The sequence below is a fragment of the Nitratireductor sp. XY-223 genome (assembly GCF_004959855.1).
Lineage (GTDB): Bacteria > Pseudomonadota > Alphaproteobacteria > Rhizobiales > Rhizobiaceae > Hoeflea_A.
In genome coordinates this window covers 631286-688073 of sequence record NZ_SPNT01000001.1, presented here as the reverse complement: position 1 = coordinate 688073, position 56788 = coordinate 631286, and the positions used below count along the sequence as shown (strand labels likewise).

50 protein-coding genes and 1 pseudogene (2 of these 51 cut by a window edge) are annotated in these 56788 nt (G+C 63.2%); 27 read left to right on the top strand and 24 right to left on the bottom strand.

Annotation, left to right across the window (positions count from 1 at the left end):
- Both E4M07_RS02995 and E4M07_RS02990 read right to left on the bottom strand, forming a co-directional pair.
- Positions 1-1860, bottom strand: the 5' portion of a protein-coding gene (locus E4M07_RS02995; RefSeq protein ID WP_136656791.1) for an outer membrane beta-barrel protein. 189 nt of this gene lie to the left of the window's left edge; 1860 of the gene's 2049 nt are visible here — the first part of the coding sequence; the start codon lies at positions 1858-1860; the stop codon falls past the left edge of the window.
- 202 nt (positions 1861-2062) lie between these two features.
- Positions 2063-4096 (bottom strand): outer membrane beta-barrel protein, encoded by a 2034-nt coding sequence (locus tag E4M07_RS02990; protein ID WP_136656790.1) that lies wholly within the window; start codon positions 4094-4096, stop codon positions 2063-2065.
- A gap of 274 nt (positions 4097-4370) precedes the next feature.
- Here E4M07_RS02990 and E4M07_RS02985 point away from each other — a divergent pair, with 274 nt between their 5' ends.
- Genes E4M07_RS02985 through E4M07_RS02955 form a run of 7 tightly spaced genes read left to right on the top strand, consistent with a single transcriptional unit; the run spans position 4371 to position 12922 of the window.
- Positions 4371-6551 (top strand): NosR/NirI family protein, encoded by a 2181-nt coding sequence (locus tag E4M07_RS02985; RefSeq protein ID WP_136656789.1) that lies wholly within the window; start codon positions 4371-4373, stop codon positions 6549-6551.
- Positions 6544-8448, top strand: coding sequence for a TAT-dependent nitrous-oxide reductase (gene nosZ, locus E4M07_RS02980; RefSeq protein ID WP_136656788.1), 1905 nt, complete (start codon positions 6544-6546; stop codon positions 8446-8448). The genes E4M07_RS02985 and nosZ overlap by 8 nt, the downstream gene beginning before the upstream one ends.
- Before the next feature lie 2 nt (positions 8449-8450).
- On the top strand, positions 8451-9710 hold the full coding sequence (locus E4M07_RS02975) for a nitrous oxide reductase family maturation protein NosD (RefSeq protein WP_136656787.1): 1260 nt from the start codon (positions 8451-8453) through the stop codon (positions 9708-9710).
- The gene (locus E4M07_RS02970) at positions 9707-10642 is read left to right on the top strand and encodes an ABC transporter ATP-binding protein (RefSeq protein WP_136656786.1); all 936 of its coding nucleotides are present in this window, start codon (positions 9707-9709) and stop codon (positions 10640-10642) included. The genes E4M07_RS02975 and E4M07_RS02970 overlap by 4 nt, the downstream gene beginning before the upstream one ends.
- Positions 10639-11463, top strand: coding sequence for an ABC transporter permease subunit (locus E4M07_RS02965; protein ID WP_206057163.1), 825 nt, complete (start codon positions 10639-10641; stop codon positions 11461-11463). Before E4M07_RS02970 ends, E4M07_RS02965 begins: the two co-directional genes overlap by 4 nt.
- The gene (locus E4M07_RS02960) at positions 11460-11990 is read left to right on the top strand and encodes a nitrous oxide reductase accessory protein NosL (protein ID WP_136656785.1); all 531 of its coding nucleotides are present in this window, start codon (positions 11460-11462) and stop codon (positions 11988-11990) included. Before E4M07_RS02965 ends, E4M07_RS02960 begins: the two co-directional genes overlap by 4 nt.
- Entirely contained in the window at positions 11987-12922 is a 936-nt protein-coding gene (locus E4M07_RS02955; protein ID WP_136656784.1) for an FAD:protein FMN transferase, read from the top strand. The genes E4M07_RS02960 and E4M07_RS02955 overlap by 4 nt, the downstream gene beginning before the upstream one ends.
- Positions 12923-13037: 115 nt before the next feature.
- On the opposite strand, the pseudogene E4M07_RS29475 reads toward E4M07_RS02955, so the two are convergent.
- The 4 genes and pseudogenes from E4M07_RS29475 to E4M07_RS02935 form a co-directional block, all read right to left on the bottom strand.
- Positions 13038-13607, bottom strand: a pseudogene (locus E4M07_RS29475) (Crp/Fnr family transcriptional regulator); the annotation flags it as partial.
- Positions 13608-13756: 149 nt separating this feature from the next.
- A complete protein-coding gene (locus tag E4M07_RS02945; protein ID WP_136656783.1) occupies positions 13757-14455 on the bottom strand; it encodes a GntR family transcriptional regulator in 699 nt (232 codons plus the stop codon).
- Positions 14452-15477, bottom strand: a complete 1026-nt coding sequence (locus E4M07_RS02940) for a Gfo/Idh/MocA family oxidoreductase (protein ID WP_206057162.1) — start codon at positions 15475-15477, stop codon at positions 14452-14454. Before E4M07_RS02940 ends, E4M07_RS02945 begins: the two co-directional genes overlap by 4 nt.
- On the bottom strand, positions 15474-16568 hold the full coding sequence (locus E4M07_RS02935) for an isocitrate/isopropylmalate family dehydrogenase (protein ID WP_136656782.1): 1095 nt from the start codon (positions 16566-16568) through the stop codon (positions 15474-15476). Before E4M07_RS02935 ends, E4M07_RS02940 begins: the two co-directional genes overlap by 4 nt.
- Positions 16569-16709: 141 nt before the next feature.
- Between E4M07_RS02935 and E4M07_RS02930 the strand changes: the two genes are divergently transcribed.
- From E4M07_RS02930 to otnC, 7 genes are read left to right on the top strand one after another with little or no spacing between them, the layout of a single operon-like run.
- A complete protein-coding gene (locus E4M07_RS02930; RefSeq protein WP_136656781.1) occupies positions 16710-17720 on the top strand; it encodes a tripartite tricarboxylate transporter substrate binding protein in 1011 nt (336 codons plus the stop codon).
- Between the two features lie 48 nt (positions 17721-17768).
- Entirely contained in the window at positions 17769-18554 is a 786-nt protein-coding gene (locus tag E4M07_RS02925) for a hypothetical protein (RefSeq protein ID WP_246660341.1), read from the top strand.
- Position 18555: 1 nt separating this feature from the next.
- Entirely contained in the window at positions 18556-20076 is a 1521-nt protein-coding gene (locus E4M07_RS02920; protein ID WP_136656780.1) for a tripartite tricarboxylate transporter permease, read from the top strand.
- Complete coding sequence (locus tag E4M07_RS02915) at positions 20076-20363, top strand: putative quinol monooxygenase (RefSeq protein ID WP_136656779.1); 288 nt, start codon at positions 20076-20078, stop codon at positions 20361-20363. Before E4M07_RS02920 ends, E4M07_RS02915 begins: the two co-directional genes overlap by 1 nt.
- A complete protein-coding gene (locus E4M07_RS02910) occupies positions 20363-21166 on the top strand; it encodes an N-acyl homoserine lactonase family protein (RefSeq protein ID WP_136656778.1) in 804 nt (267 codons plus the stop codon). The genes E4M07_RS02915 and E4M07_RS02910 overlap by 1 nt, the downstream gene beginning before the upstream one ends.
- A 3-nt stretch (positions 21167-21169) precedes the next feature.
- Positions 21170-22441, top strand: coding sequence for a 3-oxo-tetronate kinase (gene otnK / locus E4M07_RS02905; protein ID WP_136656777.1), 1272 nt, complete (start codon positions 21170-21172; stop codon positions 22439-22441).
- Positions 22438-23079 carry a 3-oxo-tetronate 4-phosphate decarboxylase gene (otnC, locus tag E4M07_RS02900; protein ID WP_136656776.1) on the top strand — a complete coding sequence of 214 codons (642 nt, stop codon included), beginning with the start codon at positions 22438-22440 and terminating at the stop codon, positions 23077-23079. The genes otnK and otnC overlap by 4 nt, the downstream gene beginning before the upstream one ends.
- 7 nt (positions 23080-23086) lie before the next feature.
- On the opposite strand, the gene E4M07_RS02895 is transcribed toward otnC, so the two are convergent.
- The 9 genes from E4M07_RS02895 to E4M07_RS02855 all read right to left on the bottom strand — a co-directional run bounded on the left by E4M07_RS02895 (position 23087) and on the right by E4M07_RS02855 (position 33422).
- The gene (locus E4M07_RS02895) at positions 23087-24619 is read right to left on the bottom strand and encodes a flotillin domain-containing protein (RefSeq protein ID WP_136656775.1); all 1533 of its coding nucleotides are present in this window, start codon (positions 24617-24619) and stop codon (positions 23087-23089) included.
- A gap of 37 nt (positions 24620-24656) precedes the next feature.
- Positions 24657-25451 (bottom strand): coniferyl-alcohol dehydrogenase, encoded by a 795-nt coding sequence (locus tag E4M07_RS02890; protein WP_136656774.1) that lies wholly within the window; start codon positions 25449-25451, stop codon positions 24657-24659.
- A 14-nt stretch (positions 25452-25465) separates the two neighbouring features.
- On the bottom strand, positions 25466-26941 hold the full coding sequence (locus tag E4M07_RS02885) for an aldehyde dehydrogenase family protein (protein ID WP_136656773.1): 1476 nt from the start codon (positions 26939-26941) through the stop codon (positions 25466-25468).
- A gap of 13 nt (positions 26942-26954) precedes the next feature.
- Positions 26955-28109 carry an ABC transporter ATP-binding protein gene (locus E4M07_RS29995; protein WP_136656772.1) on the bottom strand — a complete coding sequence of 385 codons (1155 nt, stop codon included), beginning with the start codon at positions 28107-28109 and terminating at the stop codon, positions 26955-26957.
- A complete protein-coding gene (locus tag E4M07_RS02875; RefSeq protein WP_136656771.1) occupies positions 28102-28839 on the bottom strand; it encodes an ABC transporter ATP-binding protein in 738 nt (245 codons plus the stop codon). Before E4M07_RS02875 ends, E4M07_RS29995 begins: the two co-directional genes overlap by 8 nt.
- A complete protein-coding gene (locus E4M07_RS02870) occupies positions 28836-29774 on the bottom strand; it encodes a branched-chain amino acid ABC transporter permease (RefSeq protein WP_136656770.1) in 939 nt (312 codons plus the stop codon). Before E4M07_RS02870 ends, E4M07_RS02875 begins: the two co-directional genes overlap by 4 nt.
- The gene (locus E4M07_RS02865) at positions 29771-30634 is read right to left on the bottom strand and encodes a branched-chain amino acid ABC transporter permease (protein WP_136656769.1); all 864 of its coding nucleotides are present in this window, start codon (positions 30632-30634) and stop codon (positions 29771-29773) included. Before E4M07_RS02865 ends, E4M07_RS02870 begins: the two co-directional genes overlap by 4 nt.
- Positions 30635-30698: 64 nt before the next feature.
- Positions 30699-31901: an amino acid ABC transporter substrate-binding protein gene (locus E4M07_RS02860; protein WP_136656768.1), complete on the bottom strand. Its 1203-nt coding sequence runs from the start codon at positions 31899-31901 to the stop codon at positions 30699-30701.
- Positions 31902-31970: 69 nt separating this feature from the next.
- Positions 31971-33422 (bottom strand): aldehyde dehydrogenase, encoded by a 1452-nt coding sequence (locus E4M07_RS02855; protein WP_136656767.1) that lies wholly within the window; start codon positions 33420-33422, stop codon positions 31971-31973.
- Between the two features lie 134 nt (positions 33423-33556).
- Here E4M07_RS02855 and E4M07_RS02850 point away from each other — a divergent pair, with 134 nt between their 5' ends.
- Positions 33557-34429, top strand: coding sequence for an AraC family transcriptional regulator (locus E4M07_RS02850; RefSeq protein WP_136656766.1), 873 nt, complete (start codon positions 33557-33559; stop codon positions 34427-34429).
- A 157-nt stretch (positions 34430-34586) separates the two neighbouring features.
- Positions 34587-35801 (top strand): OsmC family peroxiredoxin, encoded by a 1215-nt coding sequence (locus E4M07_RS02845; protein ID WP_136656765.1) that lies wholly within the window; start codon positions 34587-34589, stop codon positions 35799-35801.
- A 68-nt stretch (positions 35802-35869) separates the two neighbouring features.
- Here E4M07_RS02845 and E4M07_RS02840 read toward each other — a convergent pair whose 3' ends face one another.
- From E4M07_RS02840 to E4M07_RS02835, 3 genes are all read right to left on the bottom strand, one after another.
- A complete protein-coding gene (locus E4M07_RS02840) occupies positions 35870-36544 on the bottom strand; it encodes a protein-L-isoaspartate(D-aspartate) O-methyltransferase (RefSeq protein ID WP_136656764.1) in 675 nt (224 codons plus the stop codon).
- A gap of 173 nt (positions 36545-36717) precedes the next feature.
- Complete coding sequence (locus E4M07_RS29005) at positions 36718-36885, bottom strand: hypothetical protein (protein WP_169054065.1); 168 nt, start codon at positions 36883-36885, stop codon at positions 36718-36720.
- Between the two features lie 81 nt (positions 36886-36966).
- Complete coding sequence (locus tag E4M07_RS02835) at positions 36967-37617, bottom strand: isochorismatase family cysteine hydrolase (RefSeq protein WP_136656763.1); 651 nt, start codon at positions 37615-37617, stop codon at positions 36967-36969.
- A gap of 150 nt (positions 37618-37767) precedes the next feature.
- On the opposite strand from E4M07_RS02835, the gene E4M07_RS02830 reads away from it, so the two are divergent.
- The 6 genes from E4M07_RS02830 (at position 37768) to E4M07_RS02805 (ending at position 45110) form a co-directional block, all read left to right on the top strand.
- The gene (locus E4M07_RS02830; protein ID WP_136656762.1) at positions 37768-38649 is read left to right on the top strand and encodes a MurR/RpiR family transcriptional regulator; all 882 of its coding nucleotides are present in this window, start codon (positions 37768-37770) and stop codon (positions 38647-38649) included.
- Positions 38646-39959, top strand: a complete 1314-nt coding sequence (locus E4M07_RS02825) for a glutamine synthetase family protein (protein WP_136656761.1) — start codon at positions 38646-38648, stop codon at positions 39957-39959. Before E4M07_RS02830 ends, E4M07_RS02825 begins: the two co-directional genes overlap by 4 nt.
- A 244-nt stretch (positions 39960-40203) precedes the next feature.
- Positions 40204-41769: an ABC transporter substrate-binding protein gene (locus E4M07_RS02820; protein ID WP_136656760.1), complete on the top strand. Its 1566-nt coding sequence runs from the start codon at positions 40204-40206 to the stop codon at positions 41767-41769.
- A 9-nt stretch (positions 41770-41778) separates the two neighbouring features.
- Complete coding sequence (locus E4M07_RS02815) at positions 41779-42765, top strand: ABC transporter permease (protein WP_136656759.1); 987 nt, start codon at positions 41779-41781, stop codon at positions 42763-42765.
- Positions 42762-43676, top strand: coding sequence for an ABC transporter permease (locus E4M07_RS02810; RefSeq protein WP_136656758.1), 915 nt, complete (start codon positions 42762-42764; stop codon positions 43674-43676). The genes E4M07_RS02815 and E4M07_RS02810 overlap by 4 nt, the downstream gene beginning before the upstream one ends.
- An 81-nt stretch (positions 43677-43757) precedes the next feature.
- Positions 43758-45110 carry a UDP-glucose/GDP-mannose dehydrogenase family protein gene (locus E4M07_RS02805; RefSeq protein ID WP_136656757.1) on the top strand — a complete coding sequence of 451 codons (1353 nt, stop codon included), beginning with the start codon at positions 43758-43760 and terminating at the stop codon, positions 45108-45110.
- A 15-nt stretch (positions 45111-45125) separates the two neighbouring features.
- Here the strand turns inward: E4M07_RS02805 and E4M07_RS02800 are convergent, their stop codons facing one another.
- The gene (locus E4M07_RS02800; protein ID WP_136656756.1) at positions 45126-45794 is read right to left on the bottom strand and encodes a nitroreductase; all 669 of its coding nucleotides are present in this window, start codon (positions 45792-45794) and stop codon (positions 45126-45128) included.
- Between the two features lie 237 nt (positions 45795-46031).
- On the opposite strand from E4M07_RS02800, the gene E4M07_RS02795 reads away from it, so the two are divergent.
- Both E4M07_RS02795 and E4M07_RS02790 read left to right on the top strand, forming a co-directional pair.
- The gene (locus E4M07_RS02795; RefSeq protein WP_136656755.1) at positions 46032-48746 is read left to right on the top strand and encodes an ABC transporter transmembrane domain-containing protein; all 2715 of its coding nucleotides are present in this window, start codon (positions 46032-46034) and stop codon (positions 48744-48746) included.
- Between the two features lie 43 nt (positions 48747-48789).
- Entirely contained in the window at positions 48790-49251 is a 462-nt protein-coding gene (locus E4M07_RS02790) for a cyclic nucleotide-binding domain-containing protein (protein WP_136656754.1), read from the top strand.
- Positions 49252-49257: 6 nt separating this feature from the next.
- Here the strand turns inward: E4M07_RS02790 and E4M07_RS02785 are convergent, their stop codons facing one another.
- Positions 49258-49641, bottom strand: coding sequence for a DUF3307 domain-containing protein (locus E4M07_RS02785; RefSeq protein WP_136656753.1), 384 nt, complete (start codon positions 49639-49641; stop codon positions 49258-49260).
- Between the two features lie 251 nt (positions 49642-49892).
- On the opposite strand from E4M07_RS02785, the gene E4M07_RS02780 reads away from it, so the two are divergent.
- Positions 49893-50651 (top strand): glucose 1-dehydrogenase, encoded by a 759-nt coding sequence (locus tag E4M07_RS02780; protein WP_136656752.1) that lies wholly within the window; start codon positions 49893-49895, stop codon positions 50649-50651.
- A 6-nt stretch (positions 50652-50657) separates the two neighbouring features.
- Here the strand turns inward: E4M07_RS02780 and E4M07_RS02775 are convergent, their stop codons facing one another.
- A complete protein-coding gene (locus E4M07_RS02775) occupies positions 50658-51467 on the bottom strand; it encodes an enoyl-CoA hydratase/isomerase family protein (RefSeq protein WP_136656751.1) in 810 nt (269 codons plus the stop codon).
- Positions 51468-51498: 31 nt separating this feature from the next.
- Positions 51499-52203 carry a transglutaminase family protein gene (locus E4M07_RS02770; protein WP_246660340.1) on the bottom strand — a complete coding sequence of 235 codons (705 nt, stop codon included), beginning with the start codon at positions 52201-52203 and terminating at the stop codon, positions 51499-51501.
- A 166-nt stretch (positions 52204-52369) separates the two neighbouring features.
- On the opposite strand from E4M07_RS02770, the gene E4M07_RS02765 reads away from it, so the two are divergent.
- Together E4M07_RS02765 and E4M07_RS02760 are read left to right on the top strand one after the other, a co-directional pair.
- Positions 52370-53899 carry an AMP-binding protein gene (locus E4M07_RS02765; protein WP_206057161.1) on the top strand — a complete coding sequence of 510 codons (1530 nt, stop codon included), beginning with the start codon at positions 52370-52372 and terminating at the stop codon, positions 53897-53899.
- A 9-nt stretch (positions 53900-53908) separates the two neighbouring features.
- A complete protein-coding gene (locus tag E4M07_RS02760; RefSeq protein WP_136656750.1) occupies positions 53909-54739 on the top strand; it encodes an alpha/beta fold hydrolase in 831 nt (276 codons plus the stop codon).
- On the opposite strand, the gene E4M07_RS02755 is transcribed toward E4M07_RS02760, so the two are convergent.
- Both E4M07_RS02755 and E4M07_RS02750 read right to left on the bottom strand, forming a co-directional pair.
- Positions 54624-55799: an NAD(P)-dependent oxidoreductase gene (locus tag E4M07_RS02755; protein ID WP_169054064.1), complete on the bottom strand. Its 1176-nt coding sequence runs from the start codon at positions 55797-55799 to the stop codon at positions 54624-54626. The genes E4M07_RS02760 and E4M07_RS02755 overlap by 116 nt on opposite strands.
- On the bottom strand, positions 55771-56788 hold the 3' end of the coding sequence (locus E4M07_RS02750) for a nitrate reductase (RefSeq protein WP_136657477.1). It continues 1661 nt past the right edge of the window; only the last 1018 of its 2679 coding nucleotides appear in the window; its start codon lies off the right edge, out of view — the gene reads right to left on this strand; its stop codon occupies positions 55771-55773. Before E4M07_RS02750 ends, E4M07_RS02755 begins: the two co-directional genes overlap by 29 nt.

Genomic DNA, 56788 nt, shown 5'->3' with positions numbered 1-56788 from the left:
CACCAGGCCCGGCTGCGTGCCGCTCCACGCAATGTTGTCATCGTTGTCGATCGAGCACGGGGCGTCATCATTACCGCAATGCTCGACGCCGGCCAGCGCCAGGCCGCCGGTGACATAGGCCATGGCCTTGTCGTTGGCGACGCCCATGCGCCCGCGCACCGTCGCCAGCCAGTCCATATTCGCCTTGACGTAGGTGTCGGCCGGAGTGACTCTATCGTAGAATAATTTGTCTTCACTGAAACCGGTCCAGCTCACATCGCCCTCGAGGCCAAAAACGAAGCCGCCCATCTGGTAGTTGTAACCGGCCTGGGCGCCGGCGATGCCGGCAAAGCCGCGCAGATCGAAATCGCCGTCCGGCCGCCTGAACATATCCCAGCTCCAGTCCATGGCGCGCCCGTTGAAGGCGCCGATGCCGCCGCTCACGCCGGCATAAACGCCCTGCCAGGGCCCGCCGGACGGGATCTCGGAACCGCCCGCAGGCAACCCGCCCAGGTGATAGTTCAGGCCCACCCGAAAGATATGCGCGTCAAAGCCGAAATCGATGTCCTCATCATCTACTGTGTTGTAAACGATGTTCTTGTCGGCGGTGACGAGATAGAGATATTCGGACTTGAAGGACCAGCGGTCCGACAGCCGCGCCTCGACGCCCGCGCCCGCCACGAGGCCCGGCTGCGTGCCGCTCCAGGCGATGTTGTTATCGTTGTCGATCGAGCATGGGGCACTCGGATCGTTGTTGGCGCAATGCTCGACGCCGGCCAGCGCCAGGCCGCCGGTGACATAGGCCATGGCCTGGTCGTTGGCGACGCCCATGCGTCCGCGCACCGTCGCCAGCCAGTCCATGTTGGATTTGACATAGCTGTCGAGAGAGGTTCCGTCGAGGAACGCTCTTTCCTCGCTGAAACCGGTCCAGCTCACATCACCCTCGATGCCAAAGACAAGACCGCCCATCTGGTGGTTATAGCCGGCCTGGGCGCCGAAGATTCCGGCAAAACCGCGCTGATCGATATCGCCGTCAGGATCCGAAATGGTACCGCGATCCCAATCCGTCGCCCGCCCGTTGAAAGAGCCGATCCCGCCGCTCACACCGGCATAGATGCCCTGCCAGGGCCCGCCAGCATACATGTCGGAACCGCCGCCTGTCGGCAATCCGCTCAGATGATAGTTCAGCCCGACCCGGAAGATATGCGCATCGAAGCCGAAATCGACATCCTGATTGTCCACTGTGTTGTAAACAACATTCTTGTCGGCGGTGACGAGATAGAGATATTCCGACTTGAAGGACCAGCGGTCCGACAGCCGTGCTTCGACGCCGACGCCCGCCACGAGGCCGGGCTGCGTGCCGCTCCAGGCGATATCGTCAAGGCCATTGATCAAGCACGGATTGTGGTCATTGGCGCAATGCTCGACGCCGGCCAGCGCCAGGCCGCCGGTGACGTAGGCCATGGCCTGGTCGTTGGCGAGGCCCATGCGCCCGCGCACCGTCGCCAGCCAGTCCATATTCGCCTTGACATAGGAGAAGCCTGTACGAAAAGCCTCATCCTCATTGAAACCCGTCCAACTCACATCGCCTTCAAGGCCGATGACAAGGCCGCCGAGCTGGTAATTGTAGCCCGCCTGTGCGCCGAAGATACCGGCAAAACCGCGTAAATCTAAATCACCGTCCGGATTTTCAAAGAGGTCGAAGCCCCAGTCTGTGGCGCGCCCGTTGAAGGAGCCGATCCCGCCGCTGACGCCGCCGTAGAACCCTTCCCAAGTATTGACCGGCAAAGGTTCATCCGCCCAGGACGGCACCGCATAAAGGCTGACCGAAACCATGGCCGCGGATGCCAATAAAACAGACCGGATGCTTTGACCCACCATCAAGCATTTCCCCCAAAAATGCCCGGCCAGTAAGCTTGATTCATCGAAAAAAATCAACGTTTAACTTACAATTGCGGCCAATCTGCCGCACTCAACGGTAGAAACGGCGACGAATGTTGCATCGGGGTGACATGCATCGTCTCACGCCTCCCGCAGAAATCCTACTGGAGCGTCTCGATGACGGCATCCACACCTGCAACGACTACATCAGCGGCGGCACGTTGAACTTGTAGTTCAGCCCGACCCGGAAGATATGCGCGTCGAAACCGAAATCGACATCCTGGCCGTTGGTCGTGTCGTAGACCAGGTTCTTGTCGGCGGTGACGAGATAGAGATATTCCGACTTGAACGACCAGCGGTCCGACAGCCGTGCCTCGACGCCGGCGCCGGCCACGAGGCCCGGCTGCGTGCCGCTCCAGGCAATGTCGTCGTCACCATCGATCGAGCAGGGGTCGTTGTCATTTGCGCAATGCTCGACGCCGGCCAGCGCCAGCCCTCCGGTGACATATGCCATGGCCTTGTCATTGGCGACGCCCATGCGCCCGCGCACCGTTGCCAGCCAGTCCATATTCGCCTTGACGTAGTGATCGCCGCCATCGAGCGTATCGTCTTCACTGAAACCGGTCCAGCTCGCATCGCCCTCGAAGCCGAAGACAAGGCCGCCCATCTGATAGTTGTAGCCGGCCTGGGCGCCGAAGATCCCGGCAAAACTGCGCAGATCGAAATCGCCGTCTGGATTTTCGACCAAATCCACGCTCGAGTCCATGGTCCGCCCGTTGAACGAGCCGATGCCGCCGCTGACGCCGGCATAAAGGCCTTGCCATGGCCCGCCGGACGGAATGTCGGAACCGCCGGTGGGCAATCCGCCCAGGTGATAGTTCAGCCCGACCCGGAAGATATGCGCATCGAAGCCGAAATCGATGTCGTGATCGAGTACCGAATTGTAGACGATGTTCTTGTCGGCGGTGACAAGATAGAGATATTCCGACTTGAACGACCACCGGTTCGAGAGCCGCGCCTCGACGCCGGCGCCTGCCACGAGGCCCGGCTGCGTGCCGCTCCAGGCGATGTTCTCATCGTTGTCGATCGAACACGGGGCGTCATGATCACTGTTGGCGCAGTGCTCGACGCCGGCCAGCGCCAGGCCGCCGGTGACATAGGCCATGGCCTGGTCGTTAGCCACACCCATGCGCCCGCGCACAGTCGCCAGCCAGTCCATGTTGGATTTGACATAGCTGTCGGGAATGGTGTCATCGAGGTATACTCTGCCTTCGCTGAAACCGGTCCAGCTCACATCGCCCTCGAAGCCGAAGACAAACCCGCCATGCTGGTGGTTGTAGCCGGCCTGGGCGCCGAAAATCCCGGCAAAGCCGCGCTGATCGATATCGGCGTCCGGACCTCTGAATGTGCCCCAGTGCCAGTCAATGGCCCGGCCGTTGAAGGAGCCGATCCCGCCGTTCACGCCGGCATAAAGGCCCTGCCAGGGCCCACCAGCATACATGTCGGAACCGCCACCCGTCGGCAATCCGCCAAGATGATAGTTCAAGCCGACGCGGAAGATATGCGCATCGAAGCCGAAGTCCACGTCGCCGCCGCCTGTATCGTAAATGACATTCTTGTTGGCGGTAACGAGATAGAGATATTCCGATTTGAAGGACCAGCGGTCCGAGAGCCGCGCCTCGACACCGGCGCCGGCAACGAGGCCCGGCTGCGTACCGCTCCAGGCGATGGCATCATCCCCATCGATCGAGCACGGGTCACCTTCGTTGGCGCAATGCTCGACACCGGCGAGCGCCAGGCCGCCGGTGACATAGGCCATCGCCTGCTCGTTGGCGAGGCCCATGCGCCCGCGAACCGTCGCCAGCCAGTCCATATTCGCCTTGACGTAGTAGGTGTCGTCATCAAACGACCTGCCTTCACTGAAACCGGTCCAGCTCACATCGCCCTCGAGGCCAATGACAAGGCCGCCGAGCTGATAATTGTAGCCCGCCTGTGCGCCGAAAATGCCGGCAAAGCCGCGCAGATCGATGTCGCCGTCCGGGCTTTCGAAAATGTCAAATTCCCAGTCCATGGCGCGTCCGTTGAAGGAACCGATCCCGCCGCTGATGCCGCCGTAGAACCCTTCCCATGTATTGGCTGGCGAAGGCTCGTCCGCCCAGGACGGCGCCGCACAAAGGCTGACCGAAACCATGGCCGCGGATGCCAACAAGGCAGACCGGACGCTTTGACCCATCATCAAGCTATCCCCCCAAAAGAATATGTTTGGTCAGTTAGCTTGATTCATCGAAAAAAATCAACGGTTACCTTACGTTTTCGGTCAATCTGCCGCACTCAACGGCAGAAACGGCGATGAATGTTGCATCGGGGTGACAGCGCTCGATAACCGCGTCCACATGGGAAGTCGCGCCAATCGTCGCAAACCACCGAAATTTTGGAGTCACTTGACAGAAGTCAAGGAGATTGGGTCCGAAAGCTGACAGTAGTCCTCCTGTATTCCACGGAGAGCTGCTGTGCGCATCGGGTCCTATCTGAAGGCAATATTTGTTCTGGCCGCGATTCTGTTCGCGCTGCCCGCCATTGCCGCCGATCCGCAACTGCCGCGGTTCCTCGGCAAGATCGAGCCGGAAAACCTCGTCCCCGGCGCCACCGGCTTCGGTGGCATGCGCACGGACATTCCGGTCGCCCCGGTGCTGAAAGGCGGCGAAACCGTCGGCTGGGCGTTCCTGACATCCGATTTCGTCGGCACCACCGGCTATTCCGGCAAGCCGATCCATGTCGTTGCTGCCGTCTCGGACGATGCGGTCCTGACCGGCGTTCAGCTCGTCGAACACGCCGAGCCCATCGTCCTGATCGGCATTCCCGATGCGAAGGTTCAGCGCCTCACCGAAAGCTATGCCGGTCTCGACCTGAAAGCCGAAGCCGCCGCGGGCGGATCGGCGCACGACCTCGACATCATATCGGGCGCGACCGTGACCATCATGGTCATCGACGATTCGATCGTGCGCGCCGGTCTGAAGGTTGCCCGGGCGCTTGGCCTCGGCGGTCTGGCGCCGGAGGCGGCCGCCGGGCCGCGGCGGCAGATCAATCCGGATCTGCTCGCGACCGAGGACTGGATGACGCTGTCCGGCGACGGCTCCGTGCGCACGCTGAACCTCGATGTCGGCCAGATCAACCAGGCCTTCGCAGCCTCCGGCGACGCGCGTGCCGCCGCCCGGCCGGAACGCGGCCCGGACGCCGACACGTTTATCGACATGAAGGCCGCGCTCGTCAGTGTCCCGGCCATCGGCCTCAGCCTGCTCGGCGAAGCCGAATACGCCAACCTGCAGGACTGGCTGCAGGACGGCGAGCACGCCATTCTCGTCGCCGGACGCGGCCGCTATTCCTTCAAGGGATCCGGTTACGTGCGCGGCGGCATATTCGACCGCATCCAGCTCATCCAGGGCGACCGTTCGGTGCGCTTCTTCGACCGGCAGCACCGCCGGCTGGGGGAGATCGCCGCCCCCGGCGCGCCGAGCTTCACCGAACTCGATCTCTTCAAGATCCCCGCCGACGCGGAATTCGATCCGGCCGAACCCTGGCGCCTGCAACTTCTGGCCCAGCGCGCGACGGGCCCGGTCGACAAGAGCTTCCTGACCTTCGATCTCGGCTACCGCCTGCCCGAGAGATACCTGCTGCCGCTGGCCCCTGCCCCCGATGCAAGCGCGGAGGAAGCCGCCGCGAAAGCCGCGCTGTGGCAGCGCATCTGGCTCGACCGGAAATTCGAGATCGCCGTGCTTGCCGCCATGCTGGCCGTGCTGACGGGCGTCTTCTTCTTCCAGTTCCAGTGGACCCGCAACGAGCGCTTCCTGTTCTGGTTCCGCATGGGCTTCCTGACCATGACGCTTTTCTTCCTCGGCTGGTACGCCAACGCCCAGCTCTCGGTGGTGAACCTGATGGCGCTTGCCGGCGCGCTGAAGGAGGGCTTTACCTGGGACGCCTTCCTGCTCGATCCGATGATCTTCATCCTGTGGTTCTCGGTCGCCGCGGCGCTGGTCTTCTGGGGACGCGGCGCCTATTGCGGCTGGCTGTGCCCCTTCGGCGCGCTGCAGGAGCTGACCAACCGCATTGCACGCGCGCTCAAGGTTCCGCAATGGGAACTGCCCTGGGGGCTGCACGAGCGCCTGTGGCCGGTCAAATACATGATTTTCCTCGGCCTGTTCGGCGTATCGCTGGCCTCCATCCCGCTCGCCGAGACCATGGCAGAGGTGGAGCCGTTCAAGACGGCGATCATCCTGAAATTTGCTCGCGCCTGGCCCTTCGTTCTCTTCGCGGTCGGCCTCCTGGTGATCGGCCTTTTTGTCGAGCGCTTCTACTGCCGTTACCTGTGCCCGCTCGGCGCGGCGCTCGCGATCCCGGCCCGCATGCGCATGTTCGACTGGCTCATGCGCTATCACGAGTGCGGCCATCCGTGCCGGACCTGCGCCAACGAGTGCCCGGTGCAGGCCATCCATCCGACCGGCGAGATCAATCCCAACGAATGCGTCAACTGCCTGCACTGCCAGGTTCTGTACCAGTCCGGCACCAAGTGTCCGGTGGTCATGCGCAAGCTCAAGAGCCGCGCCGCCTTCGAGGCGCGCAACAAGAAAAGTTTCACGGCGGCACCGCAGGCCGCCGCCAAACCGGCTTCTAAAAAGGAGAAAGCCCATGTCTGACAAAGGAAAGTCACTGACCATCAACCGGCGTGATCTGCTCGGCGCCACGGCGGGCGGCGCGGTCCTTGCCGCGGCCGGCACAGGTATTTTGGCGTCCGGCGCCGGGCCCGCCCGCGCGGCCGAGGGGGATTTCGCGCTGGCACCCGGCGAGCTCGACGAATATTACGGCTTCTGGTCCTCCGGCCAGACCGGCGAGGTGCGTATCCTCGGCGTTCCGTCGATGCGCGAACTGATGCGCATTCCGGTCTTCAACCGCTGCTCCGCAACGGGTTGGGGCCAGACCAACGAGTCGCTCAAGGTGCTGACCGAGGGACTGCTCCCCGAGACCAAGGCTTATCTGGCCGCCCAGGGCAAGGTCACCTATGACAATGGCGACCTGCACCACCCGCACATGTCCTTCACGGACGGCACCTATGACGGCCGCTACCTGTTCGCCAACGACAAGGCCAACACCCGCGTCGCCCGCATCCGCTGCGACGTGATGAAATGCGACAAGATCATCGAGATCCCGAACGCCAAGGACATCCACGGTCTGCGGCCGCAGAAATTCCCGCGCACCGGCTACGTGTTCGCCAATGGCGAGCATGAGGCGCCGCTGGTCAATGACGGCACGATCCTCGACAAGCCCGAGGAATACGTCAACATCTTCACCGCCATCGACGGCGATGAGATGAAGGTGGCCTGGCAGGTGATCGTCAGCGGCAACCTCGACAATTGCGACGCCGACTATCAGGGCAAATACGCCTTCGCCACCAGCTACAACTCGGAGATGGGGACCAATCTCGCCGAGATGACGGAGAGCGAAACCGACCACGCGGTGATTTTCGACATCAAGGCGATCGAGGAGGCCGTCGCGGCGGGCGACTATCAGGAACTTCAGGGCGTGCCGGTCGTCGACGGCCGCAAGGGTTCGCGTTTCACCCGTTACGTGTCGATCCCCAACAGCCCGCACGGCTGCAACGCGGCGCCTGACAAGCGTCACATCGTCATCAACGGCAAGCTGTCGCCGACCGTCTCTGTCATCGACGTGGAGAAAGTCCCGGCACTGTTCGAGGAGGACGCCGATCCGCGTTCCTGCATCGTCGCCGAGCCGCAGCTCGGTCTCGGGCCGCTCCACACGGCCTTCGACGGCAAGGGCAACTGCTTCACCACACTGTTCCTCGACAGCCAGGTTGCCAAGTGGAGCATGGACAAGGCGATCCAGGCCTATGGCGGCGCCGATGTTGACCCGATCATCTCCAAGGTCGACGTCCACTATCAGCCGGGCCACAACTCGACCTCCATGGGCGAGACGGCGGAAGCCGACGGCAAGTGGCTGATCTCGATGAACAAGTTCTCCAAGGACCGCTTCCTCAATGTCGGACCGCTGAAGCCCGAGAACGAACAGCTCATCGACATCTCCGGCGACGAGATGAAGGTGGTCCATGACGGCCCGACCTTCGCCGAGCCGCATGACAGCATCATCGTCCACCGTTCGAAGGTGAACCCGGTCACCATCTGGGACCGCAACGATCCGACGTGGGAGGAGGCCCGCCAGCAGGCCGCCGCCGACGGCGTCGACCTCGAGGACGGTGCCGACGAGCCGATCCGCGACGGCAACAAGGTGCGTGTCTACATGACCTCCGTCGCGCCGACCTTCAGCCTGGAGAAATTCACGGTTAAGCAGGGCGACGAGGTGACCATATACATCACCAACCTCGACGACATCGATGATCTGACCCACGGCTTCTGCCTGTCCAATTTCGGCGTCGCCATCGAGGTTGCGCCGCAGGCGACGGCGTCGGTCACCTTCGTTGCCGAACGGCCGGGCGTGCACTGGTTCTACTGCCAGTGGTTCTGCCATGCCCTGCACATGGAAATGCGCGGACGCATGTTTGTCGAGCCGAGGGCAACCTGACCATGAAGCGCCTCGTTCTCCTTGTCACACTGCTGCTTCTGCCGCTGGCCAGTCTGGCGGCGGAACGGCACGTGCCTGCCGAGCCCGGGGCGCTCGCAACCGCAATCGGCAAGGCGCAGGACGGCGATGTCCTGCGCCTCGCTCCCGGTGTCCACGTTGGCCACTTCGAGATCGACCGCTCATTGACACTCGATGGCGGCGGCGAGGCGGCCATTGAAGGCACCGGTGAGGGAAGCGTCGTGACCGTTATCGCGCCGGACGTTACGATCCGCGGCCTGACTATCAGCGGATCGGGCTCCTCGCACGACACCATCGACGCCGGCGTCAGCCTCGGCCGCAAGGCCGACCGCGCCATCGTCGAGAATAACCGGATCATCGGCAATCTCTACGGTGTCGACATCCACGGCGCGAAGGATTCACGCGTCGCCGGCAATGTCATTGTCGGCCGCCGTGACCACCGCATGAACGAACGCGGCAACGGCGTTTATGTCTGGAACGCGCCGGGCGCGATTGTCGACGGCAACGACATAAGCTGGGGCCGCGACGGCATCTTCGTCAACACGTCGAAGAAGAACAAATTCACCGGCAACCGCTTCCGCGACCTGCGCTTTGCCGTGCACTACATGTACGCCAACGACAGCGAGGTCTCGGGCAACATCTCGATCGGCAACGATCTCGGTTACGCGGTGATGTTCTCCAAGCGGGTCAAGGTCACGGACAACGTGTCCATCGGCGATGACGAGCACGGGATCATGCTCAACTACGCCAACCAGTCGTACGTCTCCGGCAACCTGATCCGCAACGGCAGGAACCGCTGCGTGTTCCTCTACAACGCGCACAAGAACCGTATCGAGAACAACCGTTTCGAACGCTGTTCCATCGGCATACACTTCACCGCCGGTTCGGAGCGCAACGCCATCACCGGCAATGCCTTCATCGGCAACAGGACACAGGTCAAATATGTCGGCTCGCGCTGGCTCGACTGGTCGGCCGAGGAACGCGGCAACTACTGGAGCGATTTCGCCGGTTACGACATCAACGGCGACGGCATTGCCGACGCGCCCTACCGCCCGAACGACAGCATGGATCACATCCTGTGGTCGCAGCCCTCGGCCAAACTGCTGCTGGGGGCGCCCGCCGTTCAACTCGTCCGCTGGGCGCAATCGAGCTTCCCGGCGCTGCTGCCGGGCGGCATCGTCGACAGCCGCCCGCTGATGCGCCCGGTCGAAATCGCGGTACCGGAAATGGGAGATCCGTCATGACGGAACGCACCGAAACGCGGGCGGCATCGCCCGATGCGCGGGACGTCCTTGCGGTACGCGGGCTATGCAAGAGCCACGGCCGCGTACGGACCCTCGACGCCGTGGACCTCGATCTCAAACCGGGTGAGCGCGTCGCCCTGCTCGGCCACAACGGTGCCGGCAAGACGACCCTCATGAAGCTGATCCTTGGCCTGTGGACCCCGAGCGGCGGCGAAATCCGCGTTGCGGGCGCGGTTCCGGGCAGCGCGGAAGCGCGCAAGGCATCCGCCTATCTGCCGGAGGCCGTCGCCTTTCACAGGGCGCTGACCGGTCGCGAGCAACTGACGCTTTTTGCGCGCCTCGCCGGCGCGCCGGTCAAGACCGTCGGTGAACTTCTCGAACGCGTCGGCGTTGCCGATGCCGCGGACCGGCGCATCGGAACCTGGTCGAAGGGCATGCGCCAGCGGCTCGGCCTCGCGCAGGTGCTGCTCGGCAGGCCCCGCATAGCCCTGCTCGACGAGCCGACGAGCGGCCTCGACCCGATTTCGCGCCATGATCTCTACGCCATTATCGACGAGATGGCGCAGAACGGCACTGCCGTGCTGATCGCCTCCCACGCGCTGACCGAAGTCGAAGCCAGGACCGACCGCATCGCGATCATGCGCAAGGGCCGCATCGTCGCCGACGATACGCTCGCACGGCTCAGCGCGCGCGCGGAACTGCCGATCCGGCTGAGGCTGACGGCCCAGAACGACGACGCATCGGAAGTCCACGCCCGCATCGGCGGCGAGCGCATCAACGGCGCGTCCGTTGAACTGCTGTGCAGCCCGGAGACCAAGATGCAACGGCTCGCGCATATCGCGGCGCTCGGCGATCTCGTCATCGACGTCGAAATGGCGCCGCCGAGCCTGGAAGACCTCTATCGCCACTATTCGCAGGGAGATCGCACATGATGACCCGAGTCCTTGCCGTCGCCGCCGCTGAACTCCGCATCGCCCGGCGCAATCTCTGGGTGTTGATGGCGAGCGTGATCATGACGCTGTTCGCGCTGGCCCTGACCTTTGCCGGGGCGGCACCCACGGGCGCGCTCGGCGTTGACCTTCTCACCGTTTCGGTCGCGTCGATGACGACCCTCTCGGTCTATCTGGCGCCGCTTCTGGCGCTGATGATGTCCTTCGATGCGATCGCCGGCGAGAGCGAGCGCGGCGGACTGGCCCTGCTGCTCACCTATCCGGTGTCACGCGGCGAGATCCTGTTCGGCAAGTTCCTTGCCCATATCGGCACGATCGCGCTGGCCATGGTCATCGGGTTCGGCGCGGCCGGGATGGCGGCCGCGCTGAGCGGCGGCGCGGGCACGGAGAGCCTGACGGCACTGCTGCGGCTGATCGGGACCTCGATCCTGCTCGGCGCCGTCTTCCTGGCACTCGGCTATGCCCTGTCTGCTGCCGTCTCGTCGCCCACCGCGGCGGCGGGCCTTGCGGCCGGCCTGTGGCTCATTTTCGTCGTGCTCTACGACCTCGGACTGCTCGGCGCCGTCGTCTATGACAATGACGGCTTCTTCACCCGCCGGATCTTCCCCTGGCTGCTGGTCCTCAATCCGGCGGACGCCTTCCGGCTGTGGAACGTCGGCGCATCGGAAAACGTGGCACTCGCCAACGGCATGACCGGCGTTGCCGGCGCCCTGCCCGGATGGTCGGCCCCGGTATCGCTGCTGCTTTGGCCGCTCGCGGCATTCGTTCTCGCGCGCCAGATATTCAGGAGGGTTCAACCATGAAACGCTGCCTGTCACTACCGCTGTTCGCAGCGGTCGCATTCCTTGCAGCCTGCAGCGAGGAAAAGGCCGCGGCGCCCGATCCGGTTCCGCTGACCGAGGCGGCGCTCAGCCACTATTGCCAGATGTATGTCGCCGAGCACGGCGGCCCCAAGGCGCAGATCCATCTGGAGGGCTATCCCGCCCCGCTTTTCTTCGCCCAGGTGCGCGATGCGATCGCTTACCTGAGAAGCGCTGAACGGGAGGCGCCGGTCACGGCGGTCTATGTGAGCAACATGTCGGTGGCAAAGAGCTGGGACGAACCCGGGGCCTCGAACTGGATCGAGGCCGGCGATGCTGCCTTTGTCATCGATTCCGATGCGAAGGGCGGCATGGGCGCGCCAGAGGTCGTGCCGTTCGCGGACCGGGCCGACGCCGACCGTTTTGCCGCCGATCGCGGCGGGCGGGTCACAACGCTTGGCGAGATTCCCGACGAGACGGTGCTGAGCGCGGTCGAGTTTGAATTGCCGGGCGAGGAGAAGATCCGGTGAGCGCGCGCCTCTCCCGCCGCCGCTTCCTCGCACTGACGGCTGCTGCGGCGTCTGTGCCGGGCGCCGCTCTGGCGGCAGCGCCGGTCGCGCGCTGGCGCGGCATTGCGCTGGGCGCCACCGCCCGCATGACCTTCGTCGGCATGGAACCGGAAAAAGCCGCGCCCATCTTCGCGGCCGTCGAAGCCGAGATAGGCCGGTTGGAGCAGATCTTCAGCCTGCATCGGCCCGGCTCTGAAATAGCGCGCCTCAACGCCGTCGGCCGTCTCGACAATGCATCGGCGGAGTTTGTCGAACTGATGAGCCAGTGCGATGCGCTTCACCGAACGACCGGCGGGACCTTCGATCCGACTGTGCAGCCGCTCTGGCAGCTTTATGCCACCCGGTCGGCGCCCGGCGAAAGACCGACGAACGATGAGATCGTCGCAGTGCAGGACCGGTGCGGTTGGCTCAATGTCAGGCGTGAGGGCGGCTCCCTGTCGTTCGACAGGCCGGACATGGCGATCACACTCAACGGCATTGCGCAGGGCTACATCACCGACAAGATCGCGACGCTACTGAGATCGTTTGACCTGCGAAACATGGCCATCGACATCGGCGAGGTCGCAGCCCTCGGCCACGGCCCTTCCGGCGCGCCGTGGAAAGCCGGGATCGCCGCGCCGGACGGACATATTGTCCGCGAAATAGCGCTGAGCGACCGGGCGCTGGCAACGTCTGCGCCCCTCGGCACCGTGCTCGACCCGGACGGTAGGATCGGGCACATACTGGATCCGCGGACCGGCCGGCCCGGCGGGCAGTGGCGTCTGGTTTCCGTCTCGGCCAATAGCGCCGCGCTCGCCGATGGTTTGTCCACTGCGTTTTGCCTGAACGCGCGCGAGACGATCGATGCGGTCGTCGCGTCAATGCCGGGCGTGACCCTGGAATATCTCGCCTGACACGGGCCCACTGCGCTCGGCGCAGCGTTTCCGACCTGTCGGATTCCACATAGCTGTGCAGCCGGGTGACATCCGAGATCGCCGCCTGGTTCTGGTTGATCCTGATGCCGACGGACCGCAGCCGGGAAAAGGCGCGCGACAAGCTCTCCGGCTTCATCCCCAGCCGTCCTGCGATCAGCGCCTTGTCATAAGGAAGCGTTACCGCGCAGGGTCCCTCATCCACCGGACACAGTTCCAGGAGGAACTCCACCACCCGTTGCGTCGCGGTCTGCGCCGCCAAACGCTCGACCTGGGAGACGAGGCCGTGAAGATGCTGGTAGGTCGACGCGAGCATTGCCAGGCAGATTTCCGGCCGCGATTTCATCATCTCCAGCAGCAGTCCCGCACGGACCCGCAGGAGGCGGCAGTCCGTTGCCGCTTCCGCGGTGACCGGATAGACATCGCTGCGGAACGCCGCCGCCTCGCCGAAACTCTGCCCCCGCGTCGGCACGTGAACCACCGCCTCCGACCCGCTCGGGGAGATGCGGAACAGCTTGACCCATCCGTCGAGCACGACAAAGACGCTGTGCGCGTGTTCCCCTTGCGGAAAAATGGTCTCGCCGCGTTCAAAGCCGCGCACGCTCGACTTGGCCAGCAAGTCGTTCGTAACATCGTCCGGCGCGGTGGAGAACAGGATGGAATCCATGGCCACCCTGCGGTCGCCTTCACTCAGTGTCGAAATTCCACGCGCCATCGATCCCCCTTTTTGCCAATAGAAGCAGCCTCGCGGCGGGGAGCCAAGTCTTTTTGGCACCGGTGAACCGATCACGGTGATCTCGAACGGTGTACGGCTGGTCAGATCTGATGGAAGCCGTGTTTGCTGAGCAGGGATATCATCAGCGACTTGGCGGCGATCCGGTGCTCGCGGTGAATCTTGCGGGCGAGCGCCGCATCGCCCTTCTCGAGCGCGGCGATCAGCGCGCGGTGATCGGCGTTCGACTTGGTCGGCGCCGGCCGGATGTAGAGGGTCAGGGCCCGGGCGCGCCGCACCTGGTCGTTGAAGTTGGCGATCACCGATTTCAGCCGCGCGCTGCCCGAAAGCTCCACCAGTCGTGTGTGAAAATCCTCGTCGGCGGCCGCCCACGCCTCGCGGTCGTCCCGCGCCAGGGCGTCTTCCATGCGCTGCGTCGCCTCGCGCAACGGCTCGAGCATCTCCGGCGACGTGCTGCGCTCCGCCACCCGCTCGGCGGCGAGCGACTCCAGCTCGGTCAGGATCTGGTAGATTTCCTCCATGTCCTCCGGAGAGATGGACAGGATCTTCACGCCTCTCCTCGGTCGCACCTCCAGGAGGCCCTGCGCTTCCAGCATCAGCGTCGCCTCGCGCACCGGCGTACGGGACATGTCCAGCATCTCGGCCAGCTCGGTTTCCAGGTAGCTGGAGCCGGCGGGCAGTTCGCCCGAGACAATCATGCGCCGCAGTTCGGAGGCCGCACGCTGCGTCTGCGACCTCGGTTTCTGTTCGCCGGATAAAATGTGCGCCCTTTGCTGCATCATCGAAGGTCTATGCGTGCTCCCGTATCGTTTGACCGATAGACGGCGTCAACGATCCGGATGTTTTCCAGATAGTCCTCCGCCCGGTTCTCAATCGGCGTGCCGTGAACCAGCCCATCGATAACATGTTTTTGCAACGCGTAGACACAATCGCCGCCAAATCCCTGATAATTTTGCGCTTCCAGCAGTGTCGTTTCCGCATGCGATCCGAAGCGGCGGAAACGGACGGACCCGTCGCCATGGAGCGTCAGCGTGCCGTCGGTCCCCTCGACCAGCCCTTCCCCGAGCGTCAGCATCCGGTTCTCGGCGGCATGATCCAGAAGGCGGTTTCCGTCGAACAGGCAGCGCGCCCCCGAGCGGTAATCAAGCAGGATATGGCCGGCGTCCTCTCCGGCGATGACCGGATTGAGCTTCCGCAAGTCGGCGTAGACCGCGTCCGGCTCACCTGCAACGAAGCGGAAAACGTCGATCCAGTGCACCCCGGTCTCGTGGACAAGCAGGCGCGGCATCTCCTGGAAATAGGGCTGGCGGTCGAGATAGGCGTCGCTCCCCTGCCCGTCCCCGGTCCGCAGCCGGAAGGTGAACTGCTGGAACGCGCCGATCCGGCCGTTGGCGATCTCGTTCTTGATCAGTCGGTACCAGGGCTGGAACCGGAAATTCTCATGCACGACAAGCACAGCACCGGCATCGCGCGCAAGAGCGACCGCCGCCTCAGCTTCGTCAAGATCCCGGCAAAAGGGTTTCTGGCAGATGATCGCCTTGACGCCGCTGTCGAGCGCCCGCCGGATGGTGTCGAGATGCGTCGGCGGCGGCGTGATGACGTCGAGAAGGTCCGGCTGTTCTTCCCGCAAGGCGAGGTCCAGATCGTTGTAGGCCGTAAGCCCCGTTGCCCGCGCCTTCTCGATGTCACGGTTGATCGACGCGACCGGCAGGGCGTCACCGATCCTGTTCCAGGCATCGTAATGAAAGCGGCTGAAATAGCCGGCGCCGACGCAGGCGACGCGAACCGGAGGCCGCATCCTCATGCGGCGACACCTTCCAGCAAACCGGCGACCGCGTGACCTGCCTCCTCGGTCGAGGCATCGCCGCCGAGGTCCCGCGTCAGCCTCCGCTGATCCGACAGCGTTTGCTCGACCGCCCGGCGAAGCTCGTCACCGGCGCTGACCGCCGCCGGCACCTGGTGTTGATGCCCCAGCCATTCCAGCATCATGGCGGCCGACAGGATCATCGCATGCGGATTGGCGGCGCCTTGGCCGGCGATGTCCGGCGCCGAACCGTGGCAGGGCTGGAACACCGCGTGCCGGTCGCCGATGTCGGCGGAGGGCGCCAGGCCGAGCCCGCCCATCAGGCCGGCGCCGAGATCCGACAATATGTCGCCGAACATGTTTTCCGTCACCAGGACATCCAGGTCCCACGGCGTCTGGATCATGCGCAGCGCCATCGCATCCACATAGGCGTGGTCGGCGACCAGCTCCGGGCGCTCAGCGGCCTCCTCGTCGAATATGCCGCGAAAAAAGGCAAAGGCACGGAAGACATTGGCCTTGTCGACGCAGGTCACGCGGCCCGCGCCCCGGCCTTCGGCCTTGCGGCGCGCCGCAAGGTCGAAGGCGAAGCGGAAGAGTTTCTCCGACGTCTTGCGGGTGATGACCAGCGTCTCGCGCGCTTCCTCGTCCGACACCTCGCCGCGCCCCAATGACCAGAAGAGACCTTCCGTGCTCTCCCGGATCAATACGAAATCCACCCGCCTGCCCGGCTCGATTCGGATCGGCGAGCGTTGGTGCTCGGCCAGTGTTACCGGGCGCACGCCGGCGAACAGATGCAGCTCCCTGCGCAGGTCGATCTGCGGGGATATTTCCGTGCCGTCGTCGTAGCGCACATCCGGCAGGCCCATCGCTCCGAGCAGCACGGCATCCGCCGACCGCGCGGCATCCATGGACGCCTGCGGAAGTGCCTCGCCGGTCCTGGCGTAATGCGCGGCGCCGGCGGAAACCTCGTTGAAACGCAGGGCCAGTTGATGGCGGCGGGCGACCCGGTCGAGCAGCGCAAGTGTCGGCCGCATGATTTCCGGACCGATGCCGTCTCCCTCAAAGACCGCGATATCAAATGAAGACTTCATGGATTCTTCCTGCATTGAAGCCGGACCACACGCCGGATGCGCTTGCGCGACACTGTTGATAGCGGTTCGGGCTTTGGTTGACAATGTATTTTTTAATGTATACATAAAATTATGCATAGCAACACCGCATTGGGAGGAATCATGAAAAACCTTGCGACTTCAATCGGTTTGGCAGCGGCACTCGCCGCTTCCCTCGCCGTATCTTCCGCCTCGGCACAGGAATATCCGTTCCGCGACATCACCACCGCGGTGGTCTGGGGCGCCGGCGGCGGAACCGACAGCATCAACCGCATGATCATGGCCGAGATGGAGAAGCACCTGCCGGTCAGCATATCCGTAATCAACCAGACCGGCGGCGTCGCCGGCTCCAACGGCATGACCTACGTCATGAACCAGCCCGACGACGGTTACACGCTTGTCGGCCTCTCGGAATCGAACGTCACCGCGGCCGTTCAGGGCGGCTGGGACCGGCGGTTCAACTACTGGCATCCGTTCATTGTCGGAGGCTCGCCCGACCTGATCTCGGTGCCCGCGAACAGCCCCTACAACACGCTTCAGGACCTGGTCGAGGCCGCCAAGGCGGCGCCGGGCACCATACCAGCCGCCGCGTCGGGTTCCGGCTCGATCCACCACCTGAACCTGCTTGCCGTCGAAAACGGCACGGGCGCCACGTTCAAATTCGTGCCCTACAAGGGTTCCGCACCCGGCCAGGAAGCGGCCGTTGCCGGCGAAGTCGACCTTGTCGTCACCTCGCTCGCCGAACAGGCACCGCTGATCGCCGGCGGGCAGTTGAAGCCGCTGGCCATGCTGACGCCGGAAGATGCGCAGTTCAACGGGCAGACCATAAAGTCGGCATTCTCGATGTATGACGGTCTCGACAAGTATCTGCCCCTGAAGCAGGCCATCGGCTTCGCCGTGCACGCATCGGCCCCCGAGGACGTCAAGGACAAGCTGACGGCGGCATTCCAGGAAGCGATCGCGTCCGATGTCGTTGCCGAGTGGGCGGCAGCCAACAATTATGACATCGGCGGGCAGTCCGGCGCCGAGGCGACGGCCATCTTCGACAAGCTCGAAAGCACCTTCGCCTGGACGCTGTGGGAACTGGGCGCGGCCAAGGTCGACCCCACCTCCCTGAATATCCCCAAGCCCTGATCGGCGTCGGGTCGACCCGTCAACAACCATTCCGGCGAAACCGCCGGAATGGTCTCTACGAACGCCGAGGACAGCCCATTGGCCGACACGACCATCATGCGCCGGCGCGATTTCTGGACAGCTTTGTTCCTGATCGTCGTCAGTGCATTTTTCCTCTACCGCACAAGCCTTATCCCGTTCTTCCGGGCCGATGCGGCGGGCGTACAGGGCGCCTGGTTCAACTCTGCCGCCCTGGTGCCGTTGGGTATTTTCTCGGCCTTGCTGTTGCTGTCTTTCGTCCTGCTGGCGATCGCCATTAGGGACGGCGGCGCGACACAGCTGCTACGCAGCAAGGCGCTCGGTTTCACCGGCGGCGAGGCGGAGCGTCTTCTTTGCGTCGCGCTCATTCTGTGCGCCTACATTTTCCTGCTGGTGCCGCGGGTGGATTTCATCGCCTGTTCGGCGCTTCTGATCACCGCCCTGATCTGGGGCTTTCATACCGGCAACCCGGTTGCCAGGCGACTGTCGACGCTGCTCGTCCTCCTGCCGGCGCTCTATGCCGGCATCGCCCATTTTCCGCGCGCTGAATGGACGAAACCGCACGATGACGACATCGCGACGGTCGCTGCCTTCGCGCTGCTCACGGCTGTCATGTTCGCCTACGAGCGCCGCCGGGGTCCGGTTTCCCGTGTCGTGCGCCTGACCCCCGTTATCGCGATCATCGTCCCGCTCCTGCTGGTCATCGCCATGGCCTTCGGCTTTCGCCAGAATGTCCCCAACCGCCAGGGCCTGCTTTTCTCAAAGATCGACTACCACTACTACGTGACGCTCAAGCCGCTGTGGAGCAGCCGGTAACATGGAATTCGTCTCCACGCAGATCGCCGGTTTCTGGCTCGCTTTCACGGATCTCGCGACCGATCCGGTGACCTATGTCTATCTCGTCGCCTCGGTCTTTCTCGGCATCGTCTTCGGCGCCCTGCCCGGACTGACGGCGACACTGGCGGTCACGATCCTGACCGGCTTCTTCAGCAACAAGTTCCCGCTCGAGCAATCGCTGATCGCGCTGATCGGCGCCTATGTCGGCGCCATTTATGGCGGCTCATACCCGTCGATCCTTTTGAACATACCCGGCACCGCCGCTTCGGCCGCCACCGCCATGGACGGCTATCCCCTGACAAGAAATGGACGCGGCGGAGAGGCGCTCGGCATCACCACGACCGCCTCCTTCATCGGCACGCTCTTCGGCACCGTCTGTCTGCTGATCTTCGTCTGGGTGCTGCTGTTGATTTCAAGGAACATCGCCTCGCCGGAAAAGGCTTTGCTGGCGCTCTTCGGCATCCTTTTGTCGGGCACGCTGATGAGCCGCGATCTCGTCATCAAGGGCTGGATATCGGGCCTGATCGGCCTCGCCATGGCAATGGTGGGTCTTGATCCGATCCTGTCGGAGGACCGCTACACATTCGGCTGGCCCTACCTTTTGTCCGGTTTCCAGATCGTGCCGGTCCTGATGGGCGCCTTCGCCATCCCGCAGATCATGGACGGGTTGCGGGCCACCGTCATGGCCGCGCAGATGCCCCGGGTCGGCCGGATCGTTCCAAGGTTCGCCGAGGTGCTGCGCCGTCTCCCCTCCATCACACGGTCCGGCGCCATCGGCACCGGTGTCGGCGCTTTGCCCGGCGTGGGCGAGGATGTCGCCGGCTGGGTTTCCTACGGCGTCGGCAAGGCCTCGTCCAGGGAGGGCGGCAAATTCGGCAAAGGGTCGGTCGACGGCCTGATCTCGGCGGAGGCCGCCAACAACGCGGCGATCGGCGGCGCGCTGATCCCGCTGCTGGTGCTCGGCATTCCGGGATCGCCCCCGGCCGCGGCGCTGCTCGGCGCCCTGAAGATCAACAACGTGATCCCAGGGCCCACCATCGATCCGGCGCTCATTCTGCGTGTCGTCGCGATCCTGGTCATGGCCTCGATCACCATGTTCATCATGGGCCTTTTCACCGCCCGGGTGTTCATCATGATCCTGCGCATACCACAGACGGTGTTCCTGCCAGTGGTCATGGTGCTGACGACGATCGGCTCCTTCTCGGTCGGCGGCGGCATCAATGACCTGTTCCTGATGATCTGCGTGGGGCTGTTCGCCTACGCAATGAACGTCATGAAATATCCCATCGCCCCGCTGGTCATCGGCGCGATCCTCGGCGGCCTGTTCGACGAGACGTTCCGCCGATCGCTGTTGATATCGGACGGCGATCCGTCGGTCTTCTTCAGCCGTCCCGGCGCCGCCATTTTGCTGACCCTCAACGTCCTGCTTATACTCAGCCAACTGCCCGTCGTTCAGCGCCTCTTCACCCGCCTGACCGGGAAAAAGGAGAATGCCGCCTGATGTTTGCCGTCACCGTCACCTTCCGCATCAAGCCGGAACACTGGCAGCCTTTTTTGAGCGCTGTGCAGACCAATGCCGAGGCATCGCGCGATGGCGAGGAAGGATGCCGCAGGTTCGACGTCTGCACCGATGCGGACCGCCCCGGCGAGGTCTTCCTCTACGAACTCTATGACGACGAAGCGGCCTTCGAAATCCACCACGGGACCGAGCACTACGCGGTGTTTTCCGAAGCCGTCGCGGATCTTGTCGAAGACAAGGCGGTCGTCACCTACAGGTCCGTCACGTGATGGAGGAGACCTGGCAAGTCATCGCGCTCAAGTATGCCGAGCGCAACGAGCGGGTGCGGGCCGACAGCTTCATCTTCGACGACGATCACGCGAGCCCGCACGCGATGGACTACTTCGTCTGGGTGGCGCGGAACGGCAACCGCACGATCCTCATCGATACAGGCTATGACGCCGTTGAAGGCGAGCGGCGCGGCCGGCCCGTCCTGCGCCATCCGGTCGAAGCGCTGAAGGCCGCCGGCATCGCGCCGGAAGACATCGACACCGCGATCATCACCCACCTGCACTACGACCACGCCGGCGGGCTCGACGCCTTTCCCAATGCGGTGTTTCACATCCAGTCGGCGGAAATGGCCTTCGCCACCGGCCCCTGCATGTGTCACCACACGCTGCAGATGCCCTACACCGCCGAGCACGTGTGCCAGATGATACGGCACGTTTATTCGGGCCGTGTTGTTTTCCATGACGGCGAAGGCGCGGTCGCGCCCGGCATCACGCTGCATCACGTCGGCGGGCATTCGCGCGGGCTTCAGGCGGTCCGGGTGAAAACCGACAAGGGTTATCTGTGCCTCGCCTCCGACGCGGCGCATTATTACGAGAACTTCATTCATCAGAAGTCCTTCCCGATCGTCGACAGCATCGAGGACATGCACAACGGCTGGAAGACCATCCAGGCATTGGCCACCCATCGCGACCTCGTCATACCCGGCCACGATCCGCTGGTGACGCGGCACTTTCCCGGACTGGACAATATCCCATTCGGCTGGCGCCTCGATCTCGGCCCGCACGCGACTATCGAGATCTGAACCATGCTGCTTGGATGTATCGGCGACGATTTCACCGGATCGAGCGACATCGCCAACACGCTTGCACAGGGCGGCATGCGGGCAACACTCTATTGCGGCATTCCCGAACAACCTGCCGCAGAGGGTGTCGAGGCCGGTATCGTCGCGCTCAAATCGCGTACCGAGCCGGTGGAAGACGCGGTCGGCAAGTCGCTTGCCGCGGCGGACTGGCTGATCGGCCAGGGATGCCGGCAGATCGTCTTCAAATACTGTTCGACCTTCGACAGCACGAAAAAAGGCAATATCGGGCCGGTCGCGCAGGCGCTTGCCAAGCGTCTCGGCGAGGACCGGGTGATCGTCTGTCCGGCCTTCCCGGCAACCGGACGCTCCGTCTATCAGGGGCATCTCTTCGTCGGCGGCATGCTTTTGAGCGAAAGCGGCATGCGCGACCATCCGCTGACGCCGATGCGCGATCCGGACATCCGGCGCTGGCTGTCGCACCAGACCGACTGGCGCGTCGACCACATCGATGCGGCGACGGTTTTCGCCGGGCAAGAGGCCATCCGCGATGCCCTTGATGTGCCCGGCCGGTCGATGGTCGTCGTCGATGCCGTTCGGAATGAGGATCTCGTTGCGATCGGCAGGGCCGCGGCCGGCCGCAAGCTGGTCACCGGCGGCTCGGGCATCGCGCTGGCGCTGCCGGAAAATTTCCGCGACCGGTCGGACAATTCGACCGGTTACGCTGACTGGAAAGGTGCGGCGGGTCCCGGCGTGGTTCTTTCCGGCTCCTGCTCGCAGGCCACCCGCGGCCAGGTCCGGCGTTACATCGGCGATCATCCAGCCTTTGAAATCGACATCGATGCCCTGATGTCCGGAACGCAGCATGCCGGCCACATCGCCGATTGGCTGCTTGCGCGCGTGGACGCCTTGCCGATCGTCTATTCCTCGGCAGATCCGGCACGTGTGAACGAGGCACAGCAGCGCCACGGACGCGATGAGACGGCTGCGCGCATCGAGCAGACCTTCGTCGACGTGGCAAGGACGCTGGTCGAAAACGGCGTGCGCAAAATCGTCACCGCCGGCGGCGAGACCTCCGGCGCCGTGGTCGAGGGCCTCGGCATCGCACGCCTCGAAATCGGCCCCGAGATCGCACCGGGTGTCCCGGCGGTCCGAGACACGGACACAGGGCTTTGCCTAGCGCTGAAATCCGGGAATTTCGGCCAGCCGGACTTCTTTTCAAAGGCCCTCGACGCGCTTGGAGAGACGCCGGGCCACGAACAGCGGGTCGGAACATGACCGAGACGAGACTGAGGGAGACGATCTGCGATTTTGCCCGCTCGCTCTACGACCGCGGCCTGGCGCACGGATCGACCGGCAACATCTCGGCAAGAACGGACGACGGCGGGCTGCTGGTGACGCCGACGGGAAGCAGTTTCGGCCGGCTCGATCCCGCGAGGCTCTCGCGCTTCGACCAAAACGGCACCCTGATCGGCGGCGACCGGCCGACCAAGGAAATGCCGCTCCATGCGGCGTTCTACGATACGCGCGGCACCCGCTCGGGCGCGGTGGTGCATCTGCACAGCCATCACGCCGTCGCCCTGTCGATGCTTCCGGAAACCGATCACGACGACGCCCTGCCGCCCTATACGCCCTACTCCATCATGCAGCTCGGCCGCGTGAAAGTCCTCCCCTATTTCCAGCCGGGTGATCCGGCCATGGGCGAAGCCGTGCGCGAACTGGACGGCCAGAGATCGGCCGTCATCCTGGCCAATCACGGCCCGGTGGTGACGGCCGCGACACTGGAAAGCGCCGTCTACGCCATGGAGGAACTGGAGGAGACCGCCCGGTTGGCGATCACCCTGTCAAACCGCAGCGTCAATAAGCTCAGTGCCGATCAGGTACGGAACCTCATCAAAGCATTCGACATAGACTGACGATCAGTCACCGCTTGCGTTTGCCGTCATCCTTGTTTTCGACGACCTCGTCGAAATTCACGCCCAAGGAATCGCCGATCTTCTTCAGCGCCGGCAGTTGCACGGCCATATCGAGAATGGAATCGAGCGCCTGGTTGATGACCGTGTTGCCGCCCTCGCCCGAATTCGACCGGCCGAAGCCGCCGGAAAGGTGGTTGATGTTGATCGACTTGATCTTCTCAGCCGGTTTCACCATCTCCGAGACGATCTTCGGCATCGCCTCCAGTCGCGCCTTTTGAAGGTCGAGCGCCACCTGCGCTTCCGAACGGCTGTTTTCGGCGGCGAACCGTGCCTTGGCGGCCTCCGCCTCGGCAAGTCCGACGGCCTTGCGGGCCTCGGCTTCCTCGCGCGTTGCGGCTGCGCGGTCCTTCGCTACCGCAACGTCGGACTTTGCCGTAATTGCCGACCGCGCGGCGGCAGCCTCCGCTTCCGCCCGGGCGGAGATCAGCGCCAGTTCCTTGCGCCTGTCCGCCTCGGCCATGGCCTTCGCCGTTTCCAGCGCCTCAGCAGCCTTGACGGCTTCGGTTCTCGCCTCGTCGGCGTCGGCATCCGCCCGGCTCTCCTCCTGGCTTTTCGCTGCAACCAGGATGTGCCTCTCCTGCTCGGCAATCTCCAGCGACCGCTCCCGCTCGACTTCCGCGACCTGGATTCGCTGTTCCATCAGGATGCGTGCCTCGGCCGCCGCCTGCTCGGCCTCGGCCTTGCGGCGCGCCACTTCGGCGATCTGCGCCGCGGTCAACGTCTCGATTTCCTGCTGCTGCGCGATCTCGGCGCGCCGCTCCTCCAAATCGATCTCCAGCGTCTTTCGCGCCGCATCCACATCGGCCTTGCGCACCGAGACCTTGGCGTCCGCCTCGATCTGCGCCCGCTCCTTCTGCGAATTGGCGATGACCTCAGCCAGCTTGCGCATGCCGACCGCGTTGAAGGCGTTGTTTTCATCGAGCGCCGAAAACGGCGTCTGGTCCAACGCCGTCAGCGACACGGAATCGAGCTGCAGGCCGTAACGGGCGAGGACGTCGCCCAGCGACGACTGGACCTGGCCGACAAAATCGGACCGGTTTTCATGCAGTTCGTCCATTGTCATGCGCGCCGCAACAGAACGCAGGGCATCCACCAGCATGCCATCGATCAGCGCGCGCAGTTCATCGGGCTGGAACGTGCGTTTTCCGAGCGTTTGCGCGGCCCGCGCGATCGCCTCTTCCGTTGGCGTGACGGAAACGTAGAACTCGGCGCCGACATCGACGCGCATTCGGTCCATCGTTATCAGCGCGCCCTCGCCCGCTCTCTTAACGTCCAGCCGCAATGTCTGCATGTTAACTTTTGATATCTCATGAAAATACGGGATCGCGATTGTACCGCCATCGACGACGACCTTGCGGCCGCCGACACCCGTTTTCACAAGACTCGTCTCGTTTGTCGCGCGCTCATAAAGCCACGCGATCACCACGATCACCGCCGCAAGGATGATCAGGATGCCTATGATCCAGACAAGTGCGCTCATTGTTTTGTCCTTTCTTGCCTCCCGACGAGAATCCCCCTCAAAGGCCGTGCATCTCGCACATGATGTTGGACGCCATGCCGCCGTCGACGGGAATATTGACGCCCCTGATCCAATGGGTCATGTCCGACAGAAGGAACGCGACCACGGGCGCGATGTCCTCCGGCGTGCCCAGGCGGTCCATCACCCGCGCGTCTTCCTCGGCGCGGGCACCGAGGGTTTCGAGGAAATCGCCGATTATCGGCGTGTCGACCGGTCCCGGACTGACGGCGTTGATGCGGATGCCGCGGTCGCGCCAGGTCCAGCGGTTCTTCATCGTCCAGGCGATCAGCGCCTCCTTGGAGAAGAAGTAGGACCGTCCGCCCTCGTTGCCGACGCTCCATTGGTCGATGAACGCCGGGATCCCGTCGAAATCCAGCGCCTCGCTCGCCTTGATCGCCTCCACCGCCTGCGGCCAGCCGATCCCCGCAAGCGACGCCACGTTGACGATCGACGCATTGTCGGCGAGCTTTGCGATCATGCATTCGGTCAGGTATTTCAACCCGACAAGATTGACCGCGATCACCTTGTCGGCGGGCCGTGTCGGCGGCAGCCCCGCGACATTCGCAAGGCCATCGACGCCATCGGGCAGGACATCGACCAGCGCCTCGATGGTGCGCTTGTCGCTGAGATCGGCGCGATAGAACTCCTCGACATGATCGAAGCTCTTGGTCATGTCGACGCCGAGCACCGTCGCGCCCTGCTCCGTCAGTATCCGGGCCGTCTGGTAGCCGATCCCGGAGGCCGAACCGGTGACGACGATGGTCTTGTCTTTCAATAGATCGCTCACGGTCATGAATTCCTCCCTGATCAGAATACCGGCGGATAGGGGCGTCCGCCGCGATCGAGCGTGATCCAGCGGGTTTCGGTGAAGGTATCCATCGACCAGCGACCGCCATGCCGTCCGACGCCGCTCGATTTCGACCCGCCGAACGGAATGTGCGGCTCGTCATTTACCGAGGAGCAGTTGATATGGCACATGCCCGTCTCGAGCCTGTTCGCCATGGCCAGCGATGCCTGCTCGTCCCGGCTGATGATGCCGGCCGAGAGGCCGTATTCGGTGTCGTTGCTGATGGCGATGGCCTCCTCGTCAGTGCGGAACGGAATCACCGGCACCAGCGGGCCGAAAGTCTCGTTGCGGTAGACGTCCATGTCGGGCGTCACGCCGGTGAGGATCGTCGGCTCGACGAAACGCCCGTTTATGCCGCCGCCGAGCGCCACCTTCGCGCCCCGGGCCACCGCGTCGTCGAGTTGCGCCTTGACCCGCGCCACCTGCCGGTCGTTGATCAGCGGGCCGATGACATTGTCTTGGCTCTTGGTATCGCCGACCGGGAGCCTGCCGGCGCGCTCGACGAAACGGCGCAGGAACTCGGCATAGATGGTCTCGTGAACGAGCACCTTCTCCACCGACATGCAGATCTGGCCCTGATGCATGAAACTGCCGAAATTGGCAGCCTGTGTCGCGCGCTCCATGTCGGCATCGGCGCGAACGATCAGGCTGTCCTTGCCGCCGAGCTCGACACAGCACTTCTTGAGGTGCGCGCCGGCCTTGGCGGCGATGGAGCGTCCCACGGGGGTCGATCCGGTAAAGGAGACACCCTTAACCAGCGGGTTCTCGACAAGTTCGTCGCCGACCTCGGCGACACGCTCGCGCGAGCATGTCACCACGTTGAACACGCCGGCGGGAATGCCCGCCTCCTCAAGCACCTCGGCGAAGAAGAGCCCGCCGCAATAGGGCGTGTCCTCGGACGGCTTCAGCACCACGCAATTGCCGGCCGCCATCGGGAACGCGAAACCGCGCGACGACAGGATGCCGGGAAAGTTCCACGGGCTGATGACCGATACGACGCCCATCGGCGCGCGCACGGCGGTCGACAGCTTGTGGTGCTCGGAGGGCATGATCTCGCCGATGCTCTGGTAACAGGCCGCGGCCGCGGCACGGAAGACTTCCGCAACATAACCGGCCTCGAACATGCCCTTGCCGAACCAGCCGCCGCCCTCGCTCTGCATTGCGGCGACAAAATCCGGTATCCGCCGCTCCCAGATATCGGCGGCCTTCAGAAGGAAATGCGCCCGCTCGTTGAAGGTTCGGGACGACCAGTCTGCGAAGGCTGCCTGCGCGGCTTCGATCGCTGCTGACGCCTCGGCCTTGCCGCCATCCGGCACGCGCGCCCAGACCGATCCGTCCGACGGATCGACATCGTCAAAGGTGGCAGCGGTCTTGAGCCACTCCCCGCCGATATACATGCCCTTTATGGCAGGGCCTTTCCTGACTTCGTCCAGCATCGGTCTCTCCCGTTTATTCCCTGGTGAACTTTCCCGTCCCGGGACGGCGGCGATAAACCTCGACCCTTGGCGCCCGGTACACCTCGACGACCGCGGGCTTGTCCTGCGGGTCCGGCGATTGCGGGTTGGGTTTTTCGGTCGGCGCTTTGTGGCGTTCGGACCTGCGGCGCAGCGGCCTGCGTCGCGCCTCGGCAGCGGCCCGTTCGATCTCCAGGATCGTCGCCCGCAACCGGTCTGAGCCGTTCGAGACTTCGCGCGTCGGCATCACGCCCGTCTGGTCCTTGGGAGCCGCCGCGCGTTTCGCGGCGCCGGCGACAAGATCGCTGATCGGCGTGCCGACAAGTGCGTCTGCGCTTTCGCGCTGCGGTGCACGCAGCTGCAAATGCGGTGTCTCGGGAATATTCGGCTCTGCCGTTGCAGGCGTTGGCGGTTCGGCCGATTTCACCGACACCTTGGCGCCGCCGGCGCCCAGATAGGCCTTCTGGACAGCCGGGTCCCGGGACAGGTTGGCGGCCGTATCCTCGTGCACGATATGCGCGTTTTCAAGAAGATAGCCGCGGTCGGCAATGGCCAGGCTCTGTTTGGCGTTCTGCTCCACGAGCAGGATGCCGATACCGGCCTGGCGGATCACCGTCAGGCTCTGGAAAAGCTCCTTGCACAGAAGCGGCGACAGCCCGAGCGAGGGTTCGTCCAGCATCAGGATCGACGGATTGGACATCATCGCCCGGCCGATGGCCACCATCTGCTGCTCACCGCCGGACATGGTCCGCGCCACCTGGCCCTGGCGCTCGTTCAGTTTGGGAAACAGGCTCAGCACGCGATCGAGATTTGCCGTTTCCTCCTCGCGCGCCCGCGCCGAATAGGCGCCGAGAAGCAGGTTCTCGCGAACCGTGAGGTCGCCGAAGATGCCGCGTCCCTCAGGAACCAGCGCCACGCCACGCTCAACGATCCTGTCCGACGACAGGCCAAGGACCGGATGCCCGTCCATCTCGACGGCGCCCGACTGCCGGCCCTCGCAGATCCCGGCGATCGTTCTCAAAAGCGTGCTCTTCCCGGCGCCGTTCGCGCCGAGGATGACGACCACCTCGCCCGGCGCCACCTTGACCGAGACGCCCTCCAGCGCCCTGTGCTCGCCATAGCTGACGGAAAGATCGCGGACCTCAAGCATCCTCGTCCCCCAGATAGGCACGCACCACTTCGCGGTCGGCGAGAACGTCCGCCGGGTTGCCCTCGGCGATCTTCTTCCCCGATGACATGACAACACAATTGTCGCAGAGCGAGCGGATCGCATCCATCACATGCTCGACGAGGATGATCGTGCGACCCTCGCCCCGCAGGTCATGGATCAGCTCGATGCCTGTTTCGAGCTCGGTCGGGTTGAGACCCGCCAGCCATTCGTCGAGCAGCAGCAGCTCCGGATCGCCGGCCAGCACGCGTGCCAGTTCAAGCCGCTTCTGATCGATATAGGTGAGCGCCGAGATCGGCGCGAAGGCCATCGCCTCAAGCCCCACCCGCTCGAGCATCCGGTGCGCGTGGTCCTCGGCCTCGCGGCCCCACCGGTGGCGATGGCCGAAGACCGCGCCGGCGATGACATTTTCCAGCACCGACATGCTCGGCAACAGGCGCACCAGTTGGAAGGTCCGACCGACCCCGCGTCTCGTGATCTCCTGCGCCGGAAGGTTGGAGATGCGGGCGCCCTTCAGCGCGATGGAGCCCGCCGTCGGCTGCAAGGCGCCGGAGATGAGGTTCATCATCGTCGTCTTGCCGGAACCGTTGGGTCCGATCAGCCCCATGACCTGGTGCTCGGCGACATCGAAATCGAGAGCGTCGACCGCCACCAGACCGCCAAACCGCTTGGTCGCACCGCGCACAGAAAGGACCGCACCGCTGTATCTCATGCGTTCCTCCTTTCGCGGACCGAGGCGGCGAGCTGTTCGAGACGGCCGACGACGCCGTGCGGCAGGCCGTAGACGATCAAGAGGAAGACGAGACCGATAAACAAGGTGGTCTGGTTCGGGAACTGGACGGCGACGAATTCCCACACCAGCGTGAACGGGATGACCCCGACGACCGGCCCCCAAAGCCGCCCGGAGCCGCCGAGCAGCGCCATGATGACGACGAGAAAGCTCAGCTCCGGAGAGAACACCTGATTGGGCTCGATATAGGAATAGCGCGGCGCGATCACCGCCCCGACCAGCGCCGCGAAGAAGCCGGTCGTCATGAACAGGATCACTTTCGGCGTCGCGGTGTTGATGCCGACATGCCGGGCGACGGTTTCGTCGTTGCCGATGATCCGCAGGGCAAAGCCGATCCGCGACCGGTTGACGAACCAGCCGAGCAGATAGACGGCCGCCGTAATGCCCAGCAGCATCCAGTAGATATGCGCCTCGGTGAAGTCGGTCAGCACGTAAAGCCCGCGCGAGCCGAGGAAATTGTTCTGAACCCAGCTGACGATGTTGCGGATCATCTCGGCGAGACCGAGGGTGAAGATGACGAAATAGACGCCCGACAGGCGCAACGTCGCCAGGCCGATCAGCGCGGCAAGGATGGTCGCCACGACCGGCGCGGCCGCCGCCATCAGCCAGAAGGACAGATCGTAGTCGCTCATGCCGGTCGCGACGAGATAGCCGCCGACACCGAAGAAAGCGCCCGAGGCGAGTGAGATATAGTGGGTCGGACCCGAAAACAGCACCCAGCTCGTCGACAGCGCGATGTACATCATCGCGGTGACCGCGATGGAGAGCCAGTATCCGTCCGACAACATCGGGATAAAGGCGGCAAGCACCACGAGCAAGGCCGCGATCGCCAGTTCCTGGAAACCCGACGCAGTCATGTCGCCCGCCTCCCAAAGATGCCCTGCGGGCGAAACAGCAGCACCGCCAGGAAGATCAGATAGGCAGCCGCCAGCGTCAGGCCGGGATCGATCAGGGTCGCGACGGCCGTCTCGACAAGGCCGAGGATGATCGCCGCGACGATGGCGCCGCGAATGTCGCCGACACCGCCCATGATGACGATGATCAGCGCCTTCATGGTGAAGATGACGCCGATCGAGGCGTCGAGCGTGATGAAGGTCGAGATCAGCGATCCGCCGACGGACGTGACCGCTCCGCCGATCGCGAAGGCGATGGCCGAGATCCGAGGCACGTTGATGCCGACGAGCCCAGCGGCTTCCGTATCGACCGCGACCGCCCGCACCGCGACGCCCGGCCTTGTGCGGTTGAGCCAAAGATAAAGCGCCCCTGCGATCAGCACGGCGACGAGGAACGCGACGAAACGGTTCAGCGCGACCGTCGTGCCGAGCAGCGTGATCGGCTCGGATAGGTACTTGTAGGTGAAGTACTCGCCGTGGATCGACACCATGATGCCGACCAGCGCGAAGCTCATGCCGAAGGTCGCGAGGATGGAATCGACTTCCAGCTGGCCCTGGGACTTCGACCGCCTTACCAGCGGTCGCAGGAATATCCGGTAGATCAGCCAGTTGCCGGCGAACGAGACCGGAGCGACGATGAACAGCGTCAGCATCGGGCTGACCTGGTAGGTCACGAACAGCCAGAACGCGGCAAGCGCGCCGAGCACCAGCATCTCGCCGTTGGCGAGATTCATGATCCGCGCAACGCCGTATTGCAGGTTCAGACCCATGGCCATGAGCGCATAGGTGCCTGCCAGGAGCAGTCCCGAGACAAGGATATCCATGACTTAAATTCGTCCTTCAAGCAGCATCCCGGCCCGCCCGATCACGGGCCGGGATGCGCAAGGGTCAATTCCAGCCGTCCTTGGAGCGGATGTCGGCCGCGCCGTCGACATTGGAACCCTTGACGCCGCGGAAGACACCGTCCTGCCACTGGCCGACGCTCCAGAACTTGGCCGAGTTCTGGTTGTCGAAGGTGATCTGGCCCATAACCGTGTCGAAGGAATTGTCCTTGATATACTGGGTCACGGCCTCCCGGTCGGTGGAGCCGACGCCCTCGATCGCCTGTTCGAGGACCTGCAGGGCGGCATAGGTGTTTGCCGACGCCCAGTAATCCGGCACCTTGCCGGTGATCTCCTCATGCGCCTTGCGCCAGGCAGCGGTGGCCGGATCGTCCGGGTTGGTGCCGCCGGCGCCCAGCACATTGTTGATCTTCGAGCCGAACGCACCCGAATAGGCCGGGAAACTGGTCGCGACGGCCGTGTAGAAGGCCTTGACGTCGAGGTCCTCGATAATCGCCTGCTCCGTCAGGCCGAACGTGTCCGGCGGATAGGACCAGGCAACGAAGGCATCCGGCCCGGAAGCCTTGGCGCCCTTCATGACCGGCGACAGGTCGGGCGTGCCCAGCGGATAGGATTTATCGTAGACGATCTCGAACCCGGCTTCCTCGAACTTCGGGCGGGCGACATCGGCCAGCTCGATGCCGAAGGCGTCGGCCACATTCACCATGGCGATCTTGTTGCCGATCGTGCCCGCGTCGCGCATTTCCACCAGCACGTCGCGCACGCCTTCGACGAAGGCCGTCGTGGAACCCAGCGTAAAGAACAGGTTCGGATAACGGTCCGTCAGTTCGCTGATCTTGTCTGTTATCGCCGATACGGCGATCATCGGATAGCCGTATTTGGCGTAGATCGGCGCGGCGGCGATGTTGAAGCCGGTGCCGTAGGGCGCGACGATAAAGTCCACCTCGTCCTGGGTAGCAAGCCTCTGGGCGGCCTTGATGTGCTCCGCCGGATTGGTCTTGTCGTCATATTCGACGAGCTCGATCAGCTTCTGCGTGCCGTCGACTTTCAGCCCGCCGCGTTCGTTCACCTGCTTGACCCACAGTTCGATGTTCGGCCACTGGGTGACGGCGGCGCCGCCGGCGAGCGGCCCGGTTTTCGGCGCGACGGCGCCGATCTTGACCGTATCGGCGGCCAACGCGGCTCCTGACAGCGCGACGCTGCCTGCCAGTGTGGCGGCTGCCAGCTTCAATAGGCTTCTTCGTTTCATTGGTTCCTCCCTTTTCAGCCATTCAGGTTTCATCATGAGCCTGCGCCGGCATCCCGCCGCCGCAGCCCGTCAGATCGGGTAGTCTTTTGGGTTGTCGTGGATGGAAAGCCACCGCAGTTCGGTGAACTCGCGAACCGATTCCTCGCCGCCCAGGCGCCCGTAGCCGCTTTCCTTCATGCCGCCGAACGGCATGGCCGGATCGTCGTAGACGGTCGGCCCGTTGATTGCGCAAATGCCGGATTCCAGCCGCATGGCAACGGACCGGGCCCGGTCGATATCGCGGCTGAACACGGAAGCCGCCAGGCCGTAGGCGGTGTCATTGGCGATCGAGACCGCCTCGTCCTCGCCCGCCGCGCGGATCACAGCCGCCACCGGACCGAAGGATTCCTCGCGATAGATCCGCATGGAACTGTCGACATGGTCGACGACGGTCGGCTGCATGATCGTGTTGACGATATCGCCGCCGGCGAGCAGCAGGGCGTCCTTCGACAGCGCGTCCTCGACGAGATCGCGCACCCGCACGGCGGCGCTTGCCGATATCATCGACCCGAGCGGAAAACTGCCTTCCCGCGGGTCGCCCGCGGTCAGGCTTTGCGCCTTGGCCGTCAGTTTCTCGACGAATTCATCGGCGATGCCGCGGTCGACGATCAGGCGTTCCGTCGAGATGCAGATCTGCCCCTGGTTGAAGAAGGCGCCGAACGCGGCGGCCTTCACGGCTTCGTCGATATCCGCGTCGGCCAGAACGATGAGCGGCGCCTTGCCGCTCAGCTCCAGCACGGCCGGTTTGAGATGGCGTGCGCAGGCCTCCGCAACCATCTTGCCGACTCTCGTCGAACCGGTGAAATTGACCCGGCGCACGGCGCTGTGCCCGATCAGTGCCTCGACCACATCCGTTGCGGCCTCCGGCGCGTTGGTCACCAAATTCGCTGCACCGGGCGGCAGTCCCGCCTCGTCGAGGACCTCGATGATCATGGCGTGAATTTTCGGGCAAAGCTCGGATGCCTTGAGCACGATGGTGTTGCCGCAGGCGAGCGGAACGGCAACGGCCCGGCTTCCAAGGACGATCGGCGCATTCCAAGGCGCAAGGCCGAGCACCACGCCGACCGGTTGCCGCACGAGGACCGAACGGACATTTGCATCGCGGCCGGCGCGCTCCGTTTCGATCGGGAAATGCGTAAGCCCCGCCGCATGGCGGAAAATGTCGGCGGACAGCGCGCAGTTGAAGCGGGCCCAACTTTCCGAACCGCCGATCTCGCAGGCCACGACGTCGACGAATTCCGCCTCGCGCTTGAGGATCAGTCCCGCGGCGCGTTCGAGGATCCTGGAGCGTTCGTCCGGCGCCGTTTGCGACCACTGCGGAAATGCGGCTGCGGCCGAATTGGCGGCTTCCACCGCATCTTCGCGGCTGGCCGATGCGGCCTGCGTCGCCACCTCCTCGGTGATCGGCTGCAGCCGGTCGAAGGTCGCGCCATCACGCGCCCCGACCGCCTGTCCGCGTATGATCAGTTTCGCCTCATACAAGACCGTATTCTCCTCCCGAGACTAAGCAAAGCAGACGAAAATGAGCTATATAATGTAATTTTCTGGCATGTTATTGTATGTTTCTGGTCAATGTTCGGGAAGCATAGCGCTGTTTGGAGGCATCGGACGGCACCATGTTCAGGGCGGAAAATATCGATTGCGCGCTGCATGACAGGGTTTTCACCCTGCCCGCGCGACATCACGAGCGCAGTTGGCGCGGCATCCTGCTGACCTCCGGCTCCGGGCTGATCCTGTCGCATGCGGACGAAACGCATGTCAGCGCAACGAGCCTTGCCTGGGTGCCCTGGTCCGACGACAAATCGCTGAAGATCTCGGCGGGAAGCGTCGGTGCGCATTTTGCGGTGACCCACGAGGTGCTTTCCCACGCCATCGGGCACGGCGCGGAGGCAACGGAACTCAGGCTCCTGTCCGATCGCCAGATCACCGTCCATCTCGAACCGGGCGATGCGGCGCTTGCCGACGCGCAAAACGCCTTCAACGTCATCCTGCGGGAGGCCGCACGCATGCAGATCGGATCGCTGGTGATAATCGAGGCGCAGGTCCGGACAATCCTCGTCCATCTCATGCGCCACGCCACCGACCATGCGGCCGTCGCAAAGAACATCGGCAAGACGGCCCGCGTTCTTCAGCACTTCAGGCAGTTGATGGAAACCCATTTCCGCGAGCGCTGGCCGATAAGCCGTTACGCGGCCGAGATCGGCATCTCACCGGACCGCCTTCACGACATCTGCACCCGGCATCTGGAGCGCGCGCCCAGCGTGCTGATAACGGAACGGGTGATTCACGAGGCCCGCCTCATGCTGGAAAACACGGCGATGACGACCGAGCAGGTGTCCGGCCAGCTCGGCTTCAGGGACCCAGGACACTTCAGCCGGTTCTTCAAGGGGCACGCCGGAATGCCGCCGGCGGCCTACCGGAGATGGTGCCTGGAAAACCGCGAATCCGACACGCCCGCCGCTACGGTGAATTTCGCCGACTGGCCGTGAAGTCCGGGTGCCGTATTGCGTTGTCGCATGGCTGGAATTCTTGCCTGAAATTCGGTCACGCCTTGAGCCCCGGCTGCATTGTCAGCCGCCCCTCCTGTTGCAATTTGACGCCTTGGCACTATCGTTTGCCAAAATCGTATCCGGGAGGAATTCGAACATGCCAAAGGATCCGAACGTCCTTCAAGCCACTGGAAAACCGTTGTTTTTCGAAGTCGTCAATCCCCGGGAAATCGGCTTCGAGCCGCCAGCGATCCGCAGCGACCGGGGTGAAGCGATCCGTCTTGCAGTCCGCTCCCTGACCGTCATGCAGAAGGAAGCGCTCGTCGCTTCGGACAGGACCGGCAAGGTGTGGCGCCTGGCCTCGGACGAAGGCGCCTATCTGGACGGCCACGACTTCGCGCCCTGCCCGCTTTCCTTCCTGTCGACCGGCATGGTCTGCAGCTACATGAACGAGATCCTGGCGCTGGCAGAAATACGCGGCATCGCGATCAGCGACCTCACGCTCATCCAGGACAACTATTACACCATGAAGGGCTCGGCGCTGAAGGGAACCATGACCGGCGGTGCAAAGAACATCGACCTTGAAGCGGTGATCGACGCCGACGCCGACAAGGAAACGCTGACCAGCCTGATCTACGACGCCGTCGCGGCCTCGCCGCTCAACGGGCTGATGCGCGGCAAGAAGGAGAGCCTTTTCACGCTGGTGCATAATGACCGTGACATCGGAACGGGCAAGGCACTGCCCGTCGACGGCCCAACGCTGCCGGATCCCGGAGACAAATTCGATGCGGCCGCAGTGGCCGGCGGCGAATGGACGGACCTGATCGTCCACACCGGCCGCATGACGCCGAAAACGGAGGAGACGACCACCCTTGCCGGCGGCTCGCTGACGGAGCACCAGGACCGCAGGTTGCACGTCAAGGTCATTTGCCGCCTGCGCCCGGACGGCATGAAGGAGATAGAGCAGCACCTTTACAATCCGCATGGTTCGATCTTCCGGTTCCTGAGCGAGGAAGCGCCGGAAAACGGCGGCAAGGGGCGCGCGCCCGACGCCATCTCCTACATCGCCGCCGGCGTCGGCTTCTGCTTCATGACGCAGTTCGGCCGCTACGCGAAGATCGTCAAGAAACCGCTTGACGAGTATCGTATCCTGCAGGACTTCCATGCAACTTTGGGTGGCGCTTCCGGCGGAACCGGCAAGGCCGGCGAGGCCGACCCGCTGGAGACCCATTGTTACCTGGCCTCCGGCGAGGATGACGATTATGCGCGCCTGTGTCTCGACATGGCGGAGCAGACCTGTTTCCTGCATGCGTTCTGCCGCACGGACCTCAAGGCGAAGGTGAAGGTGACACCCAAAAGCCAGGCCGCCTGAGTGTGGGCAGAAGTTCGCCGAGTTCGATGACAACGGCAACGGAAGCGTTCCGGACCGGCCGGTGAATCCTATTTCAGCACCATCCCCGCCGTCGGTGCGTCCCAGCCCTCTTCGCCGATCAGCGGGACGAAACGGACATCCGCGAGGACTTCCCGTTCGAACTGGGTGTCCGTGCGCCGGGTGAGCCGGATGAGTTCCTGTGCCCTGCGGTGCCCCCCGACGGGAACCACCAGTCGACCGCCCGCGGCCAGTTGTCCCTTCAACGTGGCGGGGATGTCCGGAGCGCCCGCCGAGACAAGGATGGCATCGAACGGCGCATGGGCGTCCCATCCGCGCGTGCCGTCCGCGTGAAGCACGTGGACATTGCCGTAACCCTGGCTGGCGATGATGGAAGCCGCCCTTTCCGCCAGTTGGCCAATACGCTCGATGGCGTAGACCTCGCCGGCGATCTCGGCCAGGAGGGCCGCGGCATATCCGGATCCGGCGCCGATTTCGAGCACCCTCTCCCCGCCCTTCAGCGCCAGCGCCTCGATCATGAAGGCCACCATGTAGGGCTGCGAGATGGTCTGCCCCTCGCCGATGGGCAGCGGGCTGTCCTCGTAGGCCAGGAAACCGAACTGCTCCGCAACGAAAGCCTCGCGGCGAACCTTTTCCATGGCCGACAAGACCAGTTCGTCGCGCACGCCGCGGCCGCGGATCTGCTCCGCAACCATGCGTCTTCGCTGGGCGTCAAAATCGGTCATCGGCAAGCCTGTCGAACGCAATCATCGCACTCGAATCTGCCATATGATTGACGTTAGGCGAATTTTCACGCAACCCCCTGGCCGGTCGGCCGGACATCCCGGGGCATCAGCATCATTTTTCGTGTTGAATCGTGTTCAGGGCAAAGGCTGGATCGATCGCCGAAACCGCACGGCTACGCCCCGCTCCGCCAGGCCTGCTTGGACTTGCATTTCTTGCAGATGCGGTTGCCGGGGCCGAAACTGTCGAACATCTCACCGCACATCAGGCAGCGGCGGCGCTTTTGCTCCACCTTGATGTGTTCCTCGACAATTTCCCGTTCCGTGTTCGCTCTAGCGTTCATCAGTGAACATATAGCGAACGCCGTTTGATTTTCAATATTTAGCGGTCGGCAAGACTGCGGAAACGGCGCTCCTAGTCGGGACTATTGCCCGATTTCCGCGATCAGGGACCGGGTGTCTGTCTGTCTGCAATAGCCGGCAATGGCGCCGAGCGAGTTGTCGTGCCGTTCCTGGCTGTAAGTGGTGCAGGCATCGGTGACCAGGGTCACCAGATATCCGGGATCGCAGGCATCGCGAACGGCGCTTTCGACACACTGATCGGTAATCAGTCCGCTGATGACGAGCTGGCGCACACCCAGGTTGCGCAGGATGTAGTCGATGTGGGTTGACACGAACACGCTGGATGAGGATTTCGGCAGGACGATCTCGTCCTCGCCGGGCTCGATCTCGTCGATCACGCGACCGTCCCACGAGCCCCTGGGCACGTTGAAGCCGGTGATCTTGTAGTCCAGGCTTCGATCCCTGCCGTCCTTGGTCAGGCTCTCGATCGTCGTGTAGAGCACTTCGATCCCGGCGTCGCGAAAGGCGCTTTGCAGCCGTTGCATATTCGGTATCGCCGTGTTTTTCAGCTGATCGAAAAAATATCCGTATTTGCCTGCAATTTCCGCATCGGACGCATCCTTGAATTCGCCGCCCTCACGACGAACGCAGAAATTCTGCACGTCGATGAACAACAGTGCGGACTGCTCGGCGCGAAGCGGCAAATCACGGCTGAGCGCTGTTGGCGGGTTCATGGTTCAACCTTCTGTTTCACGAGGGCCGCATGCATACGGCACGGCCACCATCTGATCTGAAAAATTCGATCAATGTCAATTGAATACTTCATATTGACAAATTTTTTTCATAGTCGATTATGCGTGCCAGACAAGAACCGATTGTGAATTATGATCCATCTACGGGACAAAATCGAGGAAATCGGGCCGCATCTGACATCCAGCGAACGCAAGGTCGCCAGCGTCGTGCTCGCCGACTATCCGTTTGCAGGACTGCAGACAATTCAGGAACTGGCCCAAGTGACCGGGGTCAGCGCCCCGTCGATCACCCGGTTTGTCACAAAGGTCGGCTGCAGCGGATACCAGGAATTTCAGCGTCGCCTGATCGGAGAGCTGAAGGAGAGTCATCGCTCCCCGGTCGACCTCAAATTGACCGAAAATCCCGCGCAACCCGGCCGCTTTCTCGCCGACTACGCCGAACGGATCGCCAAGCAGGTTCAGGAAATGGCCGCCGGCGTTGCCCAGCTTCAGTTTGACGAAGTGTGTGAGCTGGTGGGCGATTCCGGCCGTAACGTTTTCCTCATCGGCGGGCGCATGAGCGACAGCATCGCCGCCATGTTGTCGATGCATCTGCGACAGATCAGGGGACGCATTTACCACATCCCGTCCAATCCGGAGCTGTGGCCCGATTACATTATGCGGATGCGCAAGCAGGACGTGCTGATCCTGCTGGACTTTCGGCGCTATCAGTCTAGCCTGACGGAGCTTGCTAGAATCATCTCGGAAAAGCGGCATGCCCAGATCGTCGTCATCACCGATCGCTGGCTGACCCCGGCATCGCACCACGCCGCTCACGTCCTCGCCGTACCGACGGAGATCGGCACGGCCTGGGACGGACAGGTCAGCGCGTTCACACTGGCAGAAGCAATGATCGTGAAGATATCCGAGCAGGATTGGAACGCGACCCGCAAACGCATCGAACAGTGGGACGACGCAAGGCTGGAACAACCGGGCACCGCCGCCCACGACGGCATCAAGGATACCAGGAAATGAAATCGGAACCGTTGATACTGGCTTGCACAAGCGATTTCGCCGGCAAGGTGCGTGGCAAGGCCTTCCCGCAGGACCAGTTCGAGAAACGCCAGAAACGAGGTATCGGCTGGACGCCGACCAATGTCCAGATCACCTGCTTCGGCGCAATCGCGGAGAGCCCTTACGGGGCGCTTGGCGATCTCGTCCTGATACCGGCGCCGGAAACGCGGGTGAGCCTCGACTATCAGGACGGCCTACCCGCGGAACAGTTCGTGTTCGGCGACATAGTGCACACAGACGGGCGGCCTTGGGAATGTTGCACGCGATCGCTTCTCAAGGGTGCGCTCGACCGCCTCAAGCGGGTGACCGGCATGACGCTGCACGGCGCCTTCGAGCATGAATTCCACCTCAAGGACGGCGGCTGCCCGGTCGGAAGCGCCTACACCGCATCCGGGTTCAGGTTGCAGCGCTCCCTTGGCGAGAAACTGCTCGCGGCCATGCGCAGCGCCGGACTGAAACCCGACACGTTCATGAAGGAATACGGGGCGGACCAGTACGAGGTCACCATGGGCTCGGTAGACGGGGTCGCCATCGCCGATCATGCGGCGATCCTGCGCGAACTGGTCTACGTCACCGCCGAGCGGACCGGCAAACAGGCGAGCTTTACGCCGCTGCGCGATCCGGCGGGCGTCGGCAACGGCGTTCACATGCACCTCAGCCTGCGCGACGGCGCTGGAGAACCGGTCACCTATGATCCGAACGGCAAGCACGGGCTGAGCGAACCGGCGGGCCGCTTCATCGCCGGTATCCTGAAATATCTCGACCGGATCGTCGCACTCACCGCTCCGAGCGTCGTCTCCTATACACGGCTCACGCCGCACCGCTGGAGCGCCGCCTTCAACAATCTCGGCATGCGTGACCGGGAGGCAGCCGTCCGGATCTGCCCGGTGTCGGAAATGAGCGACATCGGCGTCGCCGATCAGTTCAATTTCGAGTTCCGCGCCGCCGATGCGGCTGCAAGCCCCTACCTGGCGCTTGCGGCCATTGTCCATGCCGGCGTTCAGGGCATCGAGGAAGCGCTGAATATTCCCGACGCAACGGAGGAGGACGTCTCGCTGTTGTCCGCCGAAGAGTTGAAGCAAAAGAACCTTGTGCACCTGCCTGCCACCCTTGAGGAAGCGCTCCGCGCCTTCAGCGAGGCCGATATCGTCAGTGACTGGTTCTCGACCGAATTCGCCGATGTCTATGCCAAGCACAAGACGGGTGAGATCGCCTTTCTCGAGGGCAAGACAGAGGCCGAAATCTGCGACGCCTACGAGACGGCGTATTGACCTCACAATGATGCGGGCCGCGTGCATCGGCCCTTGCGGTTCCGGTAGCGACAATCATAATGTTTCTCCGGTGCGACCAATCAGAAGTCAAAGACACGAGACCGGCACCAGCCGCGGCGTTCCGGGATTCTGGCCGGCGTCGGCGGCGCCACCAGGGTAACGGCCTGTGGGTAAACCTGTTCGCTCCAAGCGCCTCGAGTTCGGAACAGAACCCGGATTGGCCAGGATAAAAGGACTGGAAAACATGAAGCGACTGATTTTGGGATCTCTCCTATTCGCCCTTGCGGGAACGGCGGCACAGGCCGAGACGTTTCGCTGGGCATCCGTGACCGACCCGCAGACGATGGACCCCCACGCGGTCAGCTCCGCGCCGGTGCTCGGTTTCCTGAACAATGTCTATGAAGGCCTCGTCCGCCGCGACAAGGACATGCGCATCGAGCCGTCGCTCGCAGTGAGCTGGGAGCCGATCGGCAACGGCGAAGGATGGCGCTTCAAGCTTCGCGAGGGCGTCAAGTTCCATGACGGGGCGGATTTCACCGCCGAGGATGTGAAGTTCTCCTACGAGCGCGCCTCCAGCGAGGAATCGGACGTGTCTTCCTGGTTCGCGCCCGTTTCGGAGGTGATCGTCGTCGATGACTACACCGTCGACATCATGACGAAGCAGCCCAATCCGATCTTCCCGGACTCGATTGCCAACTGGATGATCATGGATTCCGGCTGGGCGGCCGGCAACGGCACCGAGCGCCCGGACAAGGAGAACGGAAATTTCGCAACGCTCAATGCCAATGGCACTGGCGCATTCATGCTGTCCGAGCGTCAGCCCGGGCTGAAGACGGTGCTCGTACCCTTCGACGGCTGGTGGGGCGAGGCCGAGCACAATGTGACACGCGCCGAGTTCACGCCGATCCAGAATCCGGCGACTGCGGTGGCGGCGCTGCTTTCGGGCGATGTCGACATGATCAACCCGGTGCCGATCCAGGACGCCGAGCGCCTGAAGGCACGCGACGACCTCAAGGTCCTGCAAGGCATCGAGGCGCGCGTCATCATGCTGGGATTCGGCCATGAGGCCGATGCTCTCAAATACACCGGCGACGCCGGCAAGCCCAATCCGTTCAAGGATCCGCGGGTCCGCGAGGCGGTTGCCAAGGCGATCAATGTCGACGCCATCCTTGCCACCATCATGCGCGGCAACGCCGAGCCCGCCAGCCAGCTGGTGAGCCCCGCCATGCGGGGATATTCGACCGCCAACACAGACAGGCCGTCCTATGATGTCGAGGGCGCCAAGGCCCTGCTCGCGGAAGCCGGCTACAGCGACGGCTTTTCCTTCGGGCTGAAATGTCCGAACGACCGCTATCTCAACGACGAGGCCGTTTGCCAGGCGGTTGTCGGCATGCTGGCGCAGATCGGTCTCACCGCCGAGCTCGATGCCATGCCGGTCCGCAATTACTGGCCGGAGCTGCGCGCCGACAATTACGACATGTATCTGCTCGGCTGGTCGCCCGGCACTTTCGACGCCGAGCATCCGATCCGTTTCCTGGTCACCACGCCGAACACCGAGAAGAAGCTGGGGTCCTGGAATTTCGGCGGCTACTCCAATGCACGGGTCGACGAGCTATTGCCGATGATCCAGTCCGAGATCGACGACGCCAAGCGCCAGGCGATGCTCGACGAGGTGGCGGGGATCCTGCAGGACGAGACGGTCTATGTGCCGCTCTATGTCCAGCCCCTGGTGTGGGGCACAGGCGGCAATGTCGAGCTCACGCAGCGGCCGGACAATTTCTTCATCCTGCGCTGGGTGAACGTGAACTGACCGGGCATCATGCTCGCCTACACCATCAAGCGTCTGTTCCAGGCCGTCGTCGTGCTGCTCGTCGTCGGCCTGGTCGCCTTTTCCATGTTCCGCTTCATCGGCGATCCCATCGACAACATGCTCGGCCAGGAGGCCACGCAGGAGGACATCACCCGCCTGCGCTCGCAGCTCGGCCTCGACCAGCCGTTTCCGGTCCAGTACGTCAAGTTCCTCGGCAACGCCCTGCGCGGCGATTTCGGCGTCAGTTATCGCCAGGGCCGTCCGGTGGCGGAGATCATTGCCGAGCGCGCACCGGCGACGCTTGAACTGGCCGCGGTCTCGGGGCTGTTCGCCATCACCATCGGCATTGCCATGGGTGTCTTCACCGCCATCCGGCGCAAGGGGCTGGCTGCGAACATCATCATGGCCCTGTCGCTGATCGGGGTTTCGCTGCCGACCTTCCTCATCGGAATTCTCCTGATCTACATCTTCTCCGTGGAACTCGGGTGGCTGCCGAGCTTCGGCCGTGGCGAGACCGTCAAGGTCGGCGACTGGACCACCGGTTTTCTGACCGAATCCGGCCTCAAGGCGCTGATCTTGCCGGCGATCACGCTGGGCCTCTACCAGATGACCCTGATCATGCGCCTCGTCCGTTCGGAAATGCTCGAGGTGCTGCGCCAGGACTACATCCGCTTCGCCCGTGCCCGTGGCCTCTCCGACCGCATTGTCCATTTCCGCCACGCGCTGAAAAACACGCTTGTACCGGTGATCACGGTCACCGGACTGCAACTGGGGTCGATCATCGCCTTTGCCATCATCACCGAGACGGTGTTCCAGTGGCCCGGCATCGGCCTGTTGTTCATCAATGCCATTCAGTTCGTCGACATCCCGGTCATGGCGGCATACCTCCTGCTGATCTCCGTGATGTTTGTCGCCATCAATTTCATTGTCGATCTGCTCTACTTCGCGGTCGATCCACGCCTGCGGGACGACGCGGTCACGGCAGGTGAAACATGACGGCCCTTTCCGCAGCCTGGCAGTCGGATTTCATGTGGTCGTTCCGCCGCTCGCCGCTGGCGGTGATCTCCTTCCTCGTCGTCATGGCGCTCATCTTTGGCGCGGTCTTCGCGCCGCTGATCGCACCGCACAATCCCTATGATCCGGCAACGCTGAACCTCTTGAACGGCTTCACGCCGCCGATGCAGCCCAGCGCCATGACCGGCGACGTGTTCTGGCTCGGCACGGACGGACAGGGGCGCGACATGCTCTCCACCATTCTCTACGGAATGCGCGTATCGCTCTTCGTCGGTTTCATGGCAGTCCTGTTCGCGTTGGTGCTCGGCGTCAGCCTTGGTCTGCTCGCCGGCTATGTCGGCGGCTGGGTCGAAGCCGTCATCATGCGGATCGCCGATGTGCAACTGACCTTTCCGGCCATCCTTGTGGCCATGCTGATATTCGGCATCGCCAAGGGGTTCACACCCGTGCATCTGCGCGACCAGATGGCGATCTGGGTGCTGATCCTGGCAATCGGTCTTTCCGACTGGGTTCAGTTCGCACGGGTGGTGCGCGGCGCGACGCTCGTCGAGAAGAACAAGGAATACGTGCAGGCCGCGCGGCTGATCGGCCGCCGCCGAAGTTCTATCATGTTGCGGCATATCCTGCCCAACGTTCTCGGGCCTGTCCTGGTGATCGCCACCATCAGTCTCGCCCTGGCGATCATCGCCGAGGCAACGCTTTCCTTCCTCGGCGTCGGGGCGCCGCCGACCCAGCCCTCGCTTGGAACGCTGATCCGCATCGGACAGGGTTTCCTGTTTTCCGGCGAATGGTGGATCCTGCTGTTTCCGGGGCTGACCCTGCTGGCCCTTGCGCTCTCCGTCAATCTGCTCGGAGACTGGCTTCGCGACGCGCTCAATCCGCGTCTGAGATAGCGGTACAAAGCTGCGGGATCGTTTGAAGTCGCACAGGCGCGATGTTAGCATGAGGCAATATCACCAACCGAAAGAATCAGCATGCACATCGCGATGATTGGTGCAGGTTATGTCGGCCTCGTATCGGCGACCTGCTTCGCCGATTTCGGACATGACGTCGTCTGCGTGGACAAGGATCCGAACAGGCTCAATGCCCTGCGCAACGGCAAGATCCCCATCTACGAACCGGGCCTCGAAGACCTTGTCAAATCGAATGCGGATGCCAGCCGCCTGCGCTTTGGCGACGATGTCGGCGCGGCCACCCGGGACGCCGACATCGTGTTTCTCGCCGTTGGTACGCCGTCGCGTCACGGCGACGGCTACGCGGACCTCACCTATGTCTACGAGGCCGCCCGGGAGATTGCCCCTCACCTGTCCGGTTTCACCGTGGTCGTGACGAAATCCACCGTCCCGGTCGGCACCGGTGACGAAGTGGAGCGGATCATCGCGGATACCAATCCGGCGGCTGAATGCGCCGTCGTATCAAATCCGGAATTCCTTCGCGAGGGATCGGCCATCGAGGATTTCAGGAAACCGGACCGGATCATTGTCGGAACCGATGATGATCGCGCCAAGTCGATTATGGGGCAGGTATATGGTGCCCTTTGCGCCGGCAACGCGCCGATCCTGTTCGTCGGGCGCCGCACGGCGGAATTGACGAAATATGCAAGCAACGCCTTTCTGGCCATGAAGATCACCTTCATCAACGAGATGGCCGACCTGTGCGAAAGGGTTGGCGCCGACGTGCTTTCGGTCGCCCGCGGCATGGGCATGGATGAGCGCATCGGCGACCGGTTTCTGCAGGCCGGTCCCGGCTATGGCGGCTCCTGCTTTCCGAAGGATTCCACCGCGCTGACCAATATGGCCCAGGACAGCGACAGCCCGCTGCGGCTGGTCGAAACCACGGTCGCGATAAACGACCAGCGCCGCCGCGCCATGGCCCGCAAGGTGATACGCGCCTGCGGCGGCCGTGTCCGCGGCCGCAGGATCGGCATCCTCGGCCTGACCTTCAAGCCGGACACGGACGACATGCGCGAAGCGCCGTCCATTCCGATCATCCGCACGCTGCTGGACGCCGGTGCGGTGATCCGCGCCTACGACCCGGCCGTCATTGCCGCGACGCACCACACGCTTCGCGAAATCGAGTTCTGCGACGATCCCTACGCCGTCGCCGAGGACGCAATCGCGCTGACGGTCATCACCGACTGGGACGAGTTCAGGTCGCTCGACCTGGAGCGCCTGTGCCGGCAGATGGACCCGGCCTCGACCGTGCTCGTTGATCTGCGCAACATGTTCAACCCGGAGCAAGCTACGGAGGCTGGCTTTGCCTACGAGGCGGTCGGGCGCGGCAATCTCGGATGGGATAGAACAGCGGTCAAACACGCGGCAGAGTGATCGTCCCGGATCGCATCATTTCAGGAAGGTGGCGATCTCGTCGACGGCGGCCCTTTCGGTGCGCAGCCCGTTGATGGGGGCACCCTCGTCCATGTAGCCGAGCCCCATGCCGCAAAACAGCATCCACTCGTCAGGCGGATTGAGATGGCCGGCGACGGTCCCGTGCCACTGCGCCCAGGCCTCCTGGGAGCAGGTGTGGAGACCGTGCTCGCGCGCCAGCAGCATGATGCTCTGCAGGAATATGCCGACATCGGCCCATTGCGGCGGGCCCATGGTCCGGTCGAGATAAAAGAACATGCCGACCGGCGCGTCGAAAAAGCGGAAATTGCGCTGGAACTGGGCGATCCGTCCCTTCCTGTTCTCCCGCGCCACGCCGATCGTCGCATACATGTCCTCGCCACATTTGAAACGCCTTGACTCGTAGGGGTCCTTGAGGTTCTCGGGATAGATCCGGTACTGCGGCACCTGCCCGCGCGGTGTTTCGGCCATCGATTGGCCGATGTCCGCAATCAGGGCCTTCAGCGCATCTCCGGCAACCACGAAGACGTGCCAGGGCTGGAGGTTGCCGCCGGAGGGCGAAAAGCGCGCCTTGTCAAGGATCGCGCGCACCATATCTTCAGGAACCGGGTCGGGAAGAAAGGCGCGGCAGGTGATGCGGGTGGCAAGAGCATCCGATACTTTCATGCGCAATGACCTGATGTGGGGGGTTGAGGGAACAAACAGGGCGGAACCACAGGAGAACTACAGGGGCCGGATCGGACTGTCGAACGGATTTTTCAACAAATCGGGCGCGTTGCGCCCATACAGTCCGCCCGCTGCCGACTTGACTTGACACAATCGGACCGTCCATGAAGTGTCTGGACTAGGGTCGCAAATATTCTGGTGTACTGGAACGGATCCGCTACCAAACCGAGGAAACCCTTGCAGCGCAATCTCCTAAGATACATCTGGACCCATTCGAGAAAACAGCAGATCTGGATTTTTATGGTCGTGCTGGTCTCGATGCCGGTCTATTTCCAGATGTTGCAGCTGCCCAAGCTGATCGTCAACGGCCCGATCCAGGGTGACGGCTTCGACTCGCCCGCCGCAACGCAGAGCTTCCTGTCGATCAACCTGCCATTCTCCGAAACGCTGTTCGGCCAGACGATCAACGTTTTCGGGGGTCTTCAGTTCGACCGCCAGCAGATGCTCATCGCGCTTTGCTTGAGCTTTCTGGTCGCCGTCGCGCTCAATGGCTGGTTCAAGCTCTATATCAACACTTACAAGGGCAAACTCGGCGAGAAGCTGCTGCGCAGGCTGCGCTACGAGTTGTTCGACCGGGTGCTTCGCTATCCGGTGGCCAAGGCACGCCGGGTCAAACCCTCGGAAATCACCAGCGTCATCAAGGATGAGATCGAGCCGCTCGGCCTGTTTTTCGGCGACGCGTTTTCCTCGCCCGTTTTCCTCGGTGCCCAGGCCATTACCGGGCTGACATTCCTGTTCCTGCAGAACACGATGTTCGGGCTTATTACCCTGGCGATCGTTCTGTTCCAGGCCTGGATCATTCCGCTCCTGCGCCGGCGGCTTCTGGAACTCGGCCGCCAGCGCCAGCAGACCGCCCGCAAGCTCTCGGGACGCATCGGCGAATACGTACAGGGCATGGACGATGTCCACCTGCATGCCATGTCCAACCGCGCGCGCGAGAACATCTGGCAGATGCTCAGGCGCATCGTGGTGATCCGTTTCGAGCTCTATCAGCGCAAGTTCCAGGTCAAGTTCCTGAACAATTTCCTCATCCAGGTGCTGGCCTTTATCTTCTATCTGCTGGGCGGTTATCTGGTGATCACCGGCCGGATGGACCTCGGTGCCCTTGTCGCCTCGATCGCCGCCTACAAGGACCTTCCGGCGCCGATCAAGGGGATCATCGACTGGGACCAGCAGCGGCTGCTCAACCAGATCCGCTACGAGCAGGCGGTCGAGGATTTTGCCAACACGCGTGTCATGTCGGCGGCACGGCAGGAGCCGAGCGACAAGCCGGCGGATCCGATCAAGGACGGTTTCTCGTTTGACCATGTCACGGTTCTGGACGCGGCCGAACAGCCGGTCATTCAGGACATATCGGGTTCGATTTCACGGCGGGAGGCCGTGGCGATCGTCGGCAGTGCCGATTCCGGCGCCGAACATGTCGCGGAGCTGCTCGCACGCCTTCTGGTGGTCGGCTCGGGCCGGATCACGCTCGACGGGCAGGATCTGGAGCACGTGCCCGAAAGACTAAGCGGACAGCGTGTCGGATACGCCGACAGCAACATCTTCTTCGCCGGCGGAAGCATAAGGACCACACTTGCCGAAACCCTGCCCTATACCGAGGGCGCGCCGCCGATCATCGATGAATCGAGTTCAACCTCCAACTTCCGTGTCTACGAAAACGAACCCATTCCGGCGAAGGCCGGCCCGGTGGAAGACGAGAGTTTCGGCCGGGAAGTCGGCGCGGATTGGCCGCATGGAGAGACATCAGAGCGCCTGCTGTCGATCATGCATCGTGTCGACCTTTATGACGATGTCCTGGAATACGGGCTGTTGCGCCGGCTTGGCGATGACGCCGACGACGACATCAAGAACGGCATCATGGAGGCGAGGCGCAGTTTCGCCGCCAACCAGTCCGGCGCCGAGATGAAGGGCGCGGTCGAATTCTTCGATCCCGCTAAATACAGCCAGGAACTCACCATCGGCGAGAACCTGATCTTCGGAACGCCCGTGGACAATGCGTTCAGCCCGGAAAACCTGCCCTCGAACAATTCGGTTCGCGCATTGCTGGACGAGGCCGGCCTCCTCTCGGCGCTGTTCGACACCGGGGTCGAGATCGCGCGCAACAATATCGAGCTGTTCGGCGACCTCGCCGAGGACAGCACGCTCCTGCAGCGTTCCGGCGGCCCGTCGCCCGAGCGCCTCCAGGAAATGAGGCTTGCCCTGGAGAAGCTTGACGGCAAGACGAGCAAGAGCGCCGATGAGGCGGACCGCGAGACCATGCTGCGTCTCGCCTTTGAGTATTGCGAGGCACAGACCCGTTTCGGTCTCGTCGACGACACGATGCAGACGAAACTGCTTGCCGCCCGCGACAGCCTTCGCGCGATGCTGGAGAAGGAACACAGCGGCGCCGTCGCGTTCCTCGATCCGGACAGTTTCAACCCAGCGCTGAGCGTGCTGGACAACATCCTCTTCGGGCGCATCGACGCCCGCCGTATTGGCGCGCGGGAAAGGGTCCTGAAATCGATCAAGTCGCTGCTTGAAACCAGCGGCGTGTCGGACACCGTGTTCCATATCGGCCTGTCCTACGATGTCGGAAACGGCGGCCGCAATCTTTCGACGAACCAGGCACAGAAGCTGAAACTGGTGCGGGCATTGTTGAAGAAACCCGATATTGTTATCCTGAATCGCGCGCTCTCGGCCCTTGAATCCGGCGAACGGATGAAGATCATCCATGAAATTGTTCAGATGGGCGTCGATCAAGGCACGCGTCAGATGGGCGTAATCTGTGTCCCGCTCGACAATGGCGGATGGAAGGATTTCGACCGCATCCTGTTTATGGAGCACGGACGTATTGTATCGGAGGGAGCGCCAGAGAAGGTCTCCGAGCGGCTGGAGGCGATGGCCAAATGAGGTGGCCTGGGCTCGAATAAAGGGAGCGAATGGGAGTTGGTGAATGAGCACGCTGAATGATGATGTCGCAATGCTGCGCAAGGTGCCGCTGTTCGAAAGTGTGGACCCCAGCAAGCTCAAGCTGATTGCCTATACGTCGACACAGCTGGTTTTCGACGACGGCGAAGAGGTGTTCTCGCAAGGGTCCAACGGAACCTCAGCCTATCTGATCGCCAATGGCGAAGCGGATATCCTGTCCGACAGCGGCGAAAAGCAGGTCGTTGTCGCGACGCTTGGAACCAACGCCCTGTTCGGTGAGATTTCCGCATTTTGCGACGTACCGCGCACGGCCTCTGTTCGCGCCCACGGCCAACTGACCCTGCTCGAGCTCAAGCGCGAAAACCTGATGGAGCTGATCGGGGAATTTCCGGACGTCGCGGTCGAGGTCATTCGCGAACTGGCCCGGCGCCTCGCCCACACGACCTCCGACCTGGCCCATGTTCTGGAGAAGCAGAACTCCGGCTGACGGTCGTCAGACGGGCTGTGACAGGATAATCACCGCGATAATCGCCGCGTAGGTAAACTGGTGAACAAGCTGATCGGCGCCGTGTATGACCCAGAAGTGCCGGGTGTGCGGGTCAAGCTTGTGCTTGCAGTCGTAGCTTCCCTTTGCATAGTCCGTCGCGTAGTGAACGACGTATTCAAACACCATCAATAGAACGATGGTCAGCGCGGAAAGGCCGCAGAAAAGCAGGATCGGAAGGGTCAGGACGACGTGAATTCCGGCGTGCAGGTAGCCGCCCATCTTGTTGAAGTGGCACTTCCCGGCAATCATCGAAGGCCACTGGAGCGTGTAGTCCGCCACGTAGTGCTTGACCTGCAAGCCAACGAGCACCCAAACAACAAATAATTCCATCAGTCCACCCTGGAGCGAAACACGCTCTGAACGCAAGGGCCGCCCCCACCCCTCTACTCCAACATGGATTGTCGTTCGGTTGCGGTCAACGATTGGCGACCAATTTTTTGGACCCGCCCGACGACATGCGCCGCCCGAATCCACGGCGGGTCTTGCCGATCGGTTTATTGATCGTGATCATCGTCGCATCGTGGGGCGCCGGCTAAGATCGCCCGCAACGCAGGGTCAAAGTCAGAAAACGGGAGCCAACCATGCGAGGACTGAAAGACAGGCGGGTTATTGTGACCGGCGGAGGCAGCGGCATCGGCGCGGCCACCTGCCGCCGTTTCGGAGAGGAAGGCGCCCATGTCTTCATCCTTGACATCAATGTCGACAACGCGCAGCGGACCGCCGACGATATCAGGGCGAGCGGCAGCCAGGCGGACGCCTTCGAGGTCGATATCGCCGATCGCGATGCCGTATCAGCCGCCATAAAGGATATCGGACCCGGCGGCATCGATGTGCTCGTCAACAATGTCGGATGGGACAGGCTCGTCCCCTTCGTGGAATCCGACACCGACCTGTGGAAGAAGGTCATCGATATCAATCTCTACGGCCCCTTGCATCTGCACCATGCCGTGTTGCCGGTCATGATCGCGCAGGGCCGCGGCCGCGTCGTCAATATCGCATCGGATGCCGGGCGGGTCGGCTCGACCGGCGAAGCCGTCTACTCGGCCTGCAAGGGCGGCATCATTGCTTTCACGAAAACGATGGCGCGCGAGCTTGCGCGTTCCGGCGTTCAGCTTAACGCGGTATGCCCCGGCCCCACGGACACGCCCCTGTTCGCAAGTTTTGCGGAAGGCGAATCCGGCGGGCGCATAAAGACCGCCCTCGAAAAGGCGATCCCCATGGGCCGGCTTGCGAGGCCGGACGACTTTCCCGGCATCATCTGCTTTCTGGCCAGCGACGACGCCGGCTTCATCACCGGGCAGACGATATCGGTGTCCGGCGGGCTGACGATGAGCGGCTAGATCGCGCTAGACAGGGCAGTCGGGGTTGAAGTTCGGCTTGCGCTTCTCCCGCAGCGACGCAACGCCCTCGCGCACGTCGGGTCCCATGAATCCGAGCATCTCCAGCGCCGTCGACGTGTCGAAGATCGGCCCGGCCGAGCGCAGCCAGTTGTTGAGCGAGTATTTGGTCCAGCGGATGGCGCTCTGCGAGCCGGAGGCGAGGTCCGTCGCAATGCCCAGCACAGTCTCCTGAAGTTCGTCATCCTCGACGCACAGCGAGACCAGGCCGATGCGCTCGGCTTCCTCGCCGGTCAGCGGTTTCCCGGTCAGCAGATAGTATTTTGACTTGGCCATGCCGCACAGGAGCGGCCAGATAATCGCCGCCACGTCGCCTGCGGCGACACCGAGCCGCGGGTGGCCATCGACGATCCGCGCCGCCTTGCCGGTCACGGAAATGTCGGCGAGCAGCCCGACCACCAGGCCGGCGCCGGCGGCCGGCCCGTTGATCGCCGAGACAATCGGCTTGTTGCAGTTGACGATGTTGTAGACGAGGTCCTTCGCTTCCTTCCAGACCCGCATCAGGACGTCGTAATCGCCGGCCATTTCCTCGATCAGGCCGAAATCGCCGCCGGACGAGAACGCCTTGCCCTCACCGGTGACAATCACCGCATTCGTCTCCGGATCGCGGTCGATCTCCCGCCAGATATCGGTGAGTTGGCCGTGCGTTTCCCCATCGACGGAGTTGTAGCTCGATGGATTGGAAAAGGTGATGCGCAATATCCTGTCGGCCGGACGGTCGAGTTTCAGTTTGCCGTAGGCGGCATAGCGATCGGTCATGATTGGGTCCTTTGGTGTCTTCGCCGTTCGGTCAGGCTGAGCCGGAGAATGCGTCGTCTTCCACCTGCAAATCCCTTCGTGAGTCCGCATGTGCGGCCAGATTCGGATAGAATTCCCGGAAATCGGACAGGATCCGCTCCATCGGCGCTTCCTGGAAAATGCCCCGGTCGTTGACATATTCCATATGCCGCCGGTTTTGGGTATCGAATTCGTGGAACAGCGCATCGCCGGTCCCGTCGAATTCCAGCGGCTTGACCCCGAATTTCAGGCACAGTTCCTTGTTGAAGGCGGGTGTGACCTTGAAGGTCCGGTCGCCGAGCCAGAGCTGAACATAGCCGTGATAGATGAAGAGATCCGACTGCATGAGCGCGGCGAGCTTCGGCGAATTGAGGTGATTGCGCACGTCGGCAAATCCCACCGCCGCAGGAATTCCCGCGGCACGCAAACAGGCTGTCATGAGAATGGCCTTCGGCACGCAGTAGGCCGATTTGAACCCGGCGATCGCGCTCGCGACATAATCTTCCGGCCGCATCGAGAAAGCGTATGGATTGTAGCGGATGCCGTCGCGGACCGCGTGGTAGAGCCTGACGGCCTTTTGCGTGTCCGAGAGCTGTTGAGCATCCCCCAGCGCCTCTTGCGTGAACGCCTGAACCGCATCCGAATCGCTGTCGATATACCGGGTCGGCCTCAGATAGCCGTCCATGTCAGCCGCGTGCTGCCCGCCTGCTTGGCTCACTTGCGTTCCTCCAGTCCGTTTCGGAAATACACTGCAGATTTCTAACAACTGTTAGAATATTTGCGGTCAAAATCGGTGTCAATCGACCGCGCTGTCCACAGACGGAAAAAAACTAACATTCATTTGTTTTTTGTGTAACATCCGTTCATTGATTAGGGAGGCGCGCATGATGTACGGACAATCGGCCCAGGCCGGCCGGTCCACGGTTTACGGGCTTTTTCGCGCCCGGGCCTTGGTTACACCGGATGCGCCGGCGCTCCGCCAGGACGGCAGGGAACGCTCCTATGGTGAATTGCTGTCGCGCACCAACCGCCTCGCCAACGTGCTGCTGGCAAGGGGCGTAAGGCGTGGCGACCGTGTCGCCATCCTGTCCCACAACAGGATGGAATATATCGAGCTGGAACTCGCGGCGGCGGCCATCGGCGCCATCGTCTGCTGCCTGAACTGGCGGCTGACGGAGGACGAGCTGTCCCATTGCATCGCACTCGTCGCGCCGTCGCTGATCATCTGCGAAGATGAACTGGCGGCCGATGTTCCACAGCCAACCGATGCGCCGCTTCTTCTGCTGGGCGAGCCCTACGAGGCGCTTCTTGCCGGTTCTTCCGACACCGCGGTGGAGAGTGAGGTCGAGCCGGAAGACGGCCTGATCATCCTCTATACCAGCGGCACGACGGGACTGCCCAAGGGCGCTGTGATCAGCCACCGGGCGATGATCGCCCGCTCGCTGGTGTTTTCATCGGAATGGGCGCTTGCGCCCGATGACGGTTTCGTCGCATGGGCACCGCTTTTCCACATGGCCTCGACCGACCACGCGCTGTCGACCCTGATGCGCGGCGGCCTTGTTGCCGTGGTCGACGGCTACAATGCGGAGGAAATCATTGCCGCGATCGAACGCCAGCCGATCGGCTGGCTGGTGCTGATACCGGGCATGATCGAGGAATTCATCGCCGCCTGCAGGGCCGCCGAGGTCAAACCGCACGGCATCAGGATCTGCGGCGCCATGGCCGACCTCGTCCCACCGCAACAGATCGCCGAGGTGACCCGCATCCTCGGGACGCCCTACGCCAATTCCTTCGGCGCCACCGAGACAGGTCTCGCACCGGCATCGCGCGGCCGGATTGAACCGGGAGATGTTCCCGAGACGCTCTCCAAAAGTCAGACCGCCTTTTGCGAGGTTCGGCTTGTCGACGCCGACGACAATGACGTCGCTGACGGCGAGCCGGGTGATCTGGCGCTGCGCGGTCCGACGCTGTTTTCCGGCTACTGGAATGCCCACGAGGCCAACGCCGAGTGTTTTCGCGGCGGCTGGTTCCACATGGGCGACATGTTCCGCCGCAACCCGGACGGCACGCTGGACTTCGTCGACCGGGCGAAATACCTCATCAAGACCGGTGGCGAGAATGTCTATCCGGCCGAGATCGAGCGGGTGCTGCTCGCCGATCCGGGCGTCACCGATGCCGCCGTGGTGCGCACGGCCGATCACAGATGGGGCGAAGTCCCGGTTGCCTTTGTCTCGGTCTCGGATAACCGGCTGACGGAGGATGCGCTGATGCGGCGCTGCGCGGATTCGCTCGCCCGCTATAAACACCCGCGTGAAATTCGCTTGATCGCCTTTGACGATTTTCCACGCTCGACCAGTGGAAAGATCCAGCGGCATCTGCTTGAACAGTTGCTGGACGACATTCGGTCAGATTGAGGAGACCCCATGCCGAAAGTATCGGTCGGAGATTTTGAACTGGCTTACAGCTTCAATGGTGTCGAGCCGGAGAATAACTGTCCGACGATCGTGCTCGTGCACGGCGCCGGCGGACAGATGGCCGACTGGCCGGTGGCGTGGCGAAGCAACGCCGACATGACGCGGCTCGTCGGTCTGACACCCAAGTCGCACGACGGCGGGCTTGAGAAGTTTCCAGCCTATGCGATCGATCTGCCCGGGCACGGCCAGTCGGGCGGCTCCAGCCAGCAGACCGTCGAGGCCTACGCGCGGTCGGTCGCCGCTTTTCTCGACGCGCTTGACCTGGACAATGTCTTCCTCGTCGGTCACTCCATGGGCGCCGGGATCGCGCTCACACTCGCTGCTGAGCGCAATCCGCGCCTGTGCGCGGTCGCCCTCGTCGCGGGATCGAGCAAGCTCTCGGTCAGCCCGGCAATCCTCGAGGGCTTGCAGAACAGTTTCGAGGCGACGGTCGACAATCTCGTCAAATATTCCTGGCACCGCAACACCGGCGATTTCTTCAAGCAGAAGGGCCGTCAGCGCCTGCTCGAGGCCGGCCCGCAGGTCGTCTACGACGATTATTTCGCCTGCAGCGGTTTCGACGTGTCGGACCGCCTGGACAATGTCGACATCCCCGTATTGATCATTGCCGCCGCGGCCGACAAGATGGTGCCGGCGGACAAGAGCGAGGCCCTGGCCGGCACGCTCAAAGACGCGAAATACGTCGCGCTCGATGATTGCGGGCACTACCTGCAGATCGAGCAGACCGGACGCGCCGCGCAGGCGCTTTCCGGGTTTCTGGCGTCCGAGCTTCGGCAGTAGTATTCGAGACACCCGGAACGACGCTAACGGTCGTTCCCCGCGCGGTTGCAATGCCTTTCAACCGGGCGACAATGGAACAGGCCGCGGGGTTGCCCGGTATCACCCACACCGCGTGCCGTCCGCCGTCCGCCAATTCTTCCAGCCTATCGGCGAGGTCCGGTATTTCCTGTTCGGAAACCGGTTCCACAGGCGACCGGGACGCTTCGCGCCGCGCGAGTTCCAGAATACGATCGGCCGACGGATGGTCGTACAAGATGGCATCGGCGCTTTGCAGCGCGTGCACCGCCTTGATGGTCAAAAGCTCGGGATCGCCCGAGCCGCCGCCGATAATTGTGACGAGTCCGCCTGTTGCATCGACCTCGGCCGCGATCCTCTCCATGGCGGCAACGAGCAGTGTCCGCTCATCGACATGGCACGGCCTTGAAAGGGCAGCCCGGGAGAACCGTTCCCAGAAAATGCGTCTCTGCCGCCCCTGCTGAAGACGTTTGCCGACCGTCGCCCGCAAGGTCTTCGCGATATCCGCCCAGTCCGCCAGCGCCGGCGGCAAAAGCGTTTCGATGCGCCGCCTTATCGCCTGTCCGAGGATCGGCGCGGCGCCGTCCGTCGAAATGGCGACGACGGCCGGCGCGCGATTGACGATCGATCCGAACTGGACGTCGCAATGGTCCGGCCGGTCGATGACGTTGAGAGGAACGCCGGCGGCTTTTGCCGCCTGCTTCATCGCTTTCGCTTCCGCTTCGGACTGTGCATCCGCGACGACGATCGCCGCATCGGAAAAGCTGGCGGCGGTCCAGCGGCGCCTGCGGATTGTGATCCGGTCCCGAGCCGGTGTGTGTTCCAGTTGCAGAATCTGCGCCGACGGAGCCGGCGCGAAGATATCGACCAGGGCTCCCGCGGCGGCAAGCAGTTCCGCTTTCCAGGCGGCGGCCTCCGATCCGCCGACAACGACGGCGCGCCTGTTCCTCAGCTTCAGGAACACCGGTAAAACCGGAAGCGGCTTGATCCGCGCGGCGCTGTTTTCGCTCCCAGTTCTATTCAGCGGCTTGGGTTGTTCGTTCATTGATAATTGCCTGGATTTCGGAGCGGCACGAGCCGCAATTCGTTCCCGCGCCCAGCGCCCGGCCGATGGCGTCCGCATCCGGGCAACCGCCATCGAGGGCCGCATTGATCTGGTTGACACCCACGGTGAGGCATGAGCACACGATGCGTCCCGGATCCGGGCGCCCGCTGCCCGGCTGTCCGGCGACGACGCGACAACGGCTGCGCGGATCGCCGAAGACCGTGTGCAGTTCCTCGGCGACATGCGCTCGCGCGATGACGATCGGGCGCTGCGAAAAGAAAAACGCACCGATCAGCCGACTGTCCTGAAACAGCGCCACCCGCTCCGATCCGGTCGCTTCGTCGCGATACGTCAGCAATTCGGTTTCGCCAGCCGCACCGGCCATGGCGCGCGCCCGGGTGCTGACATCCCCCACCCCCGTAAAACTGGCAAACTCGACGCTCCACCCGCCGGATTCCCGCGCCAGTGCCCAGTAATCCGGCATATCGCCGCCCGGCCGCGCGGCAAGCACGGCATACCCGTAGTGCGCCACGGGCAACGCCGCGACCCGAACGGCCACATTCTTGGATGCCGGCTGGCCGGAAACGGGATCGATGACCGGCGGAACGAGCGCATTGATCCGGCCCCTGGCGGAATTCTGATCGGTCCAGTGCATGGGGACGAAGACCGAGCCCCTTGCTTGCCGGTCCGAGAGCAGGGCCCGTGCCACCACCGTGCCGTGTGCGTTCTCGACCCGCACCAGCGTGCCGGCCCCAATGCCCAGCACGGCGGCATCATCGGGATGCATTTCGCAATAGGGTTCGGTTGCATGCCCGCTGAGCCGATGGCTCTTTGCGGTGCGCGTCATCGTATGCCAGTGGTCGCGCACGCGCCCGGTGTTCAGCACAAGCGGAAAGGCATCGGACATCCTCTCTGGCCGCGCGGCATCGACAGCGATAAAGCGGCCACGGCGGTTCGTGGTGTAGAAGCCGCCATCGGCAAAGAACCGC

What these genes read in the sequence shown, in the direction of transcription:
- E4M07_RS02990 (WP_136656790.1), bottom strand. Translation starts at nt 4,096, where the DNA reads ATGATGGGTCAAAGCGTCCGGTCTGCCTTGTTGGCATCCGCGGCCATG.
- nosZ (WP_136656788.1), top strand. Translation starts at nt 6,544, where the DNA reads ATGTCTGACAAAGGAAAGTCACTGACCATCAACCGGCGTGATCTGCTC.
- E4M07_RS02975 (WP_136656787.1), top strand. Translation starts at nt 8,451, where the DNA reads ATGAAGCGCCTCGTTCTCCTTGTCACACTGCTGCTTCTGCCGCTGGCC.
- E4M07_RS02970 (WP_136656786.1), top strand. Translation starts at nt 9,707, where the DNA reads ATGACGGAACGCACCGAAACGCGGGCGGCATCGCCCGATGCGCGGGAC.
- E4M07_RS02965 (WP_206057163.1), top strand. Translation starts at nt 10,639, where the DNA reads ATGATGACCCGAGTCCTTGCCGTCGCCGCCGCTGAACTCCGCATCGCC.
- E4M07_RS02960 (WP_136656785.1), top strand. Translation starts at nt 11,460, where the DNA reads ATGAAACGCTGCCTGTCACTACCGCTGTTCGCAGCGGTCGCATTCCTT.
- E4M07_RS02945 (WP_136656783.1), bottom strand. Translation starts at nt 14,455, where the DNA reads ATGATGCAGCAAAGGGCGCACATTTTATCCGGCGAACAGAAACCGAGG.
- E4M07_RS02940 (WP_206057162.1), bottom strand. Translation starts at nt 15,477, where the DNA reads ATGAGGATGCGGCCTCCGGTTCGCGTCGCCTGCGTCGGCGCCGGCTAT.
- E4M07_RS02935 (WP_136656782.1), bottom strand. Translation starts at nt 16,568, where the DNA reads ATGAAGTCTTCATTTGATATCGCGGTCTTTGAGGGAGACGGCATCGGT.
- E4M07_RS02930 (WP_136656781.1), top strand. Translation starts at nt 16,710, where the DNA reads ATGAAAAACCTTGCGACTTCAATCGGTTTGGCAGCGGCACTCGCCGCT.
- E4M07_RS02925 (WP_246660341.1), top strand. Translation starts at nt 17,769, where the DNA reads ATGGTCTCTACGAACGCCGAGGACAGCCCATTGGCCGACACGACCATC.
- E4M07_RS02920 (WP_136656780.1), top strand. Translation starts at nt 18,556, where the DNA reads ATGGAATTCGTCTCCACGCAGATCGCCGGTTTCTGGCTCGCTTTCACG.
- E4M07_RS02915 (WP_136656779.1), top strand. Translation starts at nt 20,076, where the DNA reads ATGTTTGCCGTCACCGTCACCTTCCGCATCAAGCCGGAACACTGGCAG.
- E4M07_RS02910 (WP_136656778.1), top strand. Translation starts at nt 20,363, where the DNA reads ATGGAGGAGACCTGGCAAGTCATCGCGCTCAAGTATGCCGAGCGCAAC.
- otnK (WP_136656777.1), top strand. Translation starts at nt 21,170, where the DNA reads ATGCTGCTTGGATGTATCGGCGACGATTTCACCGGATCGAGCGACATC.
- otnC (WP_136656776.1), top strand. Translation starts at nt 22,438, where the DNA reads ATGACCGAGACGAGACTGAGGGAGACGATCTGCGATTTTGCCCGCTCG.
- E4M07_RS02895 (WP_136656775.1), bottom strand. Translation starts at nt 24,619, where the DNA reads ATGAGCGCACTTGTCTGGATCATAGGCATCCTGATCATCCTTGCGGCG.
- E4M07_RS02890 (WP_136656774.1), bottom strand. Translation starts at nt 25,451, where the DNA reads ATGACCGTGAGCGATCTATTGAAAGACAAGACCATCGTCGTCACCGGT.
- E4M07_RS02885 (WP_136656773.1), bottom strand. Translation starts at nt 26,941, where the DNA reads ATGCTGGACGAAGTCAGGAAAGGCCCTGCCATAAAGGGCATGTATATC.
- E4M07_RS29995 (WP_136656772.1), bottom strand. Translation starts at nt 28,109, where the DNA reads ATGCTTGAGGTCCGCGATCTTTCCGTCAGCTATGGCGAGCACAGGGCG.
- E4M07_RS02875 (WP_136656771.1), bottom strand. Translation starts at nt 28,839, where the DNA reads ATGAGATACAGCGGTGCGGTCCTTTCTGTGCGCGGTGCGACCAAGCGG.
- E4M07_RS02870 (WP_136656770.1), bottom strand. Translation starts at nt 29,774, where the DNA reads ATGACTGCGTCGGGTTTCCAGGAACTGGCGATCGCGGCCTTGCTCGTG.
- E4M07_RS02865 (WP_136656769.1), bottom strand. Translation starts at nt 30,634, where the DNA reads ATGGATATCCTTGTCTCGGGACTGCTCCTGGCAGGCACCTATGCGCTC.
- E4M07_RS02860 (WP_136656768.1), bottom strand. Translation starts at nt 31,901, where the DNA reads ATGAAACGAAGAAGCCTATTGAAGCTGGCAGCCGCCACACTGGCAGGC.
- E4M07_RS02850 (WP_136656766.1), top strand. Translation starts at nt 33,557, where the DNA reads ATGTTCAGGGCGGAAAATATCGATTGCGCGCTGCATGACAGGGTTTTC.
- E4M07_RS02845 (WP_136656765.1), top strand. Translation starts at nt 34,587, where the DNA reads ATGCCAAAGGATCCGAACGTCCTTCAAGCCACTGGAAAACCGTTGTTT.
- E4M07_RS02840 (WP_136656764.1), bottom strand. Translation starts at nt 36,544, where the DNA reads ATGACCGATTTTGACGCCCAGCGAAGACGCATGGTTGCGGAGCAGATC.
- E4M07_RS29005 (WP_169054065.1), bottom strand. Translation starts at nt 36,885, where the DNA reads ATGAACGCTAGAGCGAACACGGAACGGGAAATTGTCGAGGAACACATC.
- E4M07_RS02835 (WP_136656763.1), bottom strand. Translation starts at nt 37,617, where the DNA reads ATGAACCCGCCAACAGCGCTCAGCCGTGATTTGCCGCTTCGCGCCGAG.
- E4M07_RS02830 (WP_136656762.1), top strand. Translation starts at nt 37,768, where the DNA reads ATGATCCATCTACGGGACAAAATCGAGGAAATCGGGCCGCATCTGACA.
- E4M07_RS02825 (WP_136656761.1), top strand. Translation starts at nt 38,646, where the DNA reads ATGAAATCGGAACCGTTGATACTGGCTTGCACAAGCGATTTCGCCGGC.
- E4M07_RS02820 (WP_136656760.1), top strand. Translation starts at nt 40,204, where the DNA reads ATGAAGCGACTGATTTTGGGATCTCTCCTATTCGCCCTTGCGGGAACG.
- E4M07_RS02815 (WP_136656759.1), top strand. Translation starts at nt 41,779, where the DNA reads ATGCTCGCCTACACCATCAAGCGTCTGTTCCAGGCCGTCGTCGTGCTG.
- E4M07_RS02810 (WP_136656758.1), top strand. Translation starts at nt 42,762, where the DNA reads ATGACGGCCCTTTCCGCAGCCTGGCAGTCGGATTTCATGTGGTCGTTC.
- E4M07_RS02805 (WP_136656757.1), top strand. Translation starts at nt 43,758, where the DNA reads ATGCACATCGCGATGATTGGTGCAGGTTATGTCGGCCTCGTATCGGCG.
- E4M07_RS02800 (WP_136656756.1), bottom strand. Translation starts at nt 45,794, where the DNA reads ATGAAAGTATCGGATGCTCTTGCCACCCGCATCACCTGCCGCGCCTTT.
- E4M07_RS02790 (WP_136656754.1), top strand. Translation starts at nt 48,790, where the DNA reads ATGAGCACGCTGAATGATGATGTCGCAATGCTGCGCAAGGTGCCGCTG.
- E4M07_RS02785 (WP_136656753.1), bottom strand. Translation starts at nt 49,641, where the DNA reads ATGGAATTATTTGTTGTTTGGGTGCTCGTTGGCTTGCAGGTCAAGCAC.
- E4M07_RS02780 (WP_136656752.1), top strand. Translation starts at nt 49,893, where the DNA reads ATGCGAGGACTGAAAGACAGGCGGGTTATTGTGACCGGCGGAGGCAGC.
- E4M07_RS02775 (WP_136656751.1), bottom strand. Translation starts at nt 51,467, where the DNA reads ATGACCGATCGCTATGCCGCCTACGGCAAACTGAAACTCGACCGTCCG.
- E4M07_RS02765 (WP_206057161.1), top strand. Translation starts at nt 52,370, where the DNA reads ATGATGTACGGACAATCGGCCCAGGCCGGCCGGTCCACGGTTTACGGG.
- E4M07_RS02760 (WP_136656750.1), top strand. Translation starts at nt 53,909, where the DNA reads ATGCCGAAAGTATCGGTCGGAGATTTTGAACTGGCTTACAGCTTCAAT.
- E4M07_RS02755 (WP_169054064.1), bottom strand. Translation starts at nt 55,799, where the DNA reads ATGAACGAACAACCCAAGCCGCTGAATAGAACTGGGAGCGAAAACAGC.